The 57,671-nt window shown below is 40.8% G+C and carries 52 protein-coding genes (2 of these 52 cut by a window edge); 23 read left to right on the plus strand and 29 right to left on the minus strand.

Annotated elements, in window-relative coordinates; all coding sequences use genetic code 11:
* The 3 genes from prpC to F902_RS02885 all read right to left on the minus strand — a co-directional run.
* A protein-coding gene (prpC, locus tag F902_RS02875; RefSeq protein WP_005200876.1) for a bifunctional 2-methylcitrate synthase/citrate synthase crosses the window boundary here: on the minus strand, positions 1–997 show its 5' portion. The gene continues 161 nt to the left of window position 1, outside the view; only the first 997 of its 1,158 coding nucleotides appear in the window; it begins with the start codon at positions 995–997; its stop codon lies off the left edge, out of view.
* 157 nt (positions 998–1,154) lie between these two features.
* Positions 1,155–2,039, minus strand: coding sequence for a methylisocitrate lyase (gene prpB, locus F902_RS02880; RefSeq protein WP_005200878.1), 885 nt, complete (start codon positions 2,037–2,039; stop codon positions 1,155–1,157).
* Complete coding sequence (locus F902_RS02885; RefSeq protein WP_005186499.1) at positions 2,032–2,742, minus strand: GntR family transcriptional regulator; 711 nt, start codon at positions 2,740–2,742, stop codon at positions 2,032–2,034. Before F902_RS02885 ends, prpB begins: the two co-directional genes overlap by 8 nt.
* Positions 2,743–3,195: 453 nt before the next feature.
* Here F902_RS02885 and F902_RS02890 point away from each other — a divergent pair, with 453 nt between their 5' ends.
* The gene (locus F902_RS02890) at positions 3,196–4,410 is read left to right on the plus strand and encodes an amino acid aminotransferase (protein ID WP_005200881.1); all 1,215 of its coding nucleotides are present in this window, start codon (positions 3,196–3,198) and stop codon (positions 4,408–4,410) included.
* 59 nt (positions 4,411–4,469) lie between these two features.
* On the opposite strand, the gene dld is transcribed toward F902_RS02890, so the two are convergent.
* The 4 genes from dld to lldP form a co-directional block, all read right to left on the minus strand.
* Positions 4,470–6,176, minus strand: a complete 1,707-nt coding sequence (dld, locus tag F902_RS02895) for a D-lactate dehydrogenase (protein WP_005200882.1) — start codon at positions 6,174–6,176, stop codon at positions 4,470–4,472.
* Positions 6,177–6,471: 295 nt separating this feature from the next.
* On the minus strand, positions 6,472–7,623 hold the full coding sequence (gene lldD, locus F902_RS02900) for an FMN-dependent L-lactate dehydrogenase LldD (RefSeq protein ID WP_004801823.1): 1,152 nt from the start codon (positions 7,621–7,623) through the stop codon (positions 6,472–6,474).
* Positions 7,620–8,372, minus strand: a complete 753-nt coding sequence (gene lldR / locus F902_RS02905; protein WP_005200886.1) for a transcriptional regulator LldR — start codon at positions 8,370–8,372, stop codon at positions 7,620–7,622. The genes lldD and lldR overlap by 4 nt, the downstream gene beginning before the upstream one ends.
* A gap of 19 nt (positions 8,373–8,391) precedes the next feature.
* Positions 8,392–10,059 (minus strand): L-lactate permease, encoded by a 1,668-nt coding sequence (gene lldP, locus F902_RS02910; protein ID WP_171061058.1) that lies wholly within the window; start codon positions 10,057–10,059, stop codon positions 8,392–8,394.
* A gap of 382 nt (positions 10,060–10,441) precedes the next feature.
* Between lldP and F902_RS02915 the strand changes: the two genes are divergently transcribed.
* Entirely contained in the window at positions 10,442–11,812 is a 1,371-nt protein-coding gene (locus tag F902_RS02915) for a phosphohexomutase domain-containing protein (protein WP_005200890.1), read from the plus strand.
* Between the two features lie 51 nt (positions 11,813–11,863).
* On the opposite strand, the gene galE is transcribed toward F902_RS02915, so the two are convergent.
* Genes galE through F902_RS02970 form a run of 11 tightly spaced genes read right to left on the minus strand, consistent with a single transcriptional unit; the run spans position 11,864 to position 23,655 of the window.
* Positions 11,864–12,880, minus strand: a complete 1,017-nt coding sequence (galE, locus tag F902_RS02920; RefSeq protein ID WP_005200895.1) for a UDP-glucose 4-epimerase GalE — start codon at positions 12,878–12,880, stop codon at positions 11,864–11,866.
* On the minus strand, positions 12,873–14,549 hold the full coding sequence (pgi, locus tag F902_RS02925) for a glucose-6-phosphate isomerase (RefSeq protein WP_005200896.1): 1,677 nt from the start codon (positions 14,547–14,549) through the stop codon (positions 12,873–12,875). The genes galE and pgi overlap by 8 nt, the downstream gene beginning before the upstream one ends.
* Positions 14,549–15,808: a nucleotide sugar dehydrogenase gene (locus tag F902_RS02930; protein ID WP_005200898.1), complete on the minus strand. Its 1,260-nt coding sequence runs from the start codon at positions 15,806–15,808 to the stop codon at positions 14,549–14,551. Before F902_RS02930 ends, pgi begins: the two co-directional genes overlap by 1 nt.
* A gap of 16 nt (positions 15,809–15,824) precedes the next feature.
* Complete coding sequence (gene galU, locus F902_RS02935; protein WP_005200900.1) at positions 15,825–16,700, minus strand: UTP--glucose-1-phosphate uridylyltransferase GalU; 876 nt, start codon at positions 16,698–16,700, stop codon at positions 15,825–15,827.
* A 32-nt stretch (positions 16,701–16,732) separates the two neighbouring features.
* The gene (locus F902_RS02940) at positions 16,733–17,350 is read right to left on the minus strand and encodes a sugar transferase (RefSeq protein ID WP_004801805.1); all 618 of its coding nucleotides are present in this window, start codon (positions 17,348–17,350) and stop codon (positions 16,733–16,735) included.
* 27 nt (positions 17,351–17,377) lie between these two features.
* Positions 17,378–18,199, minus strand: a complete 822-nt coding sequence (locus F902_RS02945) for a glycosyltransferase (RefSeq protein ID WP_005200902.1) — start codon at positions 18,197–18,199, stop codon at positions 17,378–17,380.
* A gap of 5 nt (positions 18,200–18,204) precedes the next feature.
* On the minus strand, positions 18,205–19,242 hold the full coding sequence (locus F902_RS02950; protein WP_026057478.1) for a glycosyltransferase family 4 protein: 1,038 nt from the start codon (positions 19,240–19,242) through the stop codon (positions 18,205–18,207).
* Positions 19,243–19,248: 6 nt separating this feature from the next.
* The gene (locus F902_RS02955; protein ID WP_005200905.1) at positions 19,249–20,289 is read right to left on the minus strand and encodes an EpsG family protein; all 1,041 of its coding nucleotides are present in this window, start codon (positions 20,287–20,289) and stop codon (positions 19,249–19,251) included.
* Positions 20,286–21,272: a glycosyltransferase family 2 protein gene (locus tag F902_RS02960; RefSeq protein ID WP_005200907.1), complete on the minus strand. Its 987-nt coding sequence runs from the start codon at positions 21,270–21,272 to the stop codon at positions 20,286–20,288. The genes F902_RS02955 and F902_RS02960 overlap by 4 nt, the downstream gene beginning before the upstream one ends.
* Complete coding sequence (locus tag F902_RS02965) at positions 21,269–22,348, minus strand: glycosyltransferase family 2 protein (RefSeq protein ID WP_017401974.1); 1,080 nt, start codon at positions 22,346–22,348, stop codon at positions 21,269–21,271. The genes F902_RS02960 and F902_RS02965 overlap by 4 nt, the downstream gene beginning before the upstream one ends.
* An 11-nt stretch (positions 22,349–22,359) precedes the next feature.
* Positions 22,360–23,655, minus strand: a complete 1,296-nt coding sequence (locus F902_RS02970; protein ID WP_005200912.1) for an MATE family efflux transporter — start codon at positions 23,653–23,655, stop codon at positions 22,360–22,362.
* A gap of 521 nt (positions 23,656–24,176) precedes the next feature.
* Here F902_RS02970 and F902_RS02980 point away from each other — a divergent pair.
* From F902_RS02980 to F902_RS02995, 4 genes are all read left to right on the plus strand, one after another.
* Positions 24,177–25,277, plus strand: coding sequence for a polysaccharide biosynthesis/export family protein (locus F902_RS02980; RefSeq protein ID WP_005200915.1), 1,101 nt, complete (start codon positions 24,177–24,179; stop codon positions 25,275–25,277).
* Between the two features lie 79 nt (positions 25,278–25,356).
* On the plus strand, positions 25,357–27,477 hold the full coding sequence (locus F902_RS02985) for a GNVR domain-containing protein (RefSeq protein WP_005200917.1): 2,121 nt from the start codon (positions 25,357–25,359) through the stop codon (positions 27,475–27,477).
* A gap of 206 nt (positions 27,478–27,683) precedes the next feature.
* Positions 27,684–28,391 carry a BamJ family beta-barrel-assembly machinery protein gene (locus F902_RS02990; RefSeq protein WP_004801786.1) on the plus strand — a complete coding sequence of 236 codons (708 nt, stop codon included), beginning with the start codon at positions 27,684–27,686 and terminating at the stop codon, positions 28,389–28,391.
* Between the two features lie 48 nt (positions 28,392–28,439).
* Complete coding sequence (locus F902_RS02995) at positions 28,440–29,123, plus strand: BamJ family beta-barrel-assembly machinery protein (protein ID WP_005200920.1); 684 nt, start codon at positions 28,440–28,442, stop codon at positions 29,121–29,123.
* Positions 29,124–29,169: 46 nt separating this feature from the next.
* Here the strand turns inward: F902_RS02995 and murJ are convergent, their stop codons facing one another.
* Positions 29,170–30,720, minus strand: coding sequence for a murein biosynthesis integral membrane protein MurJ (gene murJ / locus F902_RS03000; RefSeq protein ID WP_171061059.1), 1,551 nt, complete (start codon positions 30,718–30,720; stop codon positions 29,170–29,172).
* A 62-nt stretch (positions 30,721–30,782) separates the two neighbouring features.
* On the minus strand, positions 30,783–31,376 hold the full coding sequence (gene ampD / locus F902_RS03005; RefSeq protein ID WP_005200923.1) for a 1,6-anhydro-N-acetylmuramyl-L-alanine amidase AmpD: 594 nt from the start codon (positions 31,374–31,376) through the stop codon (positions 30,783–30,785).
* A 145-nt stretch (positions 31,377–31,521) separates the two neighbouring features.
* On the opposite strand from ampD, the gene nadC reads away from it, so the two are divergent.
* Complete coding sequence (gene nadC / locus F902_RS03010; RefSeq protein WP_005200926.1) at positions 31,522–32,367, plus strand: carboxylating nicotinate-nucleotide diphosphorylase; 846 nt, start codon at positions 31,522–31,524, stop codon at positions 32,365–32,367.
* Here nadC and F902_RS03015 read toward each other — a convergent pair.
* Complete coding sequence (locus F902_RS03015; protein WP_026057479.1) at positions 32,364–32,549, minus strand: ABZJ_00068 family colistin stress protein; 186 nt, start codon at positions 32,547–32,549, stop codon at positions 32,364–32,366. The genes nadC and F902_RS03015 overlap by 4 nt on opposite strands.
* 196 nt (positions 32,550–32,745) lie before the next feature.
* Here F902_RS03015 and F902_RS23045 point away from each other — a divergent pair, with 196 nt between their 5' ends.
* Positions 32,746–32,985, plus strand: a complete 240-nt coding sequence (locus F902_RS23045; RefSeq protein WP_081400765.1) for a hypothetical protein — start codon at positions 32,746–32,748, stop codon at positions 32,983–32,985.
* 64 nt (positions 32,986–33,049) lie between these two features.
* Here F902_RS23045 and F902_RS03020 read toward each other — a convergent pair whose 3' ends face one another.
* The 4 genes from F902_RS03020 to F902_RS03035 all read right to left on the minus strand — a co-directional run bounded on the left by F902_RS03020 (position 33,050) and on the right by F902_RS03035 (position 38,569).
* Positions 33,050–35,230, minus strand: a complete 2,181-nt coding sequence (locus tag F902_RS03020; RefSeq protein WP_005200928.1) for a phosphocholine-specific phospholipase C — start codon at positions 35,228–35,230, stop codon at positions 33,050–33,052.
* 312 nt (positions 35,231–35,542) lie between these two features.
* Positions 35,543–36,259 carry a ribonuclease PH gene (gene rph, locus F902_RS03025; protein WP_004801766.1) on the minus strand — a complete coding sequence of 239 codons (717 nt, stop codon included), beginning with the start codon at positions 36,257–36,259 and terminating at the stop codon, positions 35,543–35,545.
* Between the two features lie 108 nt (positions 36,260–36,367).
* Entirely contained in the window at positions 36,368–37,510 is a 1,143-nt protein-coding gene (locus F902_RS03030; RefSeq protein WP_171061062.1) for a fatty acid desaturase family protein, read from the minus strand.
* A gap of 33 nt (positions 37,511–37,543) precedes the next feature.
* The gene (locus F902_RS03035; RefSeq protein ID WP_005200933.1) at positions 37,544–38,569 is read right to left on the minus strand and encodes a flavin reductase family protein; all 1,026 of its coding nucleotides are present in this window, start codon (positions 38,567–38,569) and stop codon (positions 37,544–37,546) included.
* A gap of 312 nt (positions 38,570–38,881) precedes the next feature.
* Here F902_RS03035 and F902_RS03040 point away from each other — a divergent pair, with 312 nt between their 5' ends.
* Both F902_RS03040 and F902_RS03045 read left to right on the plus strand, forming a co-directional pair.
* Positions 38,882–39,532 (plus strand): TetR family transcriptional regulator, encoded by a 651-nt coding sequence (locus F902_RS03040; RefSeq protein ID WP_004801762.1) that lies wholly within the window; start codon positions 38,882–38,884, stop codon positions 39,530–39,532.
* Positions 39,533–39,639: 107 nt separating this feature from the next.
* The gene (locus F902_RS03045) at positions 39,640–40,275 is read left to right on the plus strand and encodes a TetR/AcrR family transcriptional regulator (protein ID WP_004801761.1); all 636 of its coding nucleotides are present in this window, start codon (positions 39,640–39,642) and stop codon (positions 40,273–40,275) included.
* 51 nt (positions 40,276–40,326) lie between these two features.
* Here F902_RS03045 and F902_RS03050 read toward each other — a convergent pair whose 3' ends face one another.
* Positions 40,327–40,947 carry a thiol:disulfide interchange protein DsbA/DsbL gene (locus F902_RS03050; RefSeq protein ID WP_004801760.1) on the minus strand — a complete coding sequence of 207 codons (621 nt, stop codon included), beginning with the start codon at positions 40,945–40,947 and terminating at the stop codon, positions 40,327–40,329.
* Between the two features lie 421 nt (positions 40,948–41,368).
* Between F902_RS03050 and ubiG the strand changes: the two genes are divergently transcribed.
* The 11 genes from ubiG (at position 41,369) to F902_RS03105 (ending at position 51,576) form a co-directional block, all read left to right on the plus strand.
* Positions 41,369–42,085: a bifunctional 2-polyprenyl-6-hydroxyphenol methylase/3-demethylubiquinol 3-O-methyltransferase UbiG gene (gene ubiG, locus F902_RS03055; protein ID WP_005200937.1), complete on the plus strand. Its 717-nt coding sequence runs from the start codon at positions 41,369–41,371 to the stop codon at positions 42,083–42,085.
* A complete protein-coding gene (locus F902_RS03060) occupies positions 42,082–42,780 on the plus strand; it encodes an HAD family hydrolase (protein WP_004801757.1) in 699 nt (232 codons plus the stop codon). The genes ubiG and F902_RS03060 overlap by 4 nt, the downstream gene beginning before the upstream one ends.
* A gap of 30 nt (positions 42,781–42,810) precedes the next feature.
* Entirely contained in the window at positions 42,811–43,557 is a 747-nt protein-coding gene (locus F902_RS03065) for a YciK family oxidoreductase (protein ID WP_004656765.1), read from the plus strand.
* A 181-nt stretch (positions 43,558–43,738) separates the two neighbouring features.
* The gene (locus F902_RS03070) at positions 43,739–44,122 is read left to right on the plus strand and encodes an RcnB family protein (RefSeq protein ID WP_004801755.1); all 384 of its coding nucleotides are present in this window, start codon (positions 43,739–43,741) and stop codon (positions 44,120–44,122) included.
* A gap of 112 nt (positions 44,123–44,234) precedes the next feature.
* On the plus strand, positions 44,235–45,587 hold the full coding sequence (gene argA / locus F902_RS03075) for an amino-acid N-acetyltransferase (protein WP_004801753.1): 1,353 nt from the start codon (positions 44,235–44,237) through the stop codon (positions 45,585–45,587).
* A 317-nt stretch (positions 45,588–45,904) separates the two neighbouring features.
* A complete protein-coding gene (locus tag F902_RS03080; RefSeq protein WP_005200938.1) occupies positions 45,905–46,897 on the plus strand; it encodes a sulfonate ABC transporter substrate-binding protein in 993 nt (330 codons plus the stop codon).
* 12 nt (positions 46,898–46,909) lie between these two features.
* The gene (locus F902_RS03085) at positions 46,910–47,899 is read left to right on the plus strand and encodes an aliphatic sulfonate ABC transporter substrate-binding protein (RefSeq protein ID WP_005200939.1); all 990 of its coding nucleotides are present in this window, start codon (positions 46,910–46,912) and stop codon (positions 47,897–47,899) included.
* Between the two features lie 32 nt (positions 47,900–47,931).
* A complete protein-coding gene (ssuD, locus tag F902_RS03090) occupies positions 47,932–49,107 on the plus strand; it encodes an FMNH2-dependent alkanesulfonate monooxygenase (RefSeq protein ID WP_005200940.1) in 1,176 nt (391 codons plus the stop codon).
* Entirely contained in the window at positions 49,104–49,907 is an 804-nt protein-coding gene (gene ssuC, locus F902_RS03095) for an aliphatic sulfonate ABC transporter permease SsuC (protein WP_005186375.1), read from the plus strand. Before ssuD ends, ssuC begins: the two co-directional genes overlap by 4 nt.
* Positions 49,908–49,920: 13 nt before the next feature.
* On the plus strand, positions 49,921–50,721 hold the full coding sequence (locus F902_RS03100) for an ATP-binding cassette domain-containing protein (protein WP_005200941.1): 801 nt from the start codon (positions 49,921–49,923) through the stop codon (positions 50,719–50,721).
* Positions 50,722–50,964: 243 nt separating this feature from the next.
* Positions 50,965–51,576 carry a TetR/AcrR family transcriptional regulator gene (locus tag F902_RS03105; RefSeq protein WP_005200942.1) on the plus strand — a complete coding sequence of 204 codons (612 nt, stop codon included), beginning with the start codon at positions 50,965–50,967 and terminating at the stop codon, positions 51,574–51,576.
* A gap of 180 nt (positions 51,577–51,756) precedes the next feature.
* Here the strand turns inward: F902_RS03105 and F902_RS03110 are convergent, their stop codons facing one another.
* From F902_RS03110 to F902_RS03120, 3 genes are all read right to left on the minus strand, one after another.
* Complete coding sequence (locus F902_RS03110; protein WP_005200946.1) at positions 51,757–52,695, minus strand: bifunctional helix-turn-helix transcriptional regulator/GNAT family N-acetyltransferase; 939 nt, start codon at positions 52,693–52,695, stop codon at positions 51,757–51,759.
* A gap of 166 nt (positions 52,696–52,861) precedes the next feature.
* Entirely contained in the window at positions 52,862–53,428 is a 567-nt protein-coding gene (locus F902_RS03115; RefSeq protein WP_005200949.1) for a phosphorylase family protein, read from the minus strand.
* Between the two features lie 62 nt (positions 53,429–53,490).
* On the minus strand, positions 53,491–54,624 hold the full coding sequence (locus F902_RS03120; protein WP_005200950.1) for a TDT family transporter: 1,134 nt from the start codon (positions 54,622–54,624) through the stop codon (positions 53,491–53,493).
* 208 nt (positions 54,625–54,832) lie between these two features.
* On the opposite strand from F902_RS03120, the gene ribF reads away from it, so the two are divergent.
* Positions 54,833–55,834 (plus strand): riboflavin biosynthesis protein RibF, encoded by a 1,002-nt coding sequence (ribF, locus tag F902_RS03125; protein WP_005200952.1) that lies wholly within the window; start codon positions 54,833–54,835, stop codon positions 55,832–55,834.
* A gap of 88 nt (positions 55,835–55,922) precedes the next feature.
* Positions 55,923–57,671, plus strand: partial view of an isoleucine--tRNA ligase gene (ileS, locus tag F902_RS03130; protein WP_005200953.1) — the 5' portion only. Its footprint extends 1,089 nt past the window's final position; 1,749 of the gene's 2,838 nt are visible here — the first part of the coding sequence; its start codon is at positions 55,923–55,925; the stop codon falls past the right edge of the window.

Here is a 57,671-nt window from a genome sequence, read left to right on the forward strand (position 1 = left end):
CACCCATCAAGTGATAGCTTACTGCGCTGAACCAGTCGAGGTTCGGGAACATGTTCTTCACTTCTTTCATCACCGCTTCTAAGCGCTCAGCGATGAGGTACATCTTGGTATTTTCTTGTGCTTCAGCCAGTTCACGCGCCACTTGCTTGATCACTTCGTTACGTGGATCAGAAACGGTATAGACTGGGTGACCAAAACCGATCACCACTTCTTTTTTCTCAACACGGCTACGAATGTCAGCTTCTGCTTCGTCTGCATTGTCATAACGTTGTTGAATCACAAACGCAACTTCGTTAGCGCCACCGTGTTTAGGGCCACGTAACGCACCGATACCGCCTGTGATTGCCGAGTACATGTCTGAACCTGTCCCTGCCACCACACGTGACGTAAAGGTTGATGCATTGAACTCATGCTCTGCATACAGAATCAAAGAGGTGTGCATGGCTTGAATCCACTCTTCCGATGGCGCTTCGCCATGAAGTAAATGCAAGAAATGTGCAGCAATCGAGTCATCATTGGTTTCAACTTCGATACGACGACCATTGTTGCTGAAGTGATACCAGTACAACAACATTGAACCCAAGCTTGCCATCAATTTATCAGCGATGTCTTTTGCGCCTGCTTCGTTATGGTCTTCATGTTCTGGTGTTAAGCAGCCCAATACAGATACGCCTGTACGCATCACATCCATTGGGTGTGCAGACGGTGGCAGTTGCTCCAGTGCGGTTTTCAATGCTGCGGGTAAGCCACGCAATGCTTTTAATTTTGCTTTATAGGCTTTGAGTTCGGCTTTGTTTGGAAGTTTGCCGTGTACCAGAAGGTGTGCCACTTCTTCAAATTGGCTGCCCACTGCAAGGTCAAGAATGTCATAGCCACGGTAGTGTAAGTCGTTACCGCTGCGGCCTACGGTACAGAGTGCGGTGTTGCCTGCCACTTGTCCGCTGAGGGCAACTGATTTTTTCGGTTTGAAGCCTGTTGGAGTTTCATTACTGCTCATAAGATTGTCCTTTTTATATCCTTAGGTTAAAACTTATAAAGTTCTTAATCTCCCTAAATCCCTCTTTCCAAAGAGGGACTTCCCACCAACCCTAGATCATCCAAGATTTAGGTGATTCCCCTCTTTTTCAAAGAGGGGTTAGGGGAGATTGTTTGACTTATTTATTCTTCGCAAAAGTTCCATCAAGATATTGTTCAAACGCATGGTAGTTAATGCGTTCATACAATTCTTGACGGGTTTGCATAGTATCGACCACATTCTTTTGTGTGCCTTCTTTACGCAAGGTCTCATAGACATTTTCTGCGGCCTTGTTCATGGCACGGAATGCAGAAAGTGGATACAGCGCAATGCTGACATCGGCAGAAGCCAGTTCGTCCGTAGTAAATAATGGCGTTGAACCAAATTCGGTGATGTTGGCTAAAACAGGAACTTTGGTCAGATCTGCAAATTGCTTATACATCGCCAATTCAGTGATCGCTTCTGGGAACAGCATGTCTGCACCCGCCTCGATATACGCCCCTGCACGGTCAATTGCAGCTTGCAAGCCTTCAACCGCAAGTGCATCAGTACGAGCCATGATCACAAAGCTATCATCGGTACGTGCATCGACTGCGGCTTTAATACGATCGACCATTTCTTGTTGAGTCACGATGGCTTTATTCGGACGGTGACCACAACGCTTGGCACCAACTTGGTCTTCGATATGCATCGCAGCAGCACCAAACTTGATCATCGACTTGGTGGTACGTGCGATATTAAAGGCAGAAGCACCGAAACCGGTGTCGACATCGACCAATAACGGCAGATCACACACGTCAGTAATACGGCGAACATCAGTCAATACATCATCAAGGTTACTGATACCCAAATCAGGTAAGCCCAAAGAACCTGCGGCAACACCACCACCTGACAAATAGATCGCCTTGTAGCCAGCGCGTTTTGCCAATAACGCATGGTTGGCATTGATCGCACCCACCACTTGTAATGGTTTTTCATTTGCGACCGCGTCGCGGAATAGCTGACCAGCAGACTGTTTAGCCATGTTGTTGTTCTCCTTGATTTTGTAGCAATGTTTGCTCAACAATTTTGTAAGATGCATTGATGTGACGGTGCATCAGCATTTCGGCAAGCTCACCGTCACCTTCAGCAATCGCATCTAATATGCGGATATGTTCGTCCCAAGCTTTGCTCGGGCGATCTGGGGTATTTGAAAACTGGATTCGATACATACGAATGAGGTGATACAGCTCATCGCATAACATTTTTTCTAAGGTTTTATTGCCACTGCTTTTGATAATGCAGTAATGGAAATCGTCCTGACCTTCTTGCAGATAGTAGCCCTTACCTGCTTTAAAGTTTTCATCTTCGGCATGCATCCGCAATACATCACGCAAAGCCAGAATCTGTTTTTTATCAATATGCTGGGCTGCGAGTTTGCAGGCCAAGCCTTCTAAAGAGGCACGAATTTGATAGAGTTCTTGAAACTGCTGTAGCGACAGTGACACCACACGGGCGCCGACATGGGCTGTTCGCTCTACCAGTTTCTGCCCTTCCAAACGATGAATGGCTTCACGTAAAGGCCCGCGACTGATGCCATAAATACGCGCCAGTTCAGGTTCTGAAATCTTACTGCCTGCAGGAATATGCCCTAAAACAATTGCCGACTGAATTTGCTTGAATACGTGTTCCGTCAGGGTCATTCCCTGACTAGTGCTGAGGGCTTGAGGAACAAGGGTATCTTGCATATTGTCGACAATCTCTACAATTTTTATGATTTTATAACCAGATAAAAGAAAAAATGCAATAGGATTGTCGACAATAAATTAGACTGATGCTTTCAATCCGACGTGATTGTGATCACTCAGCGGTTGATCAATACACGGCCAAAAACCTTATATAAAAATAGAAAAAACAATAGGTTAATGATAATCCAAATCATCGCCCAACCCTAAGCTTTGATTGGCTGAACAGGCTTAGACTGTTCATGCTACGACCATGGTATGACAGCTTGATTGTAGACAATCTTTATAATCAGCTTGTAGCGACAAATTTTGTAAGTAAATACTGCACCAAAATGTAAATAACAGCGTGCTTCATGCAGTCTTTATTGATACATTATTGGGCATCAAAGGTTCCGCTTCTGAAGCGTCAGCCTCCCCAGACATCTATGCACTTTGTTGAAGAAAAGGACATTGTTAATGTTTCAACATATCCCACCTTATGCAGGCGATCCAATCCTTTCATTGATGGAACAGTTCAATGCTGATCCACGTGCTGAAAAGGTAAACCTCAGTATTGGTTTGTACTATAACGAAGACAGTATCGTTCCTCAGCTTGATACCATTATCGAAGCGCAAAAACGTATTGCACCTAAAAATACGCAAACCAAGCTTTATTTACCAATGGAAGGTTTCAAACCTTACCGTGATGCGATTCAAGCCTTATTGTTTGGTGCAAACAGCCCTGCAATTCAACAAGGTCGTGTTGCAACGATTCAAACGCTTGGTGGTTCTGGCGCATTAAAAGTCGGTGCAGACTTCTTAAAAACCTACTTCCCGAATTCAGAAGTTTGGGTGAGCCAGCCAACTTGGGATAACCACGTTGCGATCTTCAATGGTGCAGGCATCAAGAGCAACTTCTATCCATACTTCGATGCTGAAACACGTGGCGTTGATTTTGACGGTATGTTGTCTACTTTAAAAACATTGCCAGAACAAAGCATTGTATTATTACATCCATGCTGCCATAACCCAACAGGCGCAGACTTGAACCCAGCACAATGGGATCAAGTGATTGTGGTATTAAAAGAGCGCAACCTGATTCCATTCCTCGACATCGCTTACCAAGGTTTTGGCGATGGTATGGAGCAAGATGCTTATGCCATTCGTGCTTTAGACCAAGCGGGTCTGAACTTTATTGTCAGCAACTCGTTCTCTAAAATTTTCTCACTTTACGGTGAACGCGTTGGTGGTTTAACTTTCGTATGTGACGATGCTGAAGCAGCAAAATGCACATTTGGTCAGTTGAAAGCAACAGTACGTCGTATCTACTCTAGCCCACCAACAACAGGTGCGTGGTTGGTTGATCAAGTGTTAAATGACGCTGATCTCAATCAACAATGGCAAGGCGAAGTGAAAGAGATGCGTGAACGTATTATCAAAATGCGTAGCATCTTAAAAGATGAGCTAACTAAAGCCCTTCCTGAGCGTGACTTTAGCTACCTTGTCAACCAAAAAGGTATGTTTAGCTACACTGGTTTAACCGCTGAGCAAGTAGACATTCTTCGTGAAGAATATGCAATCTACCTGGTACGCAGTGGTCGTATCTGTGTTGCTGGTCTGAACATGAATAACGTGTACAAAGTTGCCAAAGCAGTGGCTGAAGTTTTAGCAAAATCTGCTGCAACCGCTTAAGTTGTAACGCATAAAAAAGGCGCTTGATGCGCCTTTTTTATTTCCTGTTTTATTTAAAGTCAGGACTTGGCCTTGCCCCAATACTTCAATTTAGAGGTCTGTCCTATCCCGACATTAAAACAATTATTCGGATCAAGTTTCTGATAGAAATTGGCCAATGCTGGCTTGGCAATATACAGATGCCCCACATTATGCTCGGCAGGATATTCAGCACGGCGTGCATCCAGCAACTGCCACATCTGATGTTCCATCGCTAAAGGATCATTGCCCTTTTTAAGAATGTAATCTTGATGAAACACGTGACAGAAAAAGTGCCCATAGTAAAGTTTATGGATAATCTGCTGTTCCATCTCCACAGGCAATTGCTCGACCCATTCACGGTCATTACGGCGTAATGCAATGTCTAATGCCACAATATCTTCAACCTCATCGCGATGGGTATCACGATAACGAATCGCAGCACCTGCTACCGCAAAACGATGCAAAAAGGCTTTACGTCCTTCATCAGCATCACAAAGAAAAAAATTGCCCGAAGCATGTACCGCAAAATAGTCTTGTAAAAATTGCTCGGTCTGGGCTTTGCAATTATTTTCGACTCGCAACATCAGGTGATGCTCATAATGATCGCGATATTCGGTCATTCGTTTAGGTAAATGACTCGGCAACAAGGCCGTGATCGCTTGTAACAGATGATCGGTCAGCCCTTTGATTTTAAATTGTTCTAAAAAGCCATCGACCTTGTCTTTAAGTGCAAAGGCTTTGGGCACATTGGCGGTGCCAAATTTCTCAATAAACAGAAAGGTATCTTTGCCGTATTTTTCACCGATATGATACGCATCACGATGGATGTATTCCCCTGCAATCGGCAAGCTTGGCAGCGAGGTCAGTAAATAACGTCGAATTGCAGTCAGATCATCGGCATCATTTGTACCAATATAAAATACACTGCTCTCTACCTTTTCATAAGTATCCAAACGCACCGCAAACACGCAGACTTTTCCCGCAGAACCTGAGGCTTCAAACAGTCTTGAGGGATCAGCATTAAAGCGTGCAGGACTATCAGCATCGACCTGAGTGACATCTTGTGCATAACGCTGATCGGATGCCTGCTTTTCAGCATCATCTAAAATATCTGTGGCTTGATAGCGCTGCTGCTCTAAACGGGTCAGGATTTCTTCTGGGCTTGAGCCTAAATTCACACCCAGATGATTGACCAACTCCAGCTGACCTTGCGCATTGACCTGTGCATACAGCGCCAGTTCGGTATAAGCAGGCCCACGACGTACCAAGGCGCCACCTGAATTGTTACACACCCCGCCTAAGACCGAAGCACCAATACAGGAAGACCCAATCACCGAATGTGGCTCACGATCATAGCCTTTCAGGACTTGTTCCAGATTGTCCAAGGTCGCCCCCGGTAAACAAATCACCTGCTTACCCTCATGAATGACTTGAATACCCTTTAAACGGCGCGTACTCATCACCAAAACAGGACGGTCATAATCATCGCCATATGGGGTTGAGCCACCCGTCAGGCCCGTATTGGCCGCTTGCATGATGACGATACAGTCCGCTTCAATCGCGGCTTGTAGCACCTGCCATTGTTCCAGCAAAGTGCCGGGAATGACCACTGCAAAGACTTTCCCCTCACCAAAACGACGACCTTGACGATACTGCCGTGTACTTTGATCATCACTCAGTACATGCTGACGTCCAACAATCTGCTGTAAACGATCAATCACCACTTTGGGAGAAAATGTTTGCATGATGGCTCCTTTGGATCATCCATTTATAAACTTAGACCAATACGACGGAGTCTTACTGTTTGTCATTTATCATTTGAGTAGCTCATTCTTCAATTTGAATCAGCCCTATATTTACTATCGCGGTTGGCGGCAAGGATGCCGCCTGTTGAGCAACCGTACAAGGAAGTACGGTTTGCTCAACAAAAGGTTTTTGGTTACTTTTGACCTTTCAAAAGTGACAAAGGCCTCTACCTCAGACATAAGCATGTCACCAAACTTGGCGGCTGTGCCTACGACTAAACTTAGAAAATTATTTTTAAAAACCTTGTTTAATGGCCTGTACCAAACAATCCGCATTAATCTCTTGAATCGACTTAGCGCCCGTCAACGTCATTGCTACCCGCATTTCCTTCTCAATCAAATCCAGCAAGTTTGATACCCCTTGCCCACCTGCTGCCGCCAAGGCATACACAAAGGCACGCCCCAATAACACCGTATCTGCACCAAGCGCCAACATGCGTACCACATCTAGGCCATTACGGATGCCTGAATCTGCCAGAATCGCCAGATCGCCTTTGACCGCATCAGCAATCGCAGGCAAGGCCCGTGCAGAAGACATCACCCCATCAAGCTGACGCCCACCATGATTGGACACCACGATGCCATCGGCACCAAAACGCACCGCATCCTTAGCATCTTCAGGATCCAGAATCCCCTTAATCACCATCGGGCCATCCCAAAACTCACGAATCCACTCCAGATCTTTCCATGAAATTGATGGATCAAAGTTAGAACCTAACCAGCCGATATAGTCTTCAAGCCCAGTCGGTTTACCCAGATATTTTGAGATATTGCCCAAGTCATGCGGACGGCCACACATCCCGACATTCCATGCCCAATGCGGATGCAACATTGATTGCAGATAACGACGCATCGCCGCATTGGGACCGCTCATACCTGAATGAGCATCACGATAACGTGCCCCTGGCACAGGCATATCCACGGTAAATACCAATGTTGAACAACCTGCCGCCTTGGCACGTTCCAAGGCATTGCGCATAAAGCCACGATCACGCAACACGTACAGCTGGAACCACATTGGACGCTGAATTGCAGGAGCCACTTCCTCAATCGGACAGACTGAAACCGTCGATAAAGTGAATGGAATACCCTTTTGATCTGCTGCCACTGCGGCTTGCACCTCACCACGACGTGCATACATACCGGTTAAACCCACAGGTGCCAAAGCCACTGGCATCGATAAGGTTTCGTTAAACAGCTTGGTTTCCAGACTCAATGCCGACATGTCATTCAGCACCCGTTGGCGCAAGGCAATTTCAGAAAGATCCTGCACATTACGTTTTAAGGTATGTTCCGAATATGCTCCACCATCGATATAGTGAAATAAAAAGGGCGGTAACCGACGTTGCGCCGCAGCACGATAATCATTGCCAGAAGAAATAATCATTTTGAATCAACTCTAGTTAAACGTGTTGCACGTTTCTGGCGAGCTTCATTTTCGTCCAGAGCACGTACATGATTAATCACAAATTCAATATGACCACACACGGCTTGGCGTGCGGCCTCGGGATCTTGACGATCAATCGCATCCATCACCTGAAAATGCTGCTCACTGAGTAAGTCACCATTGACAGGATGGTTATAAACTTTGTTACGCCCAAGCAAGACGTTGTATTGCAACAAGTCAAACAGACTACGCATCATTTGAATCAGCACAATATTGTGTGAGGCCTCAGCAATCGCCAGATGAAATTCAGCATCCGCCACTGCCGCCCGAGCTGAATCGCCTGCATTTTGATAACGACTGATCTCATCAAAACAATGATGAATTTTGGCACGATCCTCAGGGGTCGAACGCAGTGCGGCGTACCATGCCGTACCGCCTTCAAGCAACAAACGTGCTTCCTGTACATCAAAACGGTACAGTGGATCTTCTTCAATCAAGTGACTGATCGGATTGACGATGAGCTGTTGCGGCCACTGCTCGGGTAATTGTTGGATATAGGTCCCATCACCACGGCGGCTACTGAGCACGCCCTGACTATTCAACTGTTGGATCGCTTCACGTAAGGACGGACGAGATACGCCCAAGCTGGTCGCAAGTTGACGCTCGGCAGGTAAGCGATCACCTTGTTTCATCTGGCGTTGCTCAATGAGTGCCTGTAATTTCATGACCACTTGATCGGAGATTCTCATCACATTTCCTTGATTAGAGTTATGGAATCATCCACGGCACCAGATAAGCCTGAACCGTGACAATGATGCCAACAAAGACTGTAAATATGATGCTATGTTTTACCGTGAAACGGAACAGGTCCGATTCTTTTCCAACCAAGCCCACGGCTGCACAGGCAATCGCAATCGATTGCGGTGAAATCATCTTGCCAGTTACCCCACCACTGGTATTGGCTGCGACCAACAACACTTCTGGAATACCGATTTGCTGGGCTGTAGTCGCTTGCAAAGCCGAAAACAGCGCATTGGATGAGGTATCTGAACCGGTTAGGAATACACCCAGCCAGCCCAAGAATGGCGAGAAGAAAGTAAAGGCATGGCCCGTATGCGAGAGTGCCAAAGCCAAGGTCGCAGAAAGACCTGAATAGTTAGCAATAAAAGCAAAGGCCAACACCATCCCAATCGAATAAATCGGCGTTTTTAATTCATTCAATGTTTCGCCAAAGGTACTAACCGCATCACGGGTTTTCATCTTCAGGAATATGATGGTGATAATTGCGGCAATAAAAATAGCCGTACCTGTGGCAGAGAGCCAATCAAATTTATAGATCGCTTCATAAGCGGTGGTTTCAGGCACAATCGGGGCCATTTTTTCCACCAGCTTATGCAGATACGGGACTTCAATTTTAAAAATCCAGTCCGCCAAAGCACCGTCTTTGGCAAAGAGCGCTTTAAATGGTTTCACACTCCAAATGGTCACCATCACGGTCAAAATCATAAATGGTGACCATGCTTTGGCAATCTGGGCAATGCTATAACGCTGTTGTGATGAGACCGCATGGCTGGCTGCTTGTTCATCAGTCATTTCAAAACGGAAAATATGTTTCGGTTTCCAGACACGGAACAACAAGGTCAAACTGACCAATGAGGCAATCGCAGCGGTAATATCAGGCAGTTCTGGTCCCAAAAAGTTCGAGGTCAGATATTGTGCAATGGCAAAGGCACTACCACCGACCAGTACCGCAGGCCAAGTTTCTTTCACGCCACGCCAACCGTCCATGATCGCCATAATCCAGAACAGCACAATGATGGTTAAAAAAGGCAATTGGCGGCCTACCATCTGGCTGATTTCCATAGTATCGACACCAGACACCTGCCCAGCCACAATAATCGGAATACCCATGGCACCAAAGGCCACAGGAGCCGTATTCACAATCAGACAGAGCCCCGCAGCATAGAGCGGTTTAAAGCCCAAGCCGACCAATAGAGCTGCTGTAATGGCGACTGGTGCACCAAAGCCTGCCGCACCCTCTAAAAAGGTTCCAAAGGCAAAACCGACCAAGAGCATCTGTAGGCGCTGATCTTCAGTAATCGACAAAATACTTGAGCGAATCACATCAAACTGCCCCGTTTTTACCGAAATTTTATACAGAAAAACCGCCCCGATAATAATCCACGAGATCGGCCATAAACCGTAGAAAAAACCATAAACCACTGAAGCAAATGCCATTTCAGCTGGCATTTGATAAAAGAATAAAGCAATCAACATAGCAATGATTACGGTACAGGTTCCCGCGACACTGCCTTTTAAACGAAATACAGCCAAAGCCAAAAAGAAGAAAATAATCGGGATCAGTGCTACAGCACTGGATAGCCAGATATTGTTTAAAGGATCATATAGTTGTTGCCACACATTTAGCATTCTCATCTCCTTGAAATGCTGGGCGTCATTTTGTTTTTACTTCGATATTTAACGAATCTTCACAATATTGGTATGACCAATATTTAATAAATCAGCAAATCTTACTCATTCGCAATCTTCATGCATCTTAATTATATGAATTATCAGGATCAACCCTATCAACGCAATCATAATTGGTATGACCAATAATAATTAAAATAAATCAATCCTTTTCTGTTCATGTGCGCTTTCGGCATTCGACTAAAGTCTGATAAAAATTTTCCAACCAGCATTCAATTTATGTAGCTCAGGTCCTCAACCGCTGAAGATAAAACAATAAATATGACTTTGTAGCGATATCTGTATAATCTGTTCACAACTCAAATCACATCACTATGAATTGAACAATATGACTCAACTGACTTGCTTTAAAGCCTACGATATTCGCGGCAAACTCGGTACTGAACTGAATGAAGAGATTGCTTATAACATTGGTCGTGCCTATGGGCAGATCTATCAACCGAAAACCGTGGTGATTGGTTGTGATATCCGTTTAAGTAGCGAAGGCTTAAAACAGGCCACAATTCGAGGCTTAAATGATGCAGGTATCAATGTGCTTGATTTGGGCATGACCGGCACAGAAGAAGTCTATTTCGCAGCTTTTCATTTGGATGTACAAGGCGGTATCGAAGTGACTGCCAGCCACAACCCAATGGATTACAACGGGATGAAACTGGTGCGTGAAAATGCACGTCCAATCAGTGCAGAAACAGGCTTAAAAGAAATTCAGGCACTGGCTGAAACAGGGCAATTTGTAGAGGTCGCACAAAAAGGTACGACCCAACCCTACAATATTTTGCCTGAGTTTATTGAACACCTACTCACCTATATTGATCCACAAAAAATTAAACCCCTTAAACTTGTGGTCAATGCGGGCAATGGCGCAGCAGGTCATGTGATTGACGCCATCGAACAAAAATTCCAGCAACTGAATATTCCAGTAGAATTTATTAAAATTCACCACGAAGCAGATGGTCGCTTCCCGAATGGTATTCCGAACCCAATTCTGATTGAAAACCGCGACAGCACTCGTAATGCTGTGCTGCAACATCAGGCGGATATGGGGATTGCTTGGGATGGCGACTTTGACCGTTGCTTCCTGTTTGATGAAAAAGGCCAATTTATCGAAGGTTATTACATCGTTGGTTTATTGGCACAGGCCTTCCTGATCAAACAATCAGGTGAAAAGATTGTGCATGATCCACGTCTGGTCTGGAATACCTTTGACATCGTCGATCAATACCAAGGCATCGCAGTGCAATCTAAATCTGGACATGCTTTTATTAAGGATGTCATGCGTGAGCACAATGCCGTGTACGGCGGGGAAATGAGCGCACATCACTATTTCCGTGACTTTGCCTATTGCGATAGCGGTATGATCCCTTGGTTACTCACCATTGCCCTGCTTTCGGAAACGGGTCAATCTCTTTCAACTTTAGTTGAAAACATGATTGCCAAATTCCCATGTAGCGGTGAAATCAATTTTAAAGTGGCGGATACACAAGCCACTGTACAAAAGATTTTTGATCATTATGCCGATCAGAATCCACAGGTTGATCGTACCGATGGTGTGAGCCTTGATTTTGGTGCATGGCGTTTAAATGTCCGTGCTTCGAATACCGAGCCTTTACTGCGTTTAAATATTGAAAGTCGTGCCGACCAAAACCCAGAACCGATGCAACATTATGTCGATGAATTAACGGTGTTAATTCAGGGTTAATTCAGCCCAATAAAAAAGGAGCCTATCGCTCCTTTTTTATTGCTGTTCTATTCAGTTAAAGCCGTTGGGATTCTGCTTCTGCCAGTTCCAACTGTCTGCCAACATATCTTCCAACGTATATTGAGGCTGCCAACCCAACTCTGTAATCGCACGGCTATTGTCTGCAAATGAAGTGGCGACATCACCTGCACGACGTGGTGCAAATTCAAATGCAACAGGTACAGCATTGATTTGCTCAAAGGTATTTTTAACTTCTAATACAGATGAACCATTGCCTGTCCCAATGTTCCAAGCACGACATCCTTGAGCAGATAAGCGATTATTTAAGGCACACAAATGCGCATTGGCCAAATCGACCACATGGATATAATCACGAACCCCTGTACCATCAACGGTGTCATAATCATTGCCATAAATTGCCAGCTTTTCACGACGACCAACTGCAACTTGTGTGACATAAGGCATTAAGTTATTTGGAATCCCCTGCGGATCTTCTCCAATCTGACCGCTTTTATGCGCACCGACAGGGTTAAAATAACGAAGTAAAGCAATCGACCAACGCGAGTCTGCCTGTGCCAGTTTTTGCAGCATTTGCTCGACAATCAGTTTGGTATAACCATAATTGTTATTTGGCATACCTGTTGGCATATCTTCATTTAACGGAGAACTATTGGCTTCATCATATACCGTTGCAGATGAACTAAATACCAAGTTAAATACGCCAGCGCGTTCCATCGCCTTGACCAATTGAGCACTGCCGGCAATGTTATTATCAAAATAAGTCAATGGAACCTGTTGGCTCTCACCGACAGCTTTGAGACCTGCAAAATGAATGACCGCATCAATAGAATAGGCCTGAAAGACCTGATCTAACGCATCCTGATTACGAATATCACCTTTTACAAAAACCAAGCTTTTATTGGCGAGTTTCTGTACACGACGTAAAGCTTCTTCAGAACTATTTGAAAGATTATCAAATACAACAACGTCATGACTTGCATTGAGTAGTTCTAAACAGGTATGTGAGCCAATATAACCCGCACCACCTGTGACTAAAATTTTAGCCATCTATTTTTCCTAACAATATTTTCAACAAACCTTGCGTCGATGTATCAAAAGCAGATAAATCATCTTGCTCACGGTTTAAAATCGGTAACAGTTGATTGGCAATCTCTTTACCTTTTTCAACCCCCCATTGATCAAAGGGATTAATATTCCACAATACCGACTGCACAAAAACTTTGTGTTCATACGTCGCAATCAGCATCCCTAAACTATAAGGATTCAGCTCTTTGAGTAAAATGGTTGAACTTGGCTGATTGCCTTCGTATTGCTTATAAGCAGGTAAATCTTCAAGTTCATCTGCTGCCAAAGCTTGATTACCAAAGGCCAATAATCGCGACTGCGCCAAACAATTCGATAAGGCCAGATGATGCTGTTCAACCAAAGCCTCTGCACTTTCAGCATAAGTAAATTGATTGGCATTATAACGCTTTACCGGTGCAATAAAGTCACAACTGACTGAATGCGTGCCTTGATGCAGCAACTGATAAAAGGCATGCTGAGCATTAGGTCCAACCTCCCCCCACACAATCGGGCAAGTGGCTGTATTCACCTTTTCGCCATTACGCTGGATCGATTTACCATTGGACTCCATTTCAAGCTGCTGCAAATAAGCGGCGAAATATTTGAGTCGGCCGTCATAGGGCAACACAGCATGGGTTTGGATTTCAAGGAAATTATTATTCCATGCCCCTAACAATCCCATCAATACCGGAATATTCTGCTGAAATGGTGCTGTTTGAAAATGTTGATCAATCTCGTGCGCGCCCGCTAACAACTGCTTAAAACCATCAACTCCAATCGTCAGCGCAATCGGCAGACCAATACAAGACCAAAGTGAATAACGACCACCGACCCAGTCCCATAGCAACAGCTGCTTATCAGCGGCAATGCCCCATTCCGTCATTTTTTCAGGTTTGGTCGAGACCCCAATAAAATGATTCTGCAGAATTTTTTCATTCTGTCCAAGCGACTTTTCTAACCATTGACGCACAGTTTGTGCATTCGACAAGGTATCAATGGTGCCAAATGACTTCGAGGAAATAATAAATAATGTCGTTTCTGGGCGCAACTGATGTAGCAGGTCAGACAGTTGACTACCATCCATGGTCGAGACAAAGTGCACATCTAAAGGCTTTGTACTCGTCACCTTAAAATCAGACAATGCATGTGTCACCATTAAAGGGCCTAAATCAGAGCCTCCGACACCAATATTGACCACATCCTGAATGACTTCACCTGTTGCGCCACGATATTGTCCAGCATGGATTTTATCCACCAAAGCATACATCCGCTCCAGCTGTTGCTGTACCTGTTGATTCTCCTGAGGAAAATCTGGACTCGATTGCGGCAAGCGTAGAGCCCAATGCATTGCGGCACGATGCTCGGTATAATTAATTTGTTCCGAAGAAAATAATGTCTTAATCCATTGTTTTAAATCTTGTGCCTGAGCTAAGTCGACCAAGCCATTTAAAATATTTTGATCAATACGATGTTTACTAAAATCTAGAACAATTTGATCATGTTCAACTGAGAACCGTTTAAAGCGTGAGGGATCTGCTGCAAATAATTCTTTGAGATGAACCTCTTTAATTTGCTTTTGCAAAGATGATAAATGCTCAAGCACTGACGCTGGTGCCTTAACGGCAAAAGGCTGAATTTGCTTGATCATCATTAACGCCCCACGCCCATATATGCGAAACCTTGTAATTTAACATAGTCTGGATCATAAATATTGCGACCATCCAATATCAAAGGATGTGCCATCAGTTGTTCGAGCTGTTTAAAGTCCGGACTCCAGTATTGTTTCCATGCGGTTAAAACACATAGACCGTGCACATTTTTCACCGCATCATACTGATCATCACAGAGGACTAAATCGTCACGCTGCCCATACATCTGTTTAATTTCATCCAAAGCCTGCGGATCATGTAGATGAACCGTCACCCCTTGCGCCCATAGTGCCGCAAGCATTTGGTGAATGGGTGATTGCTGAATACTTGAGGTATTTTCTTTAAAAGAAGCCCCCCAAATTGCAACGGACTTACCCTTTAAATCACCATGATAATAGTTCCAAAACTTACGGAACAGGATTTCTTTTTGTTGCTCATTGATGTCCCATACTTGTGCAAGCAATTGGCTTTTAACGCCTGTATTTGCAACTGTATTAGAGAGTGTCAAAATATCATGAGAAAAATTTTCACCGCCAAAACCAGCACCAGGGGCTAAGTAAGCTGAACCAATACGGTTATCCGCCGCCATACCCTGACGGACTGAAGCAATATCAATCCCGAGTTTCTCAGCAACCACGGCCAAGTCATTAATATAGCTAATTCTTGTCGCCAACATGCCTGAAATACTGAGCTTCGTAAATTCAGCATCCAAAATTGGCATAAACAGATACTGCTGTGTCAAAGGAAAAAGAGGCCTTAGCAATTCTTTTACTTTACTCTGAACGTCAACTTGCGTGCACCCTACAATCATTTGTTTTGCTTGAGTTAAACTCTGTAAAGCATTTCCTTCTTGAATCGTATCTGGTAAATAAACCCAGTCATCTTCGGAAAGGATTTGTTTAAAGTGATCAGTCCCCTGCAAACCAAAGGTTGAAGCATTAATCATCAGTTTTGGATGAATAATCGGGCGCTGTTTTAACGACTGTAGCAGTTGAAAAACTTGTTGTTCTTGTGTTTGATTAAAACTAAATAAATAGGCATCTATATCTAAAGGGATAGCATCCAAATCACGATAACTGAGAAAACCACTGTTTAACTGTTGTTCCAGTAAACGGCTAACATTTTCATCATGAAATGAGTACTGCTGATCAGCGGAATTATCATTGAGATGTGAGCACCAATACACAAAGTGCCCAGATTCAGACAATAATGCAGACATCACGCCTGCATATAATGTATTGCCAAAGATTGCAACTTTCATAACCACATGCCCTAAACTACAGGGCCAATTCTTGAATTAAGCCCTTAAAATCTGCGCCCAATTTGGGATGCTCAATACCATAGTGTAATACAGCTTTTAGGTATCCAAGCTTACTACCACAATCGAAAGTCTGCCCTTTCATGCGATACGCTTCAACAGCTTCTGCTTGCTGTAATGCTGCAATGGCATCAGTGAGCTGAATTTCATTTCCAGCTCCGCGTGGGGTATTTTCTAAAAGCGCCATAATCTGTGCTGGTAAAATATAACGACCAACCACAGATAAGTTCGAAGGTGCTGTACCCACCGCAGGTTTTTCAACGATTCCCTGCATCACAACGCTTTCACCTTCATTCGGTGAAACCGCGACATCCACAATACCATATTGATCAACCAAATGATCAGGTACTGCTTCAACCATAATCTGTGCTGCTTGAGATGTCTCAAAGCGCTGGATCATCAGAGACAAATCATTTTCAGAGACTTGATTCTTGACTAAAACGTCAGGTAATAATACGGCAAAGGCTTCATTACCCACGATATCTTTTGCACAAAGTACAGCATGCCCAAGGCCTAAAGGCTGCGGCTGACGCACGCTCACAACGCTGACATGCTTCGGTAAAATATCAGTAATTTCTTTGAGTAGATCAAATTTCTTTTTTTGTTCTAAAGTTGTTTCTAACTCGAAATTACGATCAAAATAATTCTCAATCGAGGCTTTAGAGGAATGTGTGACCAAAATAATTTGTTCAATCCCAGCATCAACTGCTTCACGTACCACATATTCAATGGCTGGACGATCAACAACAGTCACCATTTCCTTTGGAATAGATTTGCTTGCTGGTAAGAATCGTGTACCTAAACCTGCGACAGGTAAAATTGCTTTCTTGATCATTACATTACTACTTCATTGATTTAGATAGATCTTCAAGAGTTAATTTTATCTTGTTCTTGTAAATTATTCCCCTTAAATAAAGAGGGACCAACATGTCCAGGCGCATTAATTCCTTCACGTTTCAACATAACGCCTAATGTTTTCCACATGATTTTAAAATCAACGAAGGTATTATGATGATCGACATACCAAACATCACATTTAAAGCGGTCTTCATAATCTAATTCATTACGCCCACTCACTTGTGCTAAGCCGGTCATCCCAGGTTTTACATCCAAACGACGCGCTTGCTCAGGTGAATAAAGTTCAACAAATTCTTTTAACATTGGCCGAGGCCCAACGACGCTCATATCGCCTTTTAGCACATTAAATAGCTGTGGCATTTCATCCAAGCTTGTAGAGCGTAATTTTTGTCCAAATGGTGTAATCCGCTGCTCATCAGGTAAAGCGTTACCTTCGGAATCTGTAGCATCTTTCATCGAGCGGAACTTAATCATTTTAAATAGCTTACCGTCTTTACCAGGGCGTTCCTGATAAAAAAAGATAGGAGCGCCTAAGTTCTTCCTGACCTTGTAAGCAACGAGAATAAATATTGGAGAAAGTAATAAAATTGCTACAGATGCAACAACTATATCAACAAGCCTTTTCATTGTTTGAAACCCATATATCAAAATAATTTAGACTTTCTTCCTAAGAAAATTATTATAAATTTTCCCCAACATCGTGGATGGTAGTAGTCGAAACACTGACCGTAACAAAAAAACTATATTAGCATGAATTGGATCTTGTAACTTCAACTCTTTTTTTAAATCCAACAACTTTTTTTCACTTTTAATATATTCCAAGCCTTTACGTCGAGCATGCATTCCATTATCAATACGTGCGTACACTAAAACATCTGGTAAATTTCTAATTTCATAGCCTTTAGCGATTAGTCTAAGAAAAAGATTATAGTCCTCCATCCATAAATGATGCTGATACCCACCAACAGATAAAACAGCTAGTTTACGATAAGCAATCGTCATATTATTAAATGGACTTTGCTTTATTGCATAAGACTTTAATTCATCATGCGACAATGGAACTTTACGCATACCTGTTGGATTTTTAATACTATCAATAAATTCAAAAATTTGCCCCCCAACAATAGAAACATCTGGATGACGCACCAAAAAATCTATCTGTTTTTCAAAACGCTCTGGAACACAGATATCATCTGTATCAACAATACATACGATATCAAAAGTACACTCTTGTAAACCAATATTCTTGGCTCTACCTGTACCAACATTTTCAGTAAGTTTCTTAGTGCGTAAAATTGGACCTAATTTATCTTTCCATTCCGAAATAACACAATTCAGCTCTGGGGTCAAGGGACCGTCTTCAACTAAGATAACTTCGGTTGGCTTTAATATCTGTTTATCCCAAATACTCTCCATACACATATTAAAGTGCTCAGAGTTTTCTTTGTAATAAATAGAGATTAATACTGAAAACATTTCAATTATCCTTTCAGAACTCTTTCAACCCAAATATTGATAATTTGCTCGACCTGATATTTCCGAGCATTCAACAATGAGTTTTTTGAGAATTGGGTCAGTAAATCTGGTGAGGATGCTAACTCTAACATCGCTTTTGCCAATCCTGGAATATCTTGGGTTTTAATCAACAAACCATTCTGACCATTTTGTATCACATCACTCGGTCCATTAGGACAATCATACGATACTATTGGCAAACCAAAACTTTGGGCTTCAATTAAAACCATTGGTAAACCTTCATATTTTGAAGACATTACAAAAAAGCTAGACTCTTCATAAACAGATTTCACATCAGATGTAACACCTTTCAAAGTCACATTTTGAAGAACATTTTTATCTATATACTCTTGTAGCATTCCGAACTGTTCTCCCTCACCATAAATATGAAGTTTCCAGTTTGGAATTGAAGTATAAATTTTTTCCCAAGCCCTTAATAAATGAATATAGTTTTTTTGGTCTGTTAAGCGACCAATAGTTACAATTTTTTGATTATGCTTATTGATTGTTAAAGCTATAGGGAAAGGCGAAAAATTAGGAATAACAAGAACATTTTTATGAAACGAGTCAAACTGCGTTTTATCATTTTGAGTTAATGTAATAATTTTATTAAACTTAGATGCACGAAATTTATATAAAAATTGCACCCACTTTGCACGACTTAAAAAAGCAACGTGTTCTAAAGATACGAGTTGACAATTACTTGGAATACTCAAAAAACTACTCAATAAGGACAACTTACCCATATTATGTACGACAATAATATCTGGTTTAGCTGTATTAATATAATTATTCGTCTGCTTATAAAAGCTTAAATAATTTCCAGCAAAATCTTTAACAACCACTTTATCATCTAAAGGATATGCCACCAGTGTCTCAGTTGTATCTCTATTAAGAATAGTAACTTTATAATCTAGATTTACAAAAGAATTTGCTAACTGACATACTACTCGCTCTGTGCCAGACTTATAACGAAGTGAACTAACAATAAAAACTAAATTAATCAAATTTTACTCCAAGGGGATAAAATAATAATCTTGAAGAAATAGGCCTGCTTGATAAACCCATGTCACATAAAAAATAATAATAAAATAAAGAGTTAAAAACAAATAAAAAGGTGCTTTTTTCAATCGTTGTGAAAGTAAATATGGAATTAGAAATATTTCTATAAATAAAAAGACGTTTGACAACCTACCACTTAAAATTCCAAAATCAAAAAAAGCAATACGCAATGTTAAACCAACAGTAAAAATAAAAACCATAAACACATAAAACTTATTTAATAATATTTTCTTATTTGTCAAACATAAAATTAAAACAAACTCTAAATAAAATTTAATATTAGCTAGTGAAAAAAAACCAACCTCCTCAGCATAATCAGAATTTGAGTAAGATACTAAACGATCAAAAAAACTTGAAGCTAAAGGCAACATTACTGTTCTAGCCAATATAAAAACAAAAAATAAAATACCAAAAAGAACAGAATAAAATCGAAGTCTCGAATAGCTTAAAGGATATTTTCTATCCAAGAGTAAATAACATAAAAAAATTAAAATATAAGAAAAAGTGATCTGATGAAATAAAATTGCAATAATAAAAAAAACTATAGACCATTTTTTTTTGTTAGATAAATACAGCAGACTAGCTAAAACAACAGCAGGGACAGCAAGTCCCTGTCTAATCTGCATAAATTGCTGCATCAAGAAAAAACCTGAAGGAATATAAAAAGCCATTACATACGCATAGTTCAACCTAATAATATGACTTGCCTTATATATAAAAGAGAAAGTTAAAAAAGAAAATATAGAAAATAAAACTAAAGAGCTGTCTGAAAATATAGAAATAACTTTAGAATACAATCCCCAACCTAATTCAACCCCACTTAATAAATAAAAGTTATAATAGCTAGTAAGATCGTAACTATCTATATTTTTAAATATTGAGTAATAAGTATAAGTATCATTCGTATTCCCTCGACCACCCACTATTAATGAGCATAAGAAAGCAAAAAAAAGAAAGAATAAAAATTTTCTTTTTACCAATAATTTCATTTTAGTTTACTCCTAATTTTTGACAAAGAGTTTCTAAAACCTATAAAAAAATCCATAAAAACAAAAAAATTATTTCTCAGAAGAAAGAACAAAACCCTTTTATAAATATTTAATTTATGTTCAATCTTCGCAAACGACAAATCATCATTATACAACTCTATATAATTCCCTCTGGTTTTCCTAGAAGAATAAGTCAATACATCAGATTTAATAATACACTTTCTATAAAAAAAAGCCTCTTTTATGTTTTCATTTATATTTTTATTCGAAAAAAAATCATCTAAAAAATTCACACCCATTATCATCTCAGATAGTTTTCTTTCAGAAAAATTCGTAGTATAAGAATTACTATTATACTTAACATAATGCAAATATGCTTTAGGAATATAAGCTATATTATTAGAAAAATAGACAGCTTGAATACAAATCAGCAAATCTTCAGAAATATTCACATTTTCCAATATCAAAACTTTCTTTAAAATATCTATATTAAACAACTTATTACACAGTGAACCATGCAACTCATTATCTAAGAGCTGAGATATAACATTTAACTTATCACCAATAGGTTTCTGTTTAACCTGTTTAATACTATTTTTAGTATTAATATAATAATCTGAAAATACTATATCTAAGGAATTAATATTGGCAAAAGACAACATAGACTCTAGAGCATCCAGCTCTAAAAAATCATCACTATCTAATGAAGCTACATATTTTCCTTCTGCTATATTTAAGGCATATTTTCGTACATAAGAAATTCCCTGATTTTTATCAAAAGAGACTATTTTAGTATCTTTTTCTCTATCAGGATATTGTTGTAATATTTGCTTGGCTATTCTTAATGATTCATCTGGAGAGCAATCATCAATAATTATTATTTGGAATTGATCCAAAGTTTGATTACATACCGACAATAGACACTTTTCAATAAAATTTTCAGTTTTATAAACTGGAATAATTAAACTAACTTGATATTTCATAGCTTATTTTTAGACTTTAGATACATAAGTGGATAAAATAATTTAGTAAAAACCAATAGCATAATTATTTTTTGCTTAAAAGAAAAACTTATAATGCTTAAAGACTTTAAGTCCAAAAACCCTGCTTCTTTAAACTCCATATAATACCTCTTCTTATCAGAAAAAGATAAAGTAGAATTCATTAAGTTTATCAGAGCAATTATCTTAATACGGATAATATGTTTTAAAATGGCAGCTTGATAGATATTATTGCCTTTAAAAGATTCTTTTAAATTATTAATAATTTTAATCATACTAGTATGATGAAAGGTATAATAAGCCTCATCCCTGCGCCTACTTAAACTTCCATCCTTCACGATATAATTATAACAAACAATACCTAAATGACTTATCCTACGACAATATTGATATAATCTCAGTACAAAATCATAGTCCTCACTTAGAACACCCTTTAAAAAAAACACATTATTATCTATTAATAGCTTTCTTTTTACAATAAACACACAAGCAGAATATTCAACATCATATTTACTAACATATGTTAAACCATCCACAATAACATTTACAGGCTTATTTAACATATTAGAATCTTTAGAGTAGGAATTAAATACATCTCGCATACCTAAACTCAACAAGTCCAGATTATCACGCTGCAGCGTATTAAGGACATGCATCAATGTATCTTTTTCCATTAAATCATCAGAATCAAAGAACCAAATATAGTTTCCACTTGCCTGTTTTAAACCATAGTTTCTTGCATCGCTTAACCCACCATTTTCTTTATTAATTACAATTATATCTATGTTTGGATTTCTTTCTTTAAATTCATTGACGCTATTTTCTGTATTATCACTAGAACCATCATTGACCACTATTATTTCAAAACATTGCCAATCGACATCATTTTGCATTAGAATTGATTCTAATGTTTTTTCTATATATTTTTCAGAATTATAGGCCGGCATTACTATCGATAGGGTTTTTACTATTTGCACAACATCCACCTTCCAAAGCAACCCAAATTTCGACACAGCAAAAGCTATTAAAATTATAAACAAACCAACAGCATCAGTCAAGAATTTTCAACTTAATATTTCCGATAAATTAAAGGAGAAAAAATCATTTTGTGCATTTTAAAAATTATTCCATTTTTATAAAAGTAATTTAGAACCGTACTCGCTATTACCTCAGAAATTAACATTGCTAGCATTGCACCCATCAACCCCCAATAATACACAAATATGATAGTCAAAATTATATTAAGTGCCATTGAATACAATGTTTTCTTTTTAAGATAATCATATGCATTAAACTTTAAAAGATATCGTTCAGCAATTGTTGACAATCCAGAAAACATCGTTAATACAACCGCTAGTATTAAAATTTCGTTACTTACTAAAAACTCTTTTCCATATAAAAAATTAACTACTTTCCCACCAAACAGACCAAAGAAAGATATAAAAAAAGTTGATATACAAATTATAATTACACTTAAAAAAGCAACCATTTTTTGAGTTTTTTCTAAATTAACTTCTTGATAAATTTTAGTAAAATATGAAGAAATCACTGCTAGTAAAACGAAATAAAAACTTCCACCAAGTGTCATTACCACCGTAAAAAGACCTAGCTCATACTGCGACTTTATTCCTAAAGCTAATTGAGAACTCCTAGAAAAAAAAGCAACTGATAATGAAAATAAAAATAACTTTCCCCCAACAGACAACATAAACCGCCTATATTTTTTTAATCGTTCATTGTTTATCTCTTTTTTTATAACCCTCCTTCTATTAAAAATAAATTTTCTCAACAAAAATGGAAGCAGTGTAATTATAACAATTGGGACACACAATAACTCAATCGCTAATTGAAATTTAGCTATAAAATATCTAATCAACAAAGATGTGATCAGCGCCAAAATATTACAAAATGCATTTATTTTGGATTCTAATATTGCATTAAAATAGATACTATAGACATCATGAACTGCAAAATATACTGCTAAACTTGTAGCCAATGAGAAAATAAAAGTTAATGAATCTGTCGCTATATATATATATATTAAAGTAATCAATGACAGAGTAATATATATAAAATCTCGTGTTAGCTTTGTCGCACTAATAATATATTCACCAAACTTTCTATCTTTTGCAGTTTTTTGAAAAATTATATTTTCCGAACCAAACATTGCTACAATTTGTATGGTGGCAAAAACTGAACTAGCTAAAGTTAATTTCCCAAAGTTTTCAGGACCTATATATTTCGCTACAAATGATGTAACAAATATCAGTCCAAAAATTGATACTAGCTTTTCTGACATCATCCAAATTGAGTTCGTAAATATTCTATTTTTGAACTTATTAATCATTAATTTCAGAAATTGCATTTTTCAACTCTATTAAACCACTGTAGCACTGTATTTATTGCAAATATCAAATCTATTAAACCGACAGCATCAACTTAATCACTTCTGCCCCTCTCCGCTTTTTGAATTGATGTTTTATTAATCTTTCAATTGTTATCAATCTCACGATATAATTACCATCATAAATATTTTTCACTTCAATATTTAACAACATTTTATTGCCAATACATTGAAGTTTTTTACTCTTTACATGATCTAAACTATCGGGATCATGCTTAAAAATTAATTTTACAATAATCATCAACATCATGCAAAAAACAAAATCATTTCAATATCATAAGTTTGATACATTGTAGTGATAACAAATCTTCATGAGTCTATCTAGAGGATATACTCTCGTTATTATACGGAATATAACAACCCTTAAAAAGCTCATTTTTTAACTATATGCTCTAATATTTAAAAAAAACTATATCTCGTTTTAATTATAGTCTACAATTCCGCAAGAATCTGATTCAAAATTACAAACGAAGGGTTAAGCTGTGAAGTTTAAGAGCGCCTCATTTTTATTATCTACATGCATTTTAAGTCTTTCAGGATGCGCTGTTACCTCAGGACTTCAAACTTATGATATCCCTGAGAAAGGCCACTATAAGACAGAACAAGGAGCTGAGGTTTCTGTAGTTCAATTAACTCAAGCAAACCTTCAAATGCCCCTTTACACGGAAAATTCAGATAGCTCAGATTTAGCGTCTTTATTTCACTCTCAATCTACTCCATACCGTTTAAGTTCGGGAGATGTACTTTCAATCCAACTGTGGGCCTACCCAGAAATCACACCACCAACTCTTCAAGATTCAAATAACATTCAGGCATCTGGGTACTCGATTGATAGCAATGGAAATCTATATTTACCACTCATTGGTAAAGTGCATGCGGCCGGTCAAACTGTTCTTGAACTCAATAAAAATTTAAGAAATTCTTTTGCTCATTATCTTAAAACACCAGATGTTATTGTTAGAGTATTATCGTATGAGGGCAATCGTTACTTTGTAAACGGGCAAGTCATGAAAAGTGGGCAATATACGCTAAAAGATCAACCGATCAGCTTATACACGGCACTCAGTATGGCTGGTGGAGTTAACCCCGAAACAGGTGACAATACAGCAATTCAACTTATTCGGCAGGGTATCTCTTATAACTTAAATCTAGTTGATTTAGAGAAAAAAGGCTTTTCACTCCATAAATTATTGATACGACCAAATGATACCATTTTCGTTAATACCAAACAAAACCAAAAGCTGTATGTAATGGGAGAGTCAAGTAAAAGTCAGGCTTTGCCTTTACGTGACCAAGGAATGACTTTAAGTGATGTTCTTGGTGAAAGTGAAGGGATTAACCCATACTCGGCTAGTGCGGCACGTATTTATATACTACGTACTAATTTAGCTGATCGGCATTCAACTCTTTATCACTTAAATTTAAGCAGTTTAGGTAATCTTGCTTTAGCCAATCAATTTAAAATGCAAAGAAATGATATTGTTTATATTGATGCGACAGGCTTAACCCGTTGGCAACGTATGGTCAACCAAATTATACCATTCTCAAATGCACTTTATAGTTTTGATCAATTAGGTAAGTGAATATAAACCTGCCAATTTAGCTATTTAAATAGCACAGGCACCAGACTGTTACTTTAAAATTTTAGATAGTTGTTTCCTTATGAATCAAAATACACAAATGACTGATGATACAATTGACCTTAGAGAACTATTTTATACTCTTATTGTCCAATGGAAACTTATCATTTTTTGTACTGTACTTGCTATCGTCTGTGCAGGGGTTTACCTTAAACTTGCAAAAAAAACTTATTCTGTTGATGCAAAAATTCAAATAGTTGATAATAAACAGAGTAGCTTAGCAAATTTAAGTCCACAATTAGCCTCTTTGGGTAGCTTCGCTGGTATTAATCTTGGTGGTGGTCAGCAATCGATTCAAACTGAAATTGAAGTTTTACAGTCTCGTTCAATTTTGGGAAAGGCGATTCAGGATCTGAATCTTGATCTCCAAATTCAACCAGACCAATCTTTTTTTCAAAATCTTTTTAATCCAAACAATTTTTATACTAATTATTTAGTTGATCAAATAAAAGTTAAAAACCATAAAGCAGAGTTTTCAATTCATAAATTTGATGTTCCAGCACAATATTTAGATCAAAATCTGATTTTGGCTTTCTCTGGGCAAAATTTTAGCCTGATTTCTGTAAAAACAGGTTTAGAAGTATTTCAAGGCACCTTAAATCAACGAACAGCCTCTACCCCCTTAGGCTTAACTTGGAACATTAATATTTCAAGTAAGCAACCTATTAAAGGGCAATACATTGTACAAAAGCAATCAACACTTACAGCAGTTAAAGCCATTTTACAAAACTTAAAGGCCGTTGAGCTTACAAAGCAAACAGGAATTATCACAATCAATTATGATGGGACAGACAAAGCCCACATCATGAAAGTGTTAAATCACATTATAGAAACTTACCAAGAACAAAATCTGGCGACAAAGTCTGCAGAAAAAGAAAAATCTTTAAACTTTTTAAATCATCAATTACCAAAGCTGAAGCAAGAGTTGGAAGAAACAGAAAAAAAATTTAATACTTTCCGTGAAACACATGGCACTATTGATATTCAACAAGAAGCTGGGCTTTATTTAAAACAAAGTGTTGAGCTTGAAACACAAAAAGTTCAGTTGGAACAAAAAAAGGCTGAGTTGGCGGCACAATACACTGCACAACACCCAATGATGCAAGAAATTAATGCCCAAATTAGTGTATTTAATAAAAAAATTAATGAGTTAAATGGTGCATTAAAAAAACTACCAAATACACAAAGCCAATATTTACAATATTATCGAGATGTACAAGTACAGACTCAACTATATACTAACCTATTAGGAACGTACCAGTCTTTAAGCTTATCGAAAGCTGGTGAAACGGGAACTTTACGGGTATTAGATTATCCCGTAGAACCAACCAAACCAATTAAACCTCTTAAATTAATTATCTTAATTCTTTCAATTTTGGTTGGAGGATTTATAGGTGTACTTATTGCTCTAATGCGTAATATGTTACAAACAGGCGTACGTCATCGCGGTGAAATTGAACAGGCTGTCGGAATTAACACTTATGTTGAATTGCCTAAAGCGAAACATAAAACTGCTCCTGAGTTACGCGCACTCAAGACATTTATCCCGACTTTACGTTTTAAGTTACAGCAAAAACAGCATAATGTTGCACTCATAACAAGTGTAACGCCTGATCAAAATCAAGGTATCATTGCTCAACATTTGGCACTTTATCTCAGTCAAGCTGGACAAAAAGTCTTAGTCATTGACAGTGATCTTTATCGTGGTCAACTCGATCAACTTTTCAATAGCACTGCAAAGGTAGGCTTATCTGAATATTTACACGGACAAGCCAACCTAGATCAAATTATCGTGAATACAACTTATCCGAATTTGAGTCTAATTGGCCGTGGACAAAGCAATGATGAGGCTTCTATTAGTTCACATCAATCAATTTTTGCACAGTTAATGCAACAGATCAGTAATCAATATGACTACATCTTGATCAGTTCAGCACCCGTACTTGCAACCTCGGATAGTTTAAACCTTGCTCAATTTACAGGTTTTAATCTGTGTTTAGTGCAATATGGTCAGACACAACTGAAAGATATTGAACTCGCAAAATCTTATTTTGTGAATGCTGGGCTTGAGATTGATGGTCTTATTCTCGATCAGATCCCGAGCTATCAAATTACTCAGTATCAATATCAGACCAGCAAATAATTGCTCTAATATTGAATAAAAGAAACCAGAGGGCTATAAATTCTCTGGTTTTTTTATTTCAACAAGAATGCTCATTGATTTCATAAATGACTCAATCCTCATACAAAAAATCCATGCATTTTTGCTGTTTATTATTCAATGCCTAAGCCTATACATGCTAAGATCAACGGCATATTTTTTATTAAAATCTCGCTTTGGGACATCTCATGAGTAAAGCTTTACCTTTCGTTGTCGCAGCTGTTTTAGGCGGTGCAGCGCTCGTTCCTATTTACTACGCTACTAAAAATCCAACCACTGAGTTTGGCGCCAAGGCTGACAAAAATGCAGCACCTGTGGCAAAAATCAGTTATGCATTAGGTTATGAAGTTGCAAAACAAACCCCACCAGAATTAGAAACCAGTGCATTTATTACTGGTTTCCGTGACGGACATGCACAAAAACCAGCAGCCTACACAGAAGAAGAGTTACAAGCGGCTTATGTCGAGTTTCAAAAAGAGCTGCAACAAAAGCAAGCGAATGAGACCAAAAAAGTCGAAGCGACCAACAACAGCTTTTTAGCAGAAAATGCGAAAAAAGAAGGTGTGAAAACCACCGCTTCAGGCTTGCAATATAAAATCACTAAAGAAGGTACAGGTAAACAGCCTGCCGCAACTTCTGTTGTGAAAGTTCACTACAAAGGTCAACTTGCTGATGGTAAAGTCTTTGATAGCTCTTATGACCGTGGCGAGCCAATTGAATTCCCACTGAATCAAGTGATTCCAGGCTGGACTGAAGGTTTACAGCTGATGAAAGAAGGTGGTAAAGCAACACTTTATATTCCTGCAAACTTAGGTTACGGTGAACAAGGTGTTCCTGGTTCGATCCCACCGAATAGCACATTAATTTTTGATGTAGAATTAATCGCTGTTAAGTAAATGATCTTAAGGAGAGCCTATGCTCTCCTTTATTTTTTGGAAGAAATAATGAAAAGATTAGGTCTCATTTTAATTGCTTCAACCATCGGAACGGTTCAAGCAGCATCAATTACACAAAAAAGCCCACAAAAAGATCAACTCGGATATAGCTACGGTTATCTCATGGGCAGAGGCAATGCCGAGACTTTAAAAGACTTAAATATCGAAACTTTTGTACAAGGCTTACAAGAAGCTATTCAAGGTAAAACAGCATCTTTAACCGATGAGGAAATGGCGACTGTACTCAATCAATATAAAAAACGCCTTGAAGCCAAACAGCTGGTTGAGTTTCAAGAACAAGCACAAAAAAATGATCAAGCAGGCAAAGCCTTTTTAGCTGAAAATGGCAAGAAAGCAGATATCGTGACCACGAAATCAGGCCTACAGTACCAAGTATTACAACAAGGCCAAGGTAAATCACCGAAAGCGACATCAATGGTTAAAGTAAACTATGAAGGCCGCTTGCTCGATGGAACGGTGTTCGACAGTTCAATCGCACGCAACCACCCTCTTGAATTCAAGCTTAGCCAAGTGATTGCGGGTTGGACTGAAGGTGTTCAAACCATGAAAGAAGGTGGCAAAACACGTTTCTTTATTCCAGCAAATCTTGCCTATGGTGATGTCGGTTCGGGCGATGCAATAGGACCAAACAGTACTTTAATTTTCGATATTGAATTACTTGAAGTGAAATAATAAAAACCCTCCATTTGGAGGGTTTAATTTTTTAATTGAATCTAATTTAAGCTTTTAAATGTCTTGGTCGGAAACCCGTAGCCAACAATGCTACAGCATAGGCAACGACACCAATGACACACAAGCCAATCACTTCAGCAATACGTAGCCATTGTGAAATATCGCCTTGGTACCAGGTTAAGCCATACCAAAGCGCAGCAATCATGGCAATATTGGCAACTGCATATTGCAATGCCAGTTTTTTCCAATGTGTCCCAAAACGATAGATATTACGTTTATGCAAATAGAAATACAGCATACCTGCATTGACTAAAGCTGAACCCGAAGATGCTAGTGCGAGCGCCATATGCTCAGCATGCCAATCGATTAACTTAAAAAAGCCAATAAAGACTACGTTTAGAATGGCATTGGCTGCCACTGCCATTAAGCCGACACGAACCGGGGTTTTAGTATCTTGTTGTGCATAAAAGCCTGGCGCAAATACTTTGATCAACATAAATGAAATCACACCTGCACTCATACATTGCAGGGCTAATGCCGTCATTCGCGTATCTTCTACAGTAAATTCACCACGCTGGAACAAGGCCTGAATAATCGGTGTGGACAGCATAAATAACGCAATACTTGCGGGAATACCAACCAACATAATAATCTTGGCAGCCCAATCTATCATGCCTCTAAATTTGGCTTGATCTTGCTCTGCATGACGTGCAGAAAGCGAAGGTAAAATCACCGTACCAATCGCCACACCAATCAATCCCAATGGCAACTCAGTCATTCGCTCGGCACTGTATAGCCATGACACCGAGCCATCTTGCATGAATGATGCCCAGATTGTATTGAGCAATAAGTTAATCTGAGTCACTGACACCCCAAACAAGGCTGGCAGCATCAGTTTTAAAATACGATCCACCCCTTCGTGTTTGAAGTCCACTTTAGGTGGAATCAATAAGTTCTTTTTCCATAATTCAGGGATCTGAATCGCCAGCTGTAAAACACCCGCAGCAACCACAGCCCAGCCCAACGCCATAATTGGCTCCGCCATATACGGCGTTAACCACCACGCCCCTGCAATCATCGCCACATTGAGTAATACAGGAGAAAATGCAGGTGAAGCAAATGAACCATAGCTGTTGAGGATACTGCTGGCAAAAGCCGTCAATGACATAAACATCAAATATGGAATAGTCAGACGGAACATATCCACGGCGAGATCGAATTTTTCAGGATCGTTATGGAAACCAGGCGCATACAGATAAATAATCGCTGGGGCAGCCACCATAGCGACAAAGGTCAATAAGGACATCGCTGTAAGCAAACAGCCAAACACCCGACTAATCAGAATCTGGACTTCAGCATGGGCACGACTGGTCTTATATTCGGTCAGAACAGGAATGAAAGCCTGAGAAAAAGCCCCTTCCGCAAATAAGCGTCGGAAAAAGTTGGGAATACGAAAGGCAACAACGAAGGTATCGAAGTCCTTACCTGCACCAAATACATTGAGTAGCACCACATCACGTACCAGCCCCAACACTCGAGATAACATCGTCATTGCACTGACAATTACAGTCGATCGCCACAATGCCATCGCATTCACCTACGGCTTATATTTTAAAAAGCGTTATTGTAATGAAAGTCCGAATAGATTTCGTTGTGAAATTATAAATCCAACGATGTTTTTTGGGCGAATTTTTGCTGGGACAATAGGTTCCGAAACAATTGCCAATCAAAATATAAGCCAGGATCGGTTTTCCGTTTTGGCGCAATGTCGGAATGGCCTGCAATATGATTTTGAATTTTTGGATATGCTTGGCGTAAACTATTCACGACTTCAACCAATGCTTGATATTGCTCAGCTTCGAAAGGTAGATCATCACTTCCTTCTAGCTCTATTCCAATCGAATAATCATTACATTCTTTCAATGCCAAATAGCTAGAACGGCCTGCATGCCACGAACGGTCATTAAAATTCACAAACTGAATCACTTCACCTGTACGCAAAATCAATAGATGCGCTGAAACCTTCATTCCCTCAATGGTTTGGAAGTAAGGATGTAATGACCAATCCAGCTGATTCTGAAAGAATTGTTGAATATAACCACCACCAAACTGTGAGGGTGGTAAACTAATATTATGAATAACAATTAGTTGAATATCGGTATCTGTAGGTCGGGCATTAAAATTTGGCGATGAAATTTGTGTTGCGCCAGCCAATATCCCATCTTGAACTTGAGTAAATCTAGATTGTTGCATGGTGACTCGAATCAGCAATTTAATATTTATCTTGCCCATTCTGACATGCTTTATCACGAATAATCGAGATGAAATACTTATTTTTTATGAGTAGAGTGCTAATATAACGCACAAGTTTTTTAGTCAAAAATATACTGGAAATGGTATGAGTATCCCTCAATCTTTGCTTGAACAATCTATTCAAATCAATATTCAACAAGCATTACAAGAAGATATTGGGGACGGTGATATTACCGCCATGCTCACACCTGAAGATGAACAAGCCACTGCAACCATTATTACACGTGAAGATATGGTGTTGGCGGGTCAGCCTTGGGTCAATGCGTTAATTCAAGCCTATGACAGCGCTGTTCAAATCACATGGCTCAAGCAAGAAGGCGAACATGTTGCGGCAAATGAAGCATTCTTAAAACTTGCTGGTTCTGCACGTAGTTTACTCACCGTAGAACGCCCTGCTTTAAACTTTGTGCAAACCCTCTCAGCTGTGGCAACCAAAACGGCTAGCTATGTGCAACAACTGGAAGGTTTACATACCAAACTACTCGATACCCGTAAAACCTTACCCGGCTTACGTATTGCACAAAAATACGCGGTTGCCATCGGCGGTGGTCAAAATCATCGTTTAGGTTTATTTGATGCATTCTTAATTAAAGAAAATCACATTATGGCGGCGGGTGGAATTGCTCAAGCAATTGCCAAAGCACATACCATTGCGCCAGGTAAACCTGTAGAGGTTGAAGTTGAGACGTGGGATGAACTCAATCAAGCACTTGAAGCAGGTGCTGATATTGTCATGTTGGACAACTTTAGCCAGCAACAGATGATTGATGCGGTCAAACATGTGGCAGGTCGTTGTAAATTAGAGGCTTCTGGTAATATTACCATTGAGAATTTACGTGAAGTGGCAAGCACTGGCGTAGACTACATTTCCATGGGCGTATTGACCAAAGACGTACGCGCAGTTGATTTATCCATGCGTTTTAACGCTTAAGCCTGATCAAGGTCTTTTTCTTGTTTCAGCGGCTTTTGTTCTACTAAAACCTCTGCTTTATTCAATTGTGTCGTTTCAACTTGCCATGCTGATTTGGCTTCAGTCGAATCAGTTGGGCGAGGGTCAGCCGCCATAAGTACGAATGTTACTGCAGTGAGTAAAACCAAAAATACTTGTAGCATCATTATTTCCCCTTAAACTTGTTTCTTTCAATTTGGCTCAATCTATCAAATTAAAATGAGTCAAATCAGTGGGCTGTGTTACAGGCATGTAAACTCTCGGTAATGTTGTGTTGACCATGATGGCTTTATGTCTGCTTTCATTTCAATCTATGTAAGCTTAAAATGCTAAACAGCTCAATTTATTAAAATAATAAGTATGGATACCATATTCGAAGCTGTGTTTCATGTGCTGTTTAAGCTGTTCCGTTTTCTATTCATTGACCTAATTTTTGAGATTATTTTTGAAGGTGTAATTCGTAGCCTTGGCTATGGAGTTGTACGTTGCTACCGGCTTGGACAACGAGTAGATTTTGACAGCACTGAAGTATTTGTCGTCGGTTTTATCACGCTGCTCATATTGATACTTCTATGTATCTACTGGTTTTTACTAAGATAATTTTCAACCTATAAAAAGCAGTCTAAGATTGACTTAGACTGCTTTAGGCTCATATCAAATAACCTTAATTTCCTGAAAAGCCCATATACGGATCAGAGATTGAGTCCTCATTGGTTTCAATACGTCCAGCAAAGCGACGGCTATAGCTTGGATCATTTTCAATCGTGACGGTAAAATCGTACCATCCCCCAAACTCAGTCATGTCCCAGCTCAGTTCTTTTTCAGTCGCAGCCGTTTCAATTTGCCAGCTCTTATTTGGTAAGTAGGCATTGGCTTTGACCACCAGTTTTGCTGTTTGTGTAGCATCATTGCGGACTTTTAAGAAAATCTTTGGATCACACTCCTCCATACAGACACGAATTTCTGGAAGTGCTTGAATTTGTGCGGTTTGAGTTAGATTACCCGTAAAGCTGCGATGGAAACCATTTGGCCCCAATACCCATAGATCATATCGATTCTCTTTAGTCTGCCAAACATCATCCAGTTGCTTACCTGCTTCCACCATATAACGACGTGGAACTGCTTCTAAATTCAATTTGTCATAGACATGAAACACGGCCGCATGTGTGCCCGTATTTGAGAACATCAATTTCACGGTTTTAGCCACAGCATCAACTTTGGCACTGCTATGCAGGACATAAGGCAGTGCACGCGATGGGCGAATCCCCATCTCCTGCACAGGATCGGTCTGACTAAGCGGACGGCTGACCTGAGATAAACGCTCCTGTGCTTTGCGAATCGCATCCGCCTCTGCTTTGCTCTTCTTACCGGATAAATCTGGCACAGGCAGTAAGTTTGGCGTTTTAAAATTAAATGCTGAGGTCAAGTCACCACACACTGCACGACGGTATGGACTAATATTCGGCTCTTTCACATCAAAACATTGCTCCAAGAATCGGATCACGGAAGAGTGATCAAACACTTGGGAATTGACCCAACCACCACGACTCCATGGTGAAATGATATACATCGGCACACGGATGCCCGGTCCATAGACTCCGACTCCATTACTCACTTTTGGGTCAGTGAAATTAGGCTGCCCATTCGAAGCCTTAGCATGTGTCGCATATTCATAAGACATTTGCTCTTTGCTGAGCGTCGATTTGCCATAGACCGTGCCTGATGCATCCATTGAAGGTGCACTTGGCGAAGGTACATGGTCAAAGAAGCCATCATTTTCGTCAAAATTGATCAAGAAAACGGTTTGGCTCCACAGCTCAGGACGCTCAGTCAGCGCATTGAGAACTTCTTGGATATACCATGCTCCCTGCACTGGGCTTGATGGCCCTGGATGCTCACTATAGGTTGCAGGTGCGACTAACCAACTTACTTGCGGTAATTGCCCTTTAGCAATGTCTTCTTTAAATGTCCCTAAGAAACCACCATCTGGCATGGTATTGGCAATGCCTTTATACAAAGGTTGACTGGCATCAATTGCTGGATCATAGGCTGGGCAAATGGTGCTGTTATTGACTGGTTTGCCTGATAACTCATTGGCACGACGATACTTTTTAAATCCTGCTAATGGATTATCAGTAAAGTTGTCAGGCATGTTTTGATACACTTTCCAGCTGACACCAGCTTGTTGCAAACGCTCAGGATAGGTGGTCCAGTCATAACCTGTGGTCGATGGGCCAATCGCATCCAGATCATTGACTACACTAGCAACATTGGCGCCTGTTGGGCCATTGGTTCCCGTCCAGATAAACATACGGTTTGAGTTGGTTCCCGTATGCATGGCGCAGTGGTAAGCATCACACAGGGTAAAGGCATTGGCTAAGGCAAACTGGAATTCAACTTCTTGTTGCTTGTAATAGCCCATCGATTGCGGTTGCTTGTATTGCACCCAACTGCCCATACGGCCATGATCCCAAGCATATTGACCATCGGTCCATGAGTGTGGTGTACCGCTGACACGCTGTGCATTGCCGCGACTGCTGTCTAAATGATATGGATAGACCTTATTCTTGTTGGCATCATACTGTTCCCAGACTTTACGACCTTGGCTTAAAGGAATAGTAAAACGGTCACCAAAACCACGTACACCTTTCAACGTCCCAAAATAATTATCAAAAGAACGATTTTCTTGGGTCAAAATCACCACATGTTTAACGTCTTTAATGGTGCCTGTTTCTACCTTGGCATCAATCGCAAGTGCTTTTTGAATACTCATTGGGAAACTGGTGAGTGCTGCAGTACCAAACAAAGCTTTGGTTGAATTTAATAAAAAATCACGACGATTCATTGATTTATTTCCTTATTGTTCTTGTTTATGGCGCGCAGTGAATTTTGCATGTAGATGTGGGCGGCTTTGGACTTGGCGTAGGATTATTATTATCGCCATCACTGTCGTTACAGGCACTGAGTAACAAGCAACTGCTACTAAGCAACGCTAAAAAGAAATTTCGCATTTGACTATCCGTTAAATATCAGTGCAGATAGTCAATACAATCTAAATGACAATTCGATGATGATTTGATCGCAATTCGATGACAAAAAATGAATAAAAAAAAAGGCGGTCTAAAAAAACCAGACCGCCCGCACTATCAACTGGAGCTTACCAACCGAGTGCCTGCTGTTGCTTCTGAATCAATTCTGCGATTCCTTTTTCTGCAAGCTCTAACATGGCATTGCACTGCTGGCGCGTAAACGGCTTGTCTTCTGCCGTTCCTTGAATTTCAATAAATTCACCAGCCTGCGTCATCACCACGTTTAAATCGGTTTGGCAATTTGAATCTTCTTCGTAGCATAAATCGAGTAAAACTTCGTCTTGATACATCCCGACAGAAATTGCTGCGACTAAGCTTTTTAATGGATCCTGTTTAATTTTCTTGTTACTAAGCAATACGTTCATCGCATCAACCAAAGCCACTGCTGCGCCTGTAATTGCTGCTGTACGTGTTCCGCCATCAGCTTGAATCACATCACAGTCAATCGTAATGGTGTTCTCGCCTAATTTCTTCAAATCCACCATGGCACGTAAGCTACGACCAATTAAACGTTGGATTTCTTGCGTACGGCCCGTTTGCTTACCGCGTGCCGCTTCACGATCACTGCGAGTATGCGTTGAGCGCGGTAACATGCCATATTCAGCCGTCACCCAACCTTGTCCCTGACCTTTCAAGAAACGAGGTACTGAATTCTCAATGCTTGCGGTACACAACACTTTAGTATGACCAAACTCAACCAAAACTGAGCCTTCTGCGTAACGAGTAAAGTTACGGGTAATTTTGACCTCACGTAATTGGTCTAATGTTCTTTGGTCAATACGCATAACGATTCCTTAAAACTATGGCACAAATATCATTGCGCCATAGTATATCTCAATTACACGTGCTTCCAGTTTTACTTATTCGTTACAATTCACAGAATTAGTCATCGCTTAAGCAAACTTAAACTTCGATTTGAGATTCGTCCAAGTTTGAGCCACTTGTGCAGCCATATCATTTGGCAAAGAACATCTTGCTAAACGAACCCAAACCGTCCAGAACTGCTTCATAAAGTTAGCTTCGTTGTAGTTCACGCCATATTCAGCACATAAAGCTCTGATTTGTGGTGCAACTTGCTCATAACGATTAGCAGGCATATCTGGGAACAAGTGATGCTCAATTTGATGGCTCAAATTACCACTCATAAAGTGCATCCATTTACCACCGGTAAAGTTACTCGAACCACGGATCTGACGCAGATACCACTGCGCTTTGGTCTCATTCTCAGTATTATCTGCTTCAAAGGTTTCAGCATCTTCCGTAAAGTGACCATTAAAAATCACCGCAGATGACCATAAATTACGTATGATGTTTGCAACTGCATTTCCAGCCAATACTGGAATAAAGTTAATCGTTGCAATTGCAGGGAAAAACACATAGTCCTTTAACACCTGACGCGTCGCTTTTTTACGGAAATCTGATGCATCCGCCCAAACCTGTTTCCATGTTTTGGTTTTATAGACCAACGCATCTTCCAAATGCAGGTTTTGTACCCCAACATACCATTGGAAAAAGAACATCAACTGTAAAGCCAACGGAATATTGGCCAAATGACGCACTTCCCATTTTTGATCTTCTGTTACTCGTAAAATGCCATAACCGACATCATGGTCTTTACCGACAATATTGGTATAGGTGTGATGCATATAATTATGGGTAAAGCGCCAGTCATTGCCTGAACAGGTGTTATCCCAGTCGTAGTCTTCGCCACGCAAGCTTGGGTCATTCAACCAGTCAAACTGACCATGCATCACATTATGTCCAAGCTCCATGTTCTCGACGATTTTAGACACACCCAGCATGGCTGTCCCCAGCAACCATACGGGTGGGATCCAGCCACCGAACATCAACATACCGCGTGATGCGATTTCGGTATAACGTACGAAATTACGCACTTTATAGATATATTTTGAATCCTGCTCACCGAGATTTTGCATCACATCTAGACGTATTTGCTCGACACGGCGACCAAACTCTTCGACTTGTTCAGGGGTTAAATGCGCTGACTTTGATACGGTTTTAAATTCTAATGCCATATTCATTGTGCTAATCCTCAAATATCTTTGTTTTTATAGGTCAATCGTGACTGGGCTTAAGGCCTGGCTCACACATAACTTGATTGGACGATTCGGTTGATCATCAATTTCGCCTGTGATCACGTTCTGCGTCACACCACTGACTTTGGTACAGCTACAGCGGTTACATACACCCATACGGCAACCATGTTGTGGACGTAAACCTGCTTGTTCTGCACTACTTAATAGATTGGTCGTTGCAATAAAATTCTGTTGCGCACGACGGAAACTAATCGGTTGAGCTGCACTTGAATGCTCAATTTGGATCGGTTGGAAAAACTCTTGATGAAAATTTCCAGCCGCATCCTGTTGCGTATAAATGTCTTGCGCTTGGCGCATCATGCTGTGGTGACCACAGGCATAAGCTTGCATCTCTTTAAAATTTGGGACTAATTTCTCTAACAATGCTGCATCTAAATGCTGTTTTTGCTCTGCGGTATTAAAGAAATGATAGTGCAACTGTGGATATTGCTCTGCCAAGGCCAAGATGTCCTGATGCAATACTTCGGCACGGTTAAAATAAACCACATGAATCTGTTCAAGCTGCTGTTGTAGTGCTTGTTGCAATAAAGAATAAATCGCGGTAATCCCTGAACCTGAAGCAATCAGTAATGCAGGTTGCTGCCCTTGATGTAAGACGAAGTCACCTTGTGCCTGTGAGATCTCGAAACGATCGCCTACACACAATTGTTGTGCTGCTTTCGATACCACACCTTGGACTTTAATCCCAAGACGAATTTCACCCTGTGGCGTGACATCAATAATTGAATAACTACGTTGTTGATATACCCCATTGATCATCAAGGTAATCAAAACACTATGACCTGCTTGGACTTGGCTATAATCAAAATTATGATTAGGCTTTATCGTCAATAACACCATATCCGAGCTGAGTGGCTGTACGGCAGTCACTTCTGCAAGAATGCGTTTCCAAGCAAAAGTTGGCTTTATTTTTTGCAAAATAAAATCAACGAAATCTTCTCGAATCCAATGTGGCTGATAACTTAACTCTGCGTTCATACGTTCCTCGTTTTGTATCTGGCTATTTATTTTGAGTGAACAAATGTTCGTGTAGTGAACATGTGTACACTATATTTATTTGTGTTCACTGAGTCAACACTTGTTCACTAATTTTTTGAATATTTTTTATACTTTTTAATAAGCCATTTAAAATAAGGAAAAAATTTAAAATTTGCGCAGGCTTTGAACTCATATCTAGCAAGCGTTGATTAGTTAAAGATCAAAAACATTGGCATTTAGCAATGGACAAGGACTAAAAAGTTTCTGTTTTTTTTGCTAGACTCTGCTGTACGGTTTCAACGAGTCTTATTCATGTCGATTAGAGATGAACGAAAACAACAGAGTCGGCAGGCTCTACTAGATGCAGCACTTCATCTCAGCACTGCTGGGCGCTCATTTAGTAGTATTAGTTTGCGTGAAGTTGCTCGCGAGGTTGGTTTAGTCCCAACAGCGTTTTATCGTCATTTCCAAGATATGGACACACTGGGCCAAGAACTGGTTGATCAAGTCTCTTTGCATTTAAAAAGCTTGATCCATCAATTAGGGCAAAGTTATTTGAAACACAGTGGCAGTGCCAAAACCCGTACCAGTATTGAACTTTTTGTACAGGCCGTGAATCATAGCCCGCAACAATGGCAGTTTATGATTGCAGAACGTTGGGGCGGCTCAGAAACAGTCCGCATTGCGATCGCACGTGAAATTGAGTTTCTAATTGAAGACCTCGCCATTGATCTGTGCAAACTCGAAACCTTCAAACACATTAAAGAAGCCAAAGACTTGCAAGTCTTATCTACGATTTTGATTAATATGTCGTTTACATGGGCAATGACGTGGATCAATTTACCCAAACAATTCACGATTGATCATCTACTCGAACAACAAAACTTATTTATCGACAATGCAGCGACTCAAGTCCGTTTACTCTTCAGTGGCATTTCTAACTGGGAACCACAAAACGCTTGACCTGATCCAAACCAAAGTTTGATATATAAAAGCATTGCTTAGCGTTATGATGCATTAGACACTAATGCAAACGCAGTCCAGAACACTATGAGGAGCTTATAAGCATCATGAATCCTGATCGTCATACTCAGTTCTTAATTCGTAAAGAAAAAATTTTGCAGGTTGCGGAAAAGCTATTATTAGAAAACAACCAAGAAATGACCTTAGATGAACTGGTTGCGGAACTGGATATTGCCAAAGGTACGCTATACAAACATTTCCGTAGCAAGAATGAACTGTTGCTGGAACTGATAATTCAAAATGAAAAAGAAATCTTAAAAATTTCAGATAAATACAATACCGATGTCAAAGAATACGCACCGCGTTATATGCTTTATCATCTAACCTCACCTAGTCGTACCATTCTGCTGCATCAGCTAGAAGAACATCTGACCATGACTGAGTCGAAGTTAAAACATTTGTTTGATGAGCTGTATGCGATTCGTCAGCAGCGTATTGTTTCATTGAAAGATATGACTGAAAAATATTTAAAATCACAGAATTACGATATGTCGATTCGTGATTATCTGTCTTATATCTGGTCTTTGACCTACGGTGCAGCATTATTATTAAACTCAAGCTATTACCAACGCTCGATTGGTTCGCGTGAGAAGCTGATTAATCTTTATGTGAATCAGGCTTTGTCTCTACCAACACAGAAAGTTCAGATTGATTTAAAAGATCTACAGATTGACCAAAATTAAATAAAAAAAGGACTGTCACTACAGTCCTTTTTTATTGCAGATCGACGTAAATTATTTGGCTTTACGCTCTTTTTCTAGCAAATAATCAACCACTTGAGTTACTTTACCGTCTTCACCTTGAACCACATATTTACCATTCACGACAACGGCAGGAACACCCGTCAACTGGTACTGCTGAGCCAATTTATTCGACTCAGCAATTTTTGCCGTAATTGGGAATGAGTTAAACATGCTGTTAAATTTCTGCTCAGGTACACCATAACGCGCAAAGAATTTTGCTTGAGAGGCTTGGTCAAAGATTTGCTGACCGCCATCATGAATCGCATGGAACAATGGAATATGGGTCTTCTTGCGTACACCCAGTGCTTCTGAAACGTAATAACCACGTGCACCTTGTTCCCAGACTTTATTCATTGCCGCAGGCGTACGCAGGAAATAGACATCTTTTGGAATTTGTTTTAACCACGTTTGCATATGTGGCTCAAGCTTGAAACAGTGCGGGCAACCGTACCAAAAGAACTCACGCACTTCGAGTTGACCAGCAGGAGCTGATGTCTTACCCGGATTGGCAATCACGGTATAGTCTTTACCCGCCACAAAATCTGCTGCCATCGCATTCATTGAGAATGCCAACGCAACTGCACTCAAACCACCTAATACTAACTTTTTCATTGGCTTTGCTTTTCCTCTAAGCATTTTTCGTAAGTTTATATGCTAAATATAAAACAAACACGAGCAATTCGTTTTGCTTCTGTGAAGTTTTTTATTGGATTTATCGCTTTTTTTGCCAGAATCGCTACACTAGGCTAAATTCAGACTCAAAACATTCTCTGAAACTAGATACTCGACAACGTCATCTGCAACCTGCGGGCTATCTACAATATATTGTTTTTGCAATAGATTGGATAAATGCAAGAAGTGAACAGGTTTTGCAGATGACAATGGTTTTGCCTACTTTTCCCGAAAGAAAAGTAGGTCGAACCGAAGGTCTATCCTGAAGAGAGATGAGAACTCAGCAAGACACTGCTGAGTTTAATATTCTAAGGATTCGATCAACAAAACATCTCCATAAAATATTGATAGAGGTACTTCCATGTCGCAATTGAATGTTGACCCACAAGAAATCGCAAAATTTGAAGCATTGGCTGCCAAATGGTGGGATCAACATTCAGAATTCCGCCCACTGCATCAAATCAATCCCTTACGTTTAAACTGGGTGGATGAACGTGTCAGTGGTTTGGCTGGCAAAAAAGTACTGGATGTCGGCTGTGGTGGTGGCATCTTGGCTGAAAGCATGGCACGTCGCGGAGCAGATGTCCTTGGCATCGATATGGGCGAAGCACCCCTTGCTGTCGGTCGTTTGCATGCACAACAAGACAATGTACAAAACATTGAATATCGTCAAATCCCAGTTGAGCAATTGGCACTCGAGCAAGCAGGTCAATACGATGTAGTGACCTGTATGGAAATGATGGAACACGTGCCTGATCCTGCTTCAATCGTGAAAGCCTGCCAAACCTTGGTGAAACCGGGTGGTCATGTGTTCTTCTCGACCATTAACCGTAATCCTAAATCGTATTTATTTGCGATTATTGGCGCGGAATATGTGCTGCGTTTATTGCCGAAAGGCACGCATGATTATCATAAATTCATCCGCCCTTCAGAAATGGCGCATGATATTCGCAATGCAGGTTTAACGCTGAAAGAAATGACAGGCTTGCACTACAACCCAATTACCAAACACTATTGGTTAGCACCAAATGTTGACGTGAATTACATGGTGCATACCACCAATACAGGTGCTGAATGAAAGCGGTTTTATTTGATCTAGATGGCACATTAATTGACACTGCCGCAGACTTCATTCGCATCATTCAACAAATGTGCCGCGATGAACAACGACCAGTAGTTGATGCGGATACCATTCGTACTCAAGTATCGGAAGGTGCTCGTGCCATGGTGAAGTTGGTTTATCCTGAATTAGAGGTCACAGACCCTGTATTTCTAGCGCATCGCCAACGCTTTTTAGATGTATATGGTGACAATATTGTGGTCGATACCGACCTATTTGTCGGCATGTACCCATTACTTGAAGAACTGGAAGCACATCAAATTCCGTGGGGCATTGTCACCAACAAACCTCGTGGTCTAAGCGAGTCTCTATTGGCAAAACTGGATCTGACTGAACGTTGTGCTGTCTTGGTTTGCCCAGAAGATGTCAGCAAAACCAAACCTGATCCAGAACCGATGTATTTGGCTGCAAAGCAACTCGAGCTTGATGCGAAAGAGATTATCTATGTCGGTGATCATCCACGCGATATTGACGCAGGTCGTCATGCCGACATGTACACCATTTTGGCTGCTTACGGTTATTTGCCTGTCGAATCACGCGATGATCTTGCCGCTTGGCAAGCCGATGCCATTATTCAAACCATTCCTGAACTGCATCAGCTGATCAAACAGAAAATCACTGTTTTGTCAGAAAATCAGGGTATGATGAATTAAATTTTTAAGATAAGAATAGGAGGCATAACAATGAAATACTCAGAATATCAACCTCGTCCAGATTTATTGAAAGATCGTATTATCCTGATCACAGGCGCTGGTGATGGGATTGGTCGTGCTGCTGCGATGAGTTATGCCCTGCATGGTGCAACCGTTGTATTACATGGCCGCACCTTGAATAAACTTGAAGTTATTTATGATGAAATTGAAGGCTTAGGCGCACCACAACCGGCAATTTTGCCGCTACAACTGTCAACAGCATCAACACATGATTATGAGTTGCTCGTCAGTACACTGGAGCAACAGTTTGGTCGTTTAGATGGTATCTTGCATAACGCAGGCATGTTGGGCGATCGGGTTGAACTGGCACATTATCCTGTCGATGTTTGGGATGATGTACTCGCAGTAAATTTACGTGCACCGTTTGCCCTCACTCAAGCCTTGTTGCCTTTACTAGAGAAATCTGAACATGCCTCAGTGGTGTTTACCAGTTCGAGTGTCGGCCGTGAAGCACGTGCGCTTTGGGGTGCTTATTCAGTGTCTAAAGTTGCAACTGAGGCCATGAGCAAAATCTTTGCCGCAGAAAATACCTACCCAAACATTCGTTTTAACTGCATCAACCCAGGTGGGACTCGTACCGCCATGCGTGCCAAAGCCTATCCAGAGGAAGATCCAAAAGTCTTGCCAACACCTGACAGCATTATGCCCGCCTATCTGTACCTCATGGGCGATGACAGTTTAGATATGAATGGCCAAAGTATTGACGCTCAAGCTTAATTTCATCCTGACAATAATTCTAAATAACATTGGACACTGGCGTTAAAACTGCTTTTTTCAGAGAAATGTGTGAAAAATCTTCATTGTTTTAAAGGAATAATGAATCGATCTTCACAGTTTCTCTGCATTTTTAACGTACAGTAGTTCACATGAGAGACATCCGAAGTCCATAAGGTGCATCATGAAAAAATTTTTCATTATCTTGGTTTTAGGTTCGACAACCCTGTTCAGTAGTCTGGGGACTTTTGCAGGTCCACATGATCGCGATGATGATTCGCGTGGTGGCGGCTGGCAAAATGGTCGGGGCTTTGATCGTCCAGATGGTGAAAATCGTCAACGTGAACGTCGCATGCGTGAAGAGCGTGGTGTCGAGCGTTTAAAACAGCATCGTTGGCAGGAAGGCTATGTCATGCCGCAGCACTATCGTGGTAACGGTTATAAAGTCGACTATAAAGACAGTAATCTGCCGCGCCCAGGTCGTAACGAACAGTGGTACAAGATCAACAATGACTACATTTTAGTCAACTCAGATGACAACAGTATTATCCGAATCATGGGCTTCTAAGCCCTTTTTCATGGTTCAGCAGAATTAAAGTTGAATCGTTGCTTTAGGAATAGATTTATCTTTTGATTTTTTTCGTTAGAATCAGAGCAAGTGCTGCATATCTGAGATCAACATGGCGAAGCAAATGACTGAAAATTCACATAGTACAACAAAAGATTATGTGCATTGGTTTCGTCACTCCGCACCTTATATCAATGCACACCGTGATAAAACTTTCGTTTTGATGTTCTCTGGTGAAGCAGTCCAACACGAAAATTTCCAACATATTATCCACGATATTGCCCTATTACATTCTTTGGGCATTCGTTTAATTTTGGTTTACGGCGCACGTCCGCAAATTAATCAAAATTTGCTTGAACGCAATATCGAGACCCCCTTCCATCAAAGCCGTCGCATTACCACACGCGAATCCTTACGCGGTGTCATGAATGCGGTGGGTTCTATTCGTCTCGAAATTGAAGCCCTTCTCTCCATGGGTTTGGCAAATTCACCAATGTATGGTGCTCGCATTGATGTCGTTTCTGGCAATTTTGTCACCGCCAAACCGTATGGGATTCGCGATGGCATTGATTTCCAACTGACAGGTGAAGTCCGTTCAATTGATACCGATGCCATTCAACGTCATTTAGACAATCACAATATTGTTTTGCTTGGACCAACAGGTTATTCAACCACAGGTGAAGTATTTAATTTACTGGCTGAAGACGTCGCCACCAAAACAGCGACAGCCTTAAAAGCAGATAAACTGATCTTCTTAGGCGAAAAACAAGGCTTGATGAATGAACAGCAACAGTTATTACGTGAATTAAGTCCGCGCCAGCTAGAACCCTATATTCAACAAAACCAACAGCAATATCCAGAATTTGCCTTACACCTCAAACAAGCGCAACAAGCCTCTTTATCTGGCGTACATCGCGTACATTTGATTTCATATGCTTATGACGGCGCACTGATTGAAGAACTATTCACTCGCGATGGTATTGGTACCTTGATCACCGATGCCCACTATGAAGAAGTGCGTATTGCCAATATTCACGATGTCGGTGGCTTGATTAATCTTCTGCGTCCGCTGGAACAGGAAGGGATTCTGGTTTATCGCTCTCGCGAACGTCTTGAAAGTGAAATTGAACATTTTGCAGTGATTGAACGTGACGGTATGATTTTAGCCTGTGCAGCACTGTACCCAATTCCGGCGGGAGCAGATGAAATTCGTTCTGCTGAAATTGCTTGCGTCGCAGTGGATTCAAGCTATCGAAAATCCAATCGTGGTAGCCAAATTTTGCAATTCTTGGAAAGCAGAGCCAAACAGCAAGGGATTCAGCGACTGTTTGTTCTGACCACTAGAACCGCTCACTGGTTCCTAGAGCAAGGCTTTAGTCCTGCCAGCGTAGATGATTTACCCAATGCGCGCCAAGCACTGTATAACTATCAACGTAATTCTCTCGTCTTTAAAAAAGCATTGTAGTCATCGCAACGTAGACTGAAGGAGATATTTTTATTTTTGATAAAGATATCTCCGCTTCATCATTATCTCTGCTTAAGTGAGTATGAAGAATAAATTCACCAACCGATAAAATAAAAATAATACAATTAAAACAATACCTTATTTAAATTAAAGCATTCAGCACTTATTCAACCCATAGATAAGATTATGCAATTTTCTATTTTGCACTTTTCAGCATAAGCAAAGCCCGATTACTTATTTTTTATGCAATAAAAAAAGTTTTAGTTTAGTTGCTCATCTTATTTAAATCTTTTGATTTGTCGGGGAGCACAATCAACATGACCATTTCAATCAATCGTTCATGGGCAACATATAGCATCATCGCAGCAAGTCTTGCCAGCCTGATGAGTGTTGCAGGTTGTGCAAAAAAACCAGAGCAGCAAGAGACAACAAAACAAGAAACCACAACATTAAATATCGGCTTTCAAAAGTATGGCATCCTGCCGATTCTCAAAGCAAAAGGTGAATTAGAAAAAAATCTTGCTGCTCAAGGTGTCAATGTTAAATGGGTTGAATTCCCTGCAGGCCCACAACTGTTAGAAGGTTTAAATGTCGGCAGTGTGGTCTTTGGTGAGGCAGGCGAAGCACCACCAATCTTTGCTCAAGCAGCCAATCCAAACTTGGTGTATGTCGCCAACCAACCACCGGCACCAACAGCAGAAGCGTTAATTGTACAAAAAGATTCGCCAATTCAATCGATCCAAGATCTGAAAGGTAAACGCGTTGCGCTGAATAAAGGCTCAAATGTTCATTACCTCTTACTCAAACTATTAGAAGCGAACAATCTCAGCTTAAACGATATTCAACCAGTTTACCTGCCACCATCAGATGCACGTGCAGCATTTGAAAAAGGTGCAGTAGATGCTTGGGTGATTTGGGATCCTTTCTTCGCCGCAGCTGAACACCAAATACATGCCCGTGTGATCGCCACAGGTGAACACTTGGTCAGTAATCATCAATTCTATTTGGCTGACCGCCAATTTGCTGAAAGCCACCCTCAGGTTTTAACGACCTTAGTCACCACACTCAATCAAACCACGGATTGGGTCAAAGCACATCCAGATGATGCAGCCAAATTACTGGAAAAACCAACAGGGCTCGAGTTTGATGTTTTAAAAAGCTCAATTTCGCGCATGGGCTTCGGGGTTCAACCCATCTCTGCCAAAGTCGCAACAGAGCAGCAATATGTCGCTGATGCCTTCTTTGCGCAGAAACTGATTCCGAAGCAGCTTGTGATCCAAGATGCCGTATTAAAGAACGACGTTAAATAATTGAGGATCACCATGAAATTGCTATCTAAAGTTTCTGTTTCGGGATTACTGATTTCTGCATTTTCACTCAGCGGCTGCCAAAAGACCGAATCTCCAAATACTGAAAAAACAGCTTCCAGCACTGAAGATACAGCAGTCAAAACCCTATCCATTGGCTTCCAGAAATCATCGCTAAATTTATTGGTGGCCAGACAACAACAGTTGTTTGAGCAAGCATTCCCGAATGCAAAAATTGAATGGCGTGAGTTCCCAGCTGGTCCGCAAATGTTAGAAGCACTTGCCGTTGGTGCAGTCGATTTTGGTTATGTCGGCAATACCCCACCCATCTTTGCGCAAGCCGCAGCAAAACCGTTGAGCTATGTCGCTTATGAAGTCGTTGCACCAACAGGCCAAGCCATATTGGTGCATGCCGACGACAAGATCAACACGCTGCAAGATTTAAAAGGTAAGCGTGTTGCGGTACAGAAAGGCTCAAGTGCACACGAACTACTCGCCAAAACCCTGCAAAAAGCAGGGCTATCTTGGCAAGACATTCAACCGATCTGGTTACCGCCTGCCGATGCTCGTGCAGCCTTTGATAAAAAGGCTGTAGATGCTTGGGCGATTTGGGAACCCTATCTGGGGACTGCTGAGTTACAGGGCCATACCAAAACCTTGGTCGATGGTTCAGCATTTCCAACCACCTATTCTTTTTATATCGGCAATCCTGACTTCATTCAAAAGCATCCCGATTCAGCACAGAAATTCATTCATAGTGTGAACAGCGCAGATCAATGGATTGTGAAACATCAAGATCAAGCACTACAGATTTATGCACAAAGTACCGGACTCAGTACGCCTGTCGCTCAACAGGTTCTTAACAAACGACCAAAACCTTCACCGGTATATGCGCTCAATCCTGAAGTGATCAAAAGTCAGCAACAAATCGCCGATTTATTTAAACAAGAGCAACTGATTCCTGTGCAGATTGATATTCAGCACAGTGTCTGGTCTGCCCAATAAACATACCTTTCATTTTCATAAGGAACATCGACATGAATATTTTCTGGTTTATCCCCACTCATGGTGACAGTCGTTATTTAGGCACCAGCAAGGGTGCTCGTCAGGTCGATCATGCTTATATGAAACAGATTGCCGTTGCGGTGGATAATCTCGGTTATGCAGGCGTACTGATTCCAACTGGCCGTTCTTGTGAAGACCCATGGATTACCGCAGCCAGTCTGATTGATGCCACCAAACAACTCAAATTTTTAGTCGCGCTGCGTCCTGGGCTGACCACACCAGCACTTGCTGCACGCATGGCAGCCACTTTTGATCGTCTCTCCAATGGCCGTATTCTGCTCAACCTTGTCACAGGTGGTGATGAACAGGAACTCAAAGGTGATGGACTCTATGAGGATCACAGTACCCGTTATCAAACTGCCTCTGAATATGTCAAAATCTGGCGCGAAATTCTCACTCGCTCACATACGGGTGAACCGTTTAGCTTTCACGGCGAACGTCTCAGCGTGGATGATGCCAAACTGCTCTATCCACCCGTACAAAAACCTTATCCACCACTTTGGTTCGGTGGCTCATCGGAAGCTGCAACCGAGCTTGCTGCTGAGCAAGTTGATACCTATTTGACTTGGGGGGAACCTCCTGCTGCCGTAAAAGAAAAGATTGAGCATTTACGTGCCAAAGCCGCAGCCAAAGGCCGTACCCTGAATTATGGCATTCGCTTACACGTGATTGTGCGTGAGACCAATGAACAGGCTTGGGCCGCTGCAGATGAACTGATTCAATACTTAGATGATGCAACGATTGCCGCAGCACAGAAAAAATTTGCACAAATGGATTCAGTGGGCCAGCAACGTATGGCTGCATTACATGGTGGTCGTAAAGATCAACTTGAAGTATCACCGAACCTATGGGCGGGCATCGGCTTAGTCCGTGGTGGCGCGGGAACCGCTCTAGTGGGTGACCCAGAAACCGTTGCTGCACGAATTCAAGAATATGCAGACTTGGGTATTGATACCTTTATTTTCTCAGGTTACCCACATTTGGAAGAGTCAATTCGTTTTGCCGAACTGGTGTTCCCTTTACTGCCACTCAAAACCCGTGAAAAACTGGCGCAACCACATTTAACTGGGCCTTTCGGAGAAATCATTGCCAATAACTATGTCCCTGAGACCAAGGAAGCAAAAACCTTGATCAAGGAGGACGCATGAGTGCAAAACCATTTTTGAATGATGTTTCACGTGGAACACAAAAAATAGGCAAAGGCCTCCTGCCGTGGTTGTTTCCAATTTTACTGATTTTAATTTGGCAAGCAGCTTCTAGTTCAGGTTTGTTGCAAAGTCGGGTCTTGCCTGCCCCAACTGCTGTTGTAAGTGCCTTCTGGCACTTACTGATCAGTGGTGAACTTTGGCAGCATGTCAAAGTGAGTGCTGGTCGTGCCTTACTCGGCTTATTGATTGGTGGTGGTTTAGGGTTGGTTTTGGGGCTATTGAATGGTTCGTCCCGTATCGCATCGACTTTACTGGATACCACCTTACAAATGATCCGTAATATCCCTGCGCTAGCCCTGATTCCACTGGTGATTTTATGGTTTGGGATTGATGAAACTGCCAAGCTATTTTTAGTGGCTGTCGGTGTGTTTTTCCCAATGTACATCAACACTTATCACGGTATCCGCTCGGTTGACCCTCAACTGATCGAAATGGGAAAAAGTTACGGACTCAATCGTTGGCAACTTTATAAAGACATTATTTTACCGGGTGCCATGCCCTCGATTTTAGTTGGACTACGTTTCTCTTTAGGTCTGGTTTGGGTACTGCTCATCGTGGCTGAAACCATTTCTGCACAAGCAGGAATTGGCTATATGACCATGAATGCACGAGAGTTTTTACAAACAGATATCGTCTTGGTCGGGATTTTACTATACGCCCTACTCGGAAAATTAGCAGATGTATTGGCTCAAGTGTTGGAACGTTATCTACTGCGCTGGCATGCAGGTTATCAAAAATAATAAGGACATAACGATGAGTAACTTAAATTTAAACTTCTACGATAACAACCTGATTCAGCCCGTTGCTGAACCAGAAACCGTAAGCTCGCCAGACAATGGCGCTCATATTCTGATTGAGCAGTTATATAAATTTTATGGCGACGTCAAAGTCCTTGAAGACCTTGATCTGAACATTCAAGCGGGTGAGTTTGTTGCCATCGTTGGTCGTAGTGGCTGTGGTAAAAGCACCCTGCTCCGTTTGATTGCCCAACTCGAAAAAGCCAGTTATGGCGAAATCAAGTTCCAATCCGCTCGCAATTTCCGTGAAGGCATCACCAACCACGATATTCGTGTCATGTTCCAAGATCCACGCCTGTTACCATGGAAAAGCATTATACAAAACGTACAATTGGGTTTGCCTAAAAATCAGCATCAACTTGCAGAAGCATTGCTAGAAAAAGTCGGGCTAAAAGACAAGGCCACGCAATGGCCAGCTCAGCTCTCAGGTGGACAACGCCAACGCGCTGCGCTTGCACGAGCGCTTTCCCATACACCCCGTATTTTGCTATTAGATGAACCACTCGGTGCCTTAGATGCACTGACCCGTTTGGAAATGCAGAACCTGATTGAGCGCCTTTGGAAAGAACAAGGTTTTACCGCCATCTTGGTTACACATGATGTCAGCGAAGCGGTGCAACTTGCCGATCGGATTATTCTTTTGGATCAAGGGCATATCGCTCATAATTTTCAGGTCAATCTACCACGACCACGCAAAAAAAGTATTGCATTCGCTCAACTTGAGCAACAAGTCCTCGATGCGGTTTTAGCCACCTAAAGCCGCATTCATTTGCACTTAAATGTGACCAAAATAATAAAAACTTAACGCTCTTTTGCCCTGATCAGAAAAAAATTATTTACAAAATATGTATGCATTTTTTTAGATTTCAATAATTATCAAATACATCGTTTGCATTGGCCTAAAAAGTATATTTTTTTCGATAAAAAATTTTCGCAATTGTGCACAAATCCGACAATTTATCTTACAATGTCAATGACATTTTTTGAATCAAGCTCGCAGATGGAACAGAAGAAAAGTACACAAAAGCGCAATCAACTGCTGAATGCTGCCCTAGATGTTTTTTCCGTCTATGGGTTTAGTGGTGCCAGCCTCGATGAGATTGCGCAACTGGCGAATATGCATAAATCGAATATTTTCTATTACTATGAAAATAAAGAATCTCTTTATGTCGAAGTGCTCACCACTGTGTTGCAAAAGTGGCTTGCACCCTTACAAACCTTAGAGTCTGAGCTTGAGCCAACTGAAGCACTCACTCACTATCTGATTCAAAAAATTGAAAGCTCACGAGATCAGCCTAAAGCCTCACGTTTATTTGCCCTCGAAATTATTCAAGGTGCGCCGCATATTTTACCGATCTTAAAAGGCCCTTTGAAAAAGCTATTTAAGCGTAAAACCAAGGTGATTCAAACTTGGCAAGAACAAGGCAAATTGTCGGCAGAGATTGATCCAGAATTGTTGATTATCAACATTTGGGCGATCACCCAAAATTACGCTGATTTTTCGACGCAAATGGAAATGGTCACAGGCAAAACTTTGCGTAACCGTAGCATGTTTCAACGCACGGTTGAGCATACCGTACATATGATGTTGTACGGCGTATTGCCACGTTAAATTTTCTTCTAAAAGCCTGAATTTTAGCGATTGAAATACAATAAAAAAGCGACTTTGTTAGTCGCTTTTTTCTATTCGATGCATGATGAAAAAGCTGCTCTTGTGCGCTAAACCTTAGAATGGTTTAAAGTATTTCATGTAAGGCGTAGTATGTTAGTTTTATGAGATCTTCAAAAGTATCTATCGGGTAAATTGTTGCTCTAACATTGTTTTCCCCCACTGATTCCCTTCCCATTCCTTTGTCAATTTAAATCCAAATAATTCATAAAGTTTACGAGCTGCTTCAAGACCACTGAATGTCCATAAGTGCACAGCAGAGAATTCTTCTTGATCACAAAAAGCTATCGCTTCTGCTAATAGCCTTTTTCCAATGCCACTACCTCGGCATCCATCATCTAGAATAAACCAACGCAGATGAGCCTGTTTATTTCCTAAATCTTGCCCATCTATAGCTACTGAACCAACAATCTGATCATTCTGAATTACAAGCCAGATGTTATTGCATTCTTCATGTAGTCGTTCCGAAAACTCAGCAAGACCTGTTGCAACTTTACCTTCAAAGAAATGTCCAAACCCATAGTTTCTTGAATAGTAATTGCCATGCATCTCTGCAATACGACCAATCATTCCTGCACGATATCCAGATACTATTTCAATATTTTTATTTACCTCAGTAATCGGATCACTTCGGCAAGCAACTAGCGCGTCTGCATAACATGTGAGCCCTTGAGCTATTTGTTTTTGTTGAGATAGTGCTAAATTTTCTATAGCTTGAATAACCCTCATTTCACCATATTCATTTATTTTTTTTGCCGTACTTCGCCCTTTATTTGTTAATTGAATTGACTTAGACCGGCCATCATTCACCGCTTGAATTTCTTTAATTTCGCCAGCATCAATTAACTTAGCCAGCATTCGACTTACACTAGATTTTTCTAAGCCTAGTATTTGTGCTAATTGGTTAGCAGTCATAGATCCACTATTTTCAATCTCCAATAATGCATGAACCGCTGAAGGTGAATATTCTGTAGCGGCGAGAGTTGCACTCATAAAGCCAAGTTCACGAACCATAATTCGGGAAGATCTACGAATTTCTTCAATCAATTTTTTATTTATCATAGTTACACCCTTAAATATAGTTGCATCATACAACTATATTTAAGGGTGTGAGTCAAATGTTTAAAATAATGTTCACTATACGATTTAAAAATAATATTTTTTAATTTCAAAAATTATTAATCAATTCAAGTTCATCCATGCATACAGCAACATTAAACCTTTGCATTTAAAAATGTGCTTGATACAGCGCCAATAATTTTTGTGCACCCAGCAACAGATTTTCTTCCCAATCCAAATGAGCTGTGTCATTCGCACCATCTGTAATATATTTGACCGAAATCAAACGTACCCCTAGCTTTTGACACACTTTGGCTAAAGCATAGGCCTCCATATCGACAAGGTTACAACTGACTTTAGGAATCCCTGTTTCAAAAGAATCACCTGTGCCGCAGATCCCTTTGGGTAAAAGCTCAAAATGTGGCTGAGTATGGATCTCCGCAGGAATCTCATCATCCATTGGCGTCACACCCACGGCAAAACCTAAAGGCGATACGTCCATATCGCGTTGTACGAAAGTGATGACTTCAACCAAACTATGTGCATCAAAATGAGAACTTCCCGCACTGCCTAAATTGATCAGGGTCTTGCAGCCCGTCTTTTGAATCACCTCAAAGGCTTTAAATGCTGCATTAATTTTGCCGATGCCACTGTAATGAACGTCAATGCCTGCTTGTTCAAACAAGCCTTTGGATTCATTCGGCAAAGCCATAATCAGAGCAACATCAGCATTCATAAAAAGACTCATTCAAATCAAAATAGAGACACAAAAAAGGTGTGCTTTAGCACACCTCGATATTATTGCATCTTCTGCTGTAAGGCGACCAAACAGGGAGAGAAAAATAATTGACCGCTATATGCCCCTGCCAACGTTTTCTTCATCACCAATGCCCATAGGCCAACCAACAACAGACTTAAAACCACAGCCACGTACTGTAAGAAGTCGATATGTAACTGATGCGCTAAGTTGAAGATCGCCAAGATAAATACACCGAATGGGAAAGTCAGTCCCCACCAACCCAAGTTAAATGGAATGCCAGTGCGCATATGACGTAGTGTGGTCAAAATCGCAATCCCAAACCACCATAAACCAAAGCCTAATAGCACCAAACTTGCCACAATACCCAAGGCTGGAAGTAATGTCGCTAAGCCTTCAAAGCCCATCGCCTGCATAATACGTGGTGCTTGCTCACCCAGTAATAATAACGCTAATGCCCCTGTTCCAATCGGCCCTAAACATAACCAGCTAGAAATCGCGACTTCTTTTTCAGGTAACTGGTGTAAAGCTAAACGTAACATCAAAATGGTTAAGATCGCAAAAGCAGGTAGTACAGAAATACCCCACAACACATAGCCTGTGATCAAGATGGTTAATGCATGTTGATCGGCAGCTAAATGCTGTAATAGCAGCCCCGCAGAGCTAGCAGCGACTTCACAGGCCACGATCGGGAGTAACCATACCGCCGTCATCCGTTGTAATTGATGATCTTGGCAACTAAACATACAGAATGGCACCACCCACGCAATCACTACTGCAAGAACAACATCGATATACCAAAGGTAAGTGGCAATCTGAATGGCAATATCGCCATATAAATGGGTACCAAAACTGAGAAAACCATTGGCAATCGTCGCTAAACCCATCGGAATCGCACCGAGGAATAAGCTCATGTTGGGGTGAGTAAAAATCTGCTTGGCTTCAGCCGGAAATAAAATCCAGCGTAAGATATAAAGCACACTAAAAGTGCTAAATAACAAAATATTAAATTGCCATAATTTGGTCGCAAGCATAAATAAGACAGATGAAGCGAAAGGCAGCTGTGCTAAAATCATCGCCACCACACCTGTTCCCATGGTTGCAGTAAACCAGTTCGGGGTAAAATGGCGAATCACATCGGTGCTCTGTTCTAGCTGATAAAACGGCTTTTTCATCTCTTTACTCAATATCAAGCGACTATGCAGCTATTTTAAATCAATCATTAAATAAGAAAAATTGATTTATTTTTATTTAATGAATCAATTTTATTGATATAAAACTTTTAAATCCTGAAATTTTTCTGTGTAAAAACACAACAACAAGACGAAACGCTGAGAATATGGCAATATATAGCCTTTGCAAAAATCACTGTATTTAACGCCCATGAAGTTGCTTCGTCTCAACGCATTATCGCCAGATTTTCAGTTACCTCCGACTGCGGTAACGATCGGCAATTTTGATGGTGTCCATCTCGGCCATCAAGCGATGATTGCTCAACTCAAAACGTTGGCTGAAGCGCAAGGCTTAAAAACATTGGTAATGATTTTTGAGCCACAACCGCTTGAATTTTTTAAAGGTTATGATGCTCCGCCACGCATTAGCTCATTACGTGAAAAAGTAGAATATTTAACTGAGCTGGGTGTTGATTACATTGCGGTCGCGAAGTTCGATCAATATTTCAGAAGCTTAAATGCCACTGAATTTGCAGATTTACTCAAATTAAAACTCAATGCACAAAGTCTCGTTCTTGGCGATGACTTCCATTTTGGTAAAGATCGTCAAGGCAACAGCGAATTTCTACGCAACTATGGCTTTGATGTGACCAATTTAAATACCATCGCCTTGAATGGTGAACGTGTCAGTTCAACCCGTATTCGTCAGGTCCTACAAGCAGGTGATCTGGCTTTAGCTGCAAAATTACTAGGTCGCCCGTATAGCATCACTGGCCGTGTCCAGTATGGCGATCAAATTGGTCGCACCCTTGATTTTCCAACGATTAATGTCCGATTAAACCGTCATAAACCGTGCTTAAACGGGATTTATGCAGTCGATGTGGTGTGTGAAGATGCCTCTCTTACGGCAAAAATAAAACATGCAGATCCTGCTCTTAATGGCATCTCTGGCTATCAAGCCGACAGTTTATTTGGTGCAGGTCATGTGGGGACACGCCCAGCCATCAAACAAGACCAGCCAGAATGGCGATTAGAGGTACATTTCCCTGATGTTTCTGCTAATCTGTATGGCTTATTGATGCGGGTAACCTTTCTTCACTATTTGCATGGTGAACTGAATTACCCTTCGCTTGAAGCCCTCAAAGCTGGAATTGATGATGATGTGCAAAAGTTACGAGACTATCGTAAACGCACACCAGAATTTCCTTTTTAAATTTAAATAGTAGGATTTGTTAATATTTCACAAATCCTAATGTAAAACATGTCAGTTTACCAACTGATCAAACTGGAAGAAAACTTGCATGAGCGATAAGCAAACTCCTGAAAATGCAGTGGATTATAAAGCCACACTCAATTTGCCAGCGACTGAATTTGCCATGAAGGCAAACTTGGCTGTGCGTGAAGCCAAATGGTTAGAAGAGTGGTATGCCGACAACATTTATCAGCAGATTCGTGAAGCGCGTATTGGCAAGAAAAAATATGTACTGCATGACGGCCCTCCATATGCCAATGGTCAAATCCATTTAGGCCATGCAGTCAATAAAGTCTTAAAAGACATCATTATTAAAAGCCGCGTTTTAGATGGCTTCGATGCACCGTATGTACCAGGTTGGGACTGTCACGGTCTGCCAATCGAACTGAAAGTCGAAGAAAAAGTCGGTAAAGTGGGCGTTAAAGTTGATGCCTCTACTTTCCGTAAAGCTTGCCGCGAATATGCTTACACACAAGTCGAACTACAAAAGAAAGACTTTGTGCGTATGGGCGTGTTTGGTGATTGGGATAATCCATACCTCACCATGAACTTCAAGCAAGAAGCGGACATCGTTCGTGCGCTTGGCACCATTGCCAAAGCAGGTCATATCGAACCGGGTTTAAAACCAGTGAACTGGTGTATGGACTGTGGTTCATCACTGGCTGAAGCTGAAGTTGAATACGAAGATAAAAAATCAGATGCGATTGATGTTGGCTTCACGGTTGTTGATCTTAAAGAGCTCAGCGCACGTTTGAATGTTGATGTTCAAGATGCAACAGATATCGTGATCTGGACCACTACACCATGGACCTTGCCTGCCAACCAAGCCGTGGCGCTACACGCTGATATCGACTATCAATTGGTTCAGGTGACCACTGACCGTGGTACGCAAAACTTTATTCTTGCCAAAGACTTGGTTGAATCAGCAATCGAACGTTACAAATTGGAAAATCCAGTTGTACTCGCAGATTTCAAAGGCGCTGCAATTGAGAACCTTCTTTTACAACATCCACTGTTGGCAGATCGTCAAGTCCCTGTCATTTTAGGCGAGCACGTGATTGCAACCAGTGGTACAGGTGCCGTTCATACTGCACCTGGCCATGGTGTAGACGATTATAAAGTCGGTTTGTTGTATCAATTAAAAGTTGAAAACCCTGTCGGTGGTAATGGTGTTTATTTACCAACATCGCCAATTTTTGCAGGTGAACACATCTATAAAGCCAATCCTCAAATCATTGAAGCATTGGGTGCAGTCGGTCGTCTATGGGCTCATCAGCCAATTAAACACAGCTATCCGCACTGCTGGCGCCATAAAACTCCAATTATCTTCCGTGCGACGCCACAATGGTTCATCAGCATGGATGCCAATGGTCTGCGCCAAAATGCCTTGAATGCGATTGAAAATGAGATCGAGTTTGTGCCTGATTGGGGACAAAGCCGTATTCAGTCGATGATTGAAGGTCGTCCAGACTGGTGCATCTCACGTCAACGTACTTGGGGTGTACCAATCCCATTCTTTGTACATAAAGATACCAATGCATTGCACCCACGCACACCTGAATTGATCGAAGAAGTGGCTAAACTGATCGAGCAAGAAGGTATCGATGGTTGGTATAACCGTGAAGCAAGCGAGTTCATCGGTGCTGATGCAGAACAATATAATGCGGTACGCGATACCTTAGACGTTTGGTTTGACTCTGGAACTACACACTACGCTGTGCTGCGTGAACGTGATGATCTACAAGATCCAGCAGACTTATATCTTGAAGGTTCTGACCAACACCGTGGCTGGTTCCAA

The sequence above is a fragment of the Acinetobacter higginsii genome, from assembly GCF_000369525.1.
GTDB classification, from domain to species: Bacteria; Pseudomonadota; Gammaproteobacteria; order Pseudomonadales; family Moraxellaceae; genus Acinetobacter; species Acinetobacter higginsii.

Coding starts and splice junctions, on each gene's coding strand:
- F902_RS03070 (WP_004801755.1), top strand. CDS start 43,739: ATGAAAAAATTTTTCATTATCTTGGTTTTAGGTTCGACAACCCTGTTC.
- F902_RS02945 (WP_005200902.1), bottom strand. CDS start 18,199: ATGTTTTCAGTATTAATCTCTATTTATTACAAAGAAAACTCTGAGCAC.
- F902_RS03030 (WP_171061062.1), bottom strand. CDS start 37,510: ATGGCATTAGAATTTAAAACCGTATCAAAGTCAGCGCATTTAACCCCT.
- F902_RS02915 (WP_005200890.1), top strand. CDS start 10,442: ATGACTCAACTGACTTGCTTTAAAGCCTACGATATTCGCGGCAAACTC.
- ubiG (WP_005200937.1), top strand. CDS start 41,369: ATGTCGCAATTGAATGTTGACCCACAAGAAATCGCAAAATTTGAAGCA.
- F902_RS03110 (WP_005200946.1), bottom strand. CDS start 52,695: ATGATAAATAAAAAATTGATTGAAGAAATTCGTAGATCTTCCCGAATT.
- prpB (WP_005200878.1), bottom strand. CDS start 2,039: ATGGCTAAACAGTCTGCTGGTCAGCTATTCCGCGACGCGGTCGCAAAT.
- lldD (WP_004801823.1), bottom strand. CDS start 7,623: ATGATTATTTCTTCTGGCAATGATTATCGTGCTGCGGCGCAACGTCGG.
- F902_RS23045 (WP_081400765.1), top strand. CDS start 32,746: ATGGATACCATATTCGAAGCTGTGTTTCATGTGCTGTTTAAGCTGTTC.
- rph (WP_004801766.1), bottom strand. CDS start 36,259: ATGCGTATTGACCAAAGAACATTAGACCAATTACGTGAGGTCAAAATT.
- F902_RS02985 (WP_005200917.1), top strand. CDS start 25,357: ATGAATCAAAATACACAAATGACTGATGATACAATTGACCTTAGAGAA.
- lldP (WP_171061058.1), bottom strand. CDS start 10,059: ATGAGAATGCTAAATGTGTGGCAACAACTATATGATCCTTTAAACAAT.
- F902_RS03040 (WP_004801762.1), top strand. CDS start 38,882: ATGTCGATTAGAGATGAACGAAAACAACAGAGTCGGCAGGCTCTACTA.
- lldR (WP_005200886.1), bottom strand. CDS start 8,372: ATGAGAATCTCCGATCAAGTGGTCATGAAATTACAGGCACTCATTGAG.
- F902_RS02970 (WP_005200912.1), bottom strand. CDS start 23,655: ATGCAATTTCTGAAATTAATGATTAATAAGTTCAAAAATAGAATATTT.
- F902_RS02890 (WP_005200881.1), top strand. CDS start 3,196: ATGTTTCAACATATCCCACCTTATGCAGGCGATCCAATCCTTTCATTG.
- nadC (WP_005200926.1), top strand. CDS start 31,522: ATGAGTATCCCTCAATCTTTGCTTGAACAATCTATTCAAATCAATATT.
- galU (WP_005200900.1), bottom strand. CDS start 16,700: ATGATCAAGAAAGCAATTTTACCTGTCGCAGGTTTAGGTACACGATTC.
- F902_RS03060 (WP_004801757.1), top strand. CDS start 42,082: ATGAAAGCGGTTTTATTTGATCTAGATGGCACATTAATTGACACTGCC.
- F902_RS03080 (WP_005200938.1), top strand. CDS start 45,905: ATGACCATTTCAATCAATCGTTCATGGGCAACATATAGCATCATCGCA.
- F902_RS02960 (WP_005200907.1), bottom strand. CDS start 21,272: ATGAAATATCAAGTTAGTTTAATTATTCCAGTTTATAAAACTGAAAAT.
- F902_RS03035 (WP_005200933.1), bottom strand. CDS start 38,569: ATGAACGCAGAGTTAAGTTATCAGCCACATTGGATTCGAGAAGATTTC.
- F902_RS02930 (WP_005200898.1), bottom strand. CDS start 15,808: ATGAAAGTTGCAATCTTTGGCAATACATTATATGCAGGCGTGATGTCT.
- argA (WP_004801753.1), top strand. CDS start 44,235: ATGGCGAAGCAAATGACTGAAAATTCACATAGTACAACAAAAGATTAT.
- F902_RS02955 (WP_005200905.1), bottom strand. CDS start 20,289: ATGAAATTATTGGTAAAAAGAAAATTTTTATTCTTTCTTTTTTTTGCT.
- galE (WP_005200895.1), bottom strand. CDS start 12,880: ATGGCTAAAATTTTAGTCACAGGTGGTGCGGGTTATATTGGCTCACAT.
- F902_RS03105 (WP_005200942.1), top strand. CDS start 50,965: ATGGAACAGAAGAAAAGTACACAAAAGCGCAATCAACTGCTGAATGCT.
- dld (WP_005200882.1), bottom strand. CDS start 6,176: ATGCAAACATTTTCTCCCAAAGTGGTGATTGATCGTTTACAGCAGATT.
- ssuC (WP_005186375.1), top strand. CDS start 49,104: ATGAGTGCAAAACCATTTTTGAATGATGTTTCACGTGGAACACAAAAA.
- F902_RS02990 (WP_004801786.1), top strand. CDS start 27,684: ATGAGTAAAGCTTTACCTTTCGTTGTCGCAGCTGTTTTAGGCGGTGCA.
- F902_RS02885 (WP_005186499.1), bottom strand. CDS start 2,742: ATGCAAGATACCCTTGTTCCTCAAGCCCTCAGCACTAGTCAGGGAATG.
- ssuD (WP_005200940.1), top strand. CDS start 47,932: ATGAATATTTTCTGGTTTATCCCCACTCATGGTGACAGTCGTTATTTA.
- ribF (WP_005200952.1), top strand. CDS start 54,833: ATGAAGTTGCTTCGTCTCAACGCATTATCGCCAGATTTTCAGTTACCT.
- F902_RS03015 (WP_026057479.1), bottom strand. CDS start 32,549: ATGCTACAAGTATTTTTGGTTTTACTCACTGCAGTAACATTCGTACTT.
- F902_RS03120 (WP_005200950.1), bottom strand. CDS start 54,624: ATGAAAAAGCCGTTTTATCAGCTAGAACAGAGCACCGATGTGATTCGC.
- F902_RS03045 (WP_004801761.1), top strand. CDS start 39,640: ATGAATCCTGATCGTCATACTCAGTTCTTAATTCGTAAAGAAAAAATT.
- ampD (WP_005200923.1), bottom strand. CDS start 31,376: ATGCAACAATCTAGATTTACTCAAGTTCAAGATGGGATATTGGCTGGC.
- F902_RS03020 (WP_005200928.1), bottom strand. CDS start 35,230: ATGAATCGTCGTGATTTTTTATTAAATTCAACCAAAGCTTTGTTTGGT.
- F902_RS03100 (WP_005200941.1), top strand. CDS start 49,921: ATGAGTAACTTAAATTTAAACTTCTACGATAACAACCTGATTCAGCCC.
- pgi (WP_005200896.1), bottom strand. CDS start 14,549: ATGATGATCAAGCAAATTCAGCCTTTTGCCGTTAAGGCACCAGCGTCA.
- F902_RS03085 (WP_005200939.1), top strand. CDS start 46,910: ATGAAATTGCTATCTAAAGTTTCTGTTTCGGGATTACTGATTTCTGCA.
- F902_RS02940 (WP_004801805.1), bottom strand. CDS start 17,350: ATGAAAAGGCTTGTTGATATAGTTGTTGCATCTGTAGCAATTTTATTA.
- F902_RS02995 (WP_005200920.1), top strand. CDS start 28,440: ATGAAAAGATTAGGTCTCATTTTAATTGCTTCAACCATCGGAACGGTT.
- F902_RS03115 (WP_005200949.1), bottom strand. CDS start 53,428: ATGAATGCTGATGTTGCTCTGATTATGGCTTTGCCGAATGAATCCAAA.
- F902_RS03065 (WP_004656765.1), top strand. CDS start 42,811: ATGAAATACTCAGAATATCAACCTCGTCCAGATTTATTGAAAGATCGT.
- F902_RS03050 (WP_004801760.1), bottom strand. CDS start 40,947: ATGAAAAAGTTAGTATTAGGTGGTTTGAGTGCAGTTGCGTTGGCATTC.